Origin of the sequence: Ulvibacterium sp., from assembly GCF_028285715.1 — a bacterium.
Classification (GTDB): Bacteria; Bacteroidota; Bacteroidia; order Flavobacteriales; family Flavobacteriaceae; genus Ulvibacterium.
Genome location: NZ_JANQOO010000024.1, coordinates 57672 through 115342 on the forward strand (window position 1 = coordinate 57672; position 57671 = coordinate 115342).

Below are 57671 nucleotides of genomic sequence, written 5' to 3' on the forward strand. Positions count from 1 at the left end.
TATTGATGGCAACCGTTAAGGGTGATGTACACGATATAGGAAAAAACATTGTAAGTGTAGTTCTGGCGTGTAACAATTATGAAATAGTGGATTTGGGTGTTATGGTCCCTCCGGAGAAAATAATCAAAACGGCTGTAGATGAAAAGGTAGACGCCATTGGACTAAGCGGATTGATTACGCCATCATTGGATGAAATGGTGCATCTCGCCAAGGAAATGGAACGTCAGGATTTTAAGGTTCCCCTGCTGATAGGAGGTGCTACTACGAGCAAGGCACATACGGCGGTTAAAATTGATCCGCAATATAAAAATGCTGTGGTCCATGTCAATGACGCATCCCGTGCAGTTACCGTTGTGGGCGATTTGTTGCAAAAAGAAACTTCGGAAGCTTATATAAACGGTATCAAGGAAGATTATGAACAATTCCGGGATAAATTTCTAAAGCGCACCAAACAAAAAGAGTATTTGACCCTAAAAGAAGCAAGGGACAACAGGTTCCAAATCAATTGGTCGGAAACTGGAATAATTGAACCAAACAATATGGGAATACAAATCATCGAGAGCTTGGATTTGTCCCTTTTGGTGGATTATATCGATTGGACTCCTTTTTTCCGAAGTTGGGATTTACATGGAAAGTATCCAAATATTTTGACTGATGATGTTGTCGGCGAACAGGCTACCGAGTTGTTTGAAGATGCCCAGAAAATGTTGAAGAGAATTGTGGACGAAAAACTACTGGAAGCAAAGGCGATTTTTGGACTTTTTGCAGCGAACACGATCAACCACGATGATATTGAAGTATTGGCCCAGAATCGAAAGTTTGTTTTTAGGACACTACGGCAACAATTAAAAAAGCGTGACGGTGTTCCCAATTTTGCATTATCCGATTTTATTGCTCCCAAAGAAACCGGGAGGCAGGATTATATGGGCTGTTTTTGTGTAAGCACGGGCTTTGGCACATCGGAATTGGCAGCAGCTTATGAAAAAGAGCACGACGATTACAATTCGATTATGGTAAAGGCATTGGCCGATCGTTTTGCGGAAGCGTTCGCGGAATACCTGCACAAGCAAATACGGATTACCCATTGGGGCTATGCCCATAATGAAGATTTAAGCAACGAAGAGTTGATCAAGGAATCATATAAGGGAATACGTCCGGCACCTGGCTATCCCGCATGTCCTGACCATCTGGAAAAATTGACCATTTGGGACCTACTGGATGTCGAGGAGAAAATAGGGGTAAAATTGACGGAAAGTTTGGCAATGTGGCCGGCGGCATCGGTCAGTGGATATTACTTTGGGCATCCGGAAGCCCGATATTTTGGGCTTGGAAAAATAAAGGAAGATCAGGTGGGCGATTTTACCAAGAGAAAGGGCATTCCTTTGGAAGAGGCCACAAAATGGTTGGCGCCTAACATTGTGGAAGACTGATGTAAAACAATATTGTGAGGAGAATGCCCGGTAGGCTTATTAACTCTTTGTCCTGCCTTGTCATAGTGAGTGCCCGAGCAAAATATAAAAGAGACTAAATAGTACGACTACCTGTTCGACAAAGTCGATCGGGTACAAAACCTAGGAAGACAATACTACAAAATGAAAGTAACCGATCATATTCAAGAAGCTCAAGGAAAAACCTTGTTTTCCTTTGAAATTATACCCCCGGTAAAAGGGAAGAACATTCAGGAGCTGTACAACAACATTAGTCCTTTGATGGAGTTTGAACCCCCATTTATAGACGTAACTACATCCAGGGAGGAATACGTATATATTGACCGAGATGGTCTGTTGGATAAAAAACTCACACGTATGAGGCCAGGTACCGTAGGTATTTGCGCATCCATAAAGCACAAATACGATGTGGATACGGTTCCCCATGTGCTTTGTGGAGGATTCACCAAGGAGGAAACCGAGTATCTCTTAGTGGACTGTCACTACTTGGGCATAGACAACGTTATGGCATTACGTGGAGATGCCATGAAGGAGGAAAAACACTTTAGACCTACCAAAGGAGGCCATCCTTACGCCATTGACTTGATTAAGCAAATTCATAATTTAAATTGCGGGGAATATCTACACGAAGTGGTGGAAACGGATAATTGTGCCGATTTCTGTATTGGTGTGGCCGGATATCCTGAAAAACATCTGGAAGCCCCGTCCCTAAAAACGGACTTAAGGCGTTTAAAGGAAAAGGTAGACGCGGGAGGGGACTATGTGGTTACCCAAATGTTCTTTGATAACAAAAAATATTTTGAATTTGTAAAGGAAGCCAGGGCAATGGGTATTGATGTACCGATAATTCCGGGGATTAAACCTATTGCAGTAAAGAGGCATTTGCAACTATTGCCCCCTATATTCCGGATAGACTTACCGCAAGATCTCATCGATGCCGTAGAGGCTTGCAAAGATAACAAGGCCGTACGGCAAGTTGGTATAGAATGGGCCATAGAACAATCCAAGGAGCTAAAAGCTGCAGGTGTTCCTGTATTACATTATTACTCCATGGGAAAATCTGACAATATTAAGGCTATAGCAGAAGCGGTCTTTTAGTTTTGCTAGATACTTAGGGATGGAAAGTAAAGACTTTAACGTCCTGTGCTTACTTTTTCTCACCCTATACGCCTTATTTTGTTTGAGCACTTCTAACTTCGCGCTTCGTCTCTTGTGTGGAGGTATTTCATACTTCCAATTCCGTATTTCCTATTTGGTACTTACCTTTACATTCCATGAACCGAAGTTTATTCCCCATTTTTCTGTTTTTGATCTCGTTTTCATTTGCTCAAAATACGGATGCCACCAAGAGATTTGTCTTGGATGTCAGCCCGTTTTATGGTTCCATTCTCCTTCATAATCCGGATATAAGCCATTTAATAACCGAACATCCCTCAGGTTTCATTCTCGGATATAATCAAAAAACTTTTGGAGCCAAAGAATGGGAACAGCTCTATAACTATCCTGATATAGGGTATTCTTTTGTATATCAGAATATGAACAACAGCACCTTGGGGGAAAATTACGGGGTATACGCCCACTATAATTTCTATTTTTTCAAACGGAACTTACAGTTCCGGATTGGACAAGGGATTGCCTACAATACCAATCCCTACGACAAAAATCAAAATTTTAGGAACAATGCCTATGGGTCCCATTTTTTGAGTTCTACTTACCTCATGTTAAACTATTACAAGGAAAATATATTCAAGCGATTGGGTTTTAAGGTAGGAATTTCGCTTGTACATTATTCCAATGCCAATTTCAAGGCGCCCAATACGTCTACCAACACCTTTGCTTTTAATGCGGGACTTACATATACTTTGGGGAATATGGAAGAAGTGGAGTACATCCATAGGGAAAAGGAAAAGGTTACCGAACCTATCCGATACAATATCGCGTTTCGAGCGGGACTAAATGAAAGTGACGTAATCGATTTAGGTCAATACGGATTTTTTATAATTTCAGGCTATGCCGATAAACGTCTTGGAAGAAAAAGTGCCATCCAACTGGGTGCTGATTTGTTCTTTTCCAACTTCCTAAAGGAATTGATTCGATTTCAGAGTACTTCCTTCCCAGAAATGGAAGTCGAGGAAGATACCGATTATAAACGAGCAGGCCTATTTTTGGGGCATGAACTATTCATTAATAAAATGTCCGTCATCACTCAATTGGGATATTATGTTTATTATCCATTCGATTTTGAAGGGCGCATATACAATCGAATAGGTTTAAAACGCTATTTTGGGAAAAAAATCTTTAGTGCGTTGACCTTAAAATCACATGGTGCCAAGGCAGAGGCATTGGAGTTTGGCGTAGGGATTCGATTGTGAAATGTGGAGTGTGGAATAAAGTGATATAGAAAATCAAAGTTTTGAAATTGAGAATTTGGAACCCGGAATTTTTAAAAAATCGAACACTTGGTTTAGGGTTGTTACCGGTTTTGGTATGTTGTATTTTTCAATTTGCCTGCAATACCGAAAATGCACCGGATTGCCTTCAAAATGCAGGAGAAATTATTCGAGAGGAGATACTGCTTCCCAGCTTTTCCAAGATTACCGTTTTTGAGAATGTGAGTTTAATAATAAGACAAGGCAATACGCAAAAAGTTGAAATAGAGACGGGTGAATTTCTTCAAGACGAGGTGACGGCTACCTTGGAAGGCGACCGGTTACTACTACGTAATGGCAATGGCTGTAACCTTTTTCGAGAGTACGGATTGACCACGGTCCATGTCACCTCGCCCAACATCACAGAGATTCGAAGTAGCACCGGCTTGCCCATTCAAAGTGACGGGGTACTTGCATATCCAACGCTCACCTTATTGTCCGAAAGTTTTATAAATCCCGAGACTGAAACCACAGATGGTGAATTTGACCTAGAAGTTGATTCGGAAAACCTAAGTATTGCTTCTAACGGCATAGCTTACTTTAAATTAAGAGGAACCGTACAGAACCTGAATCTTACGATAGCAGCGGGAGACTCGAGAATCGAGGCGGAAAACCTTATCGCCGAGAACGTCAATTTAAACCATAGAGGTTCCAATGATATGTTCATCAATCCGCAACAGTCCTTGACCGGCTTAATTCGTGGTACGGGAGATGTTATCAGTTTCAATCGACCTTCTGAGGTGGATGTAGAGGAAATTTTTAATGGAAGATTGATTTTTCAATAGCTATTGAATGAAAGCTATCCTTACACGGTTAAAAGACTTTTTGACAAAAAAAAGGATGGTCGGGAATGCTGCCGAGTTGCAAGGTCTGGCCAAAGCAGATTACATCTTGGCCTCTTTGGTAAATGAATATAAAGTACCGGGTATTTCAATTACCGTGCTGGGGCAAGGAAAAGTACTGTTGCAAAAAGGATATGGATATTCCGATTTGGACCAAAGAATCCTTTTAGAACCTACAAAAACCATTTTCCGTATTGCCAGTGTATCCAAACCTATTGCCGCTACGGCCTTGGCCTTAATGGTCAATGATGGTCTAATGGACCTGGATACTTCATTTTATAAGTATGTACCCTATTTCCCTAAAAAGCAATGGGATTTTACCATTCGGCAATTGGCCAGCCACACCGCTGGTATTCGCGGATATCGCGGTAAGGAGTATGGACTCAACAAAGCATATTCCATAAGGGAAAGTATTGTAATTTTCAAGGATGACGATTTACTCTTCCGACCTGGGACCGCTTATCACTATAACAGTTTTGATTGGGTATTGATCTCATTGGCCATGCAAGAGGCCAGTGGTATGCCCTTTGAGGATTACGTGAGGCAAAGGGTTTTAGTACCTTTGGGAATGGGTCGTACATTTGCGGAATATCCATCGAATCACGGTTTTTGGACAACTGATAAGGGAATTTCAGGTAATTTCAATCGTACTGCGTTCTACTCTAAAAATCGCCATGGTTTTCGAAAGTCAATTCCAGTGAACAATTATTATAAAATGGCAGGAGGAGGTTATCTCTCAACTTCTGAGGACATTGCCAAGTTGGGTCAGGCTTATTTGGATGGAAAAATAGCACACAAAGAAGTACTATCGCAATTTTTGACTTCTCGAAAAATAAAGGGCAATCCCACGTATTATGGTTTAGGCTGGGAAGTAAGTATGGATAAAGGAGGCAGGCCTTTTTATGGCCATATCGGTAGTGGTATAGGAGGGTATTCCAACTTTTTTGTTTATCCCGAGTTACAGATGGTATTCGCCATTTTAATAAACTGTACGGACCCTAAGGTACAAACGGAGCTGGATGAGGTGGTGGATATATTATCAAATTTGCATGCCTCCCGGATTTTATAGACATTTAGGTAAATTAATTTTGAGGATTTGAGGTTTTCAGCTATTTATGGTATTGTTTTTGGCTTGTGGGCAACGGTAAATTTATATGCCCAAGCAGATACTTTGTATTTGGACAATCGTTCGGTACAAACTAAGGATGATTACGGTAATCTTGAAATCAGGGAATGGAAAAAATTAAAGTACTTTGAAGCACAACTAAATACTCCGACGTCTACTCAAGAAGGAACGGAGTCTGAATTTAGGGATTACGCGCGCGATTCGATCAGAATATTAAAGGTAAAGTTGTTGGCCATCCAGATTTTGGATAGCAAAAACCTACTCGATTTGGATATTACCGAGAATCCCGATTACTATATGCAGCTGCTTACAAAACTTAAGAAAAGCGACATAAACCGTTCGGATTATCTTTTTTTGGAGAACAAACTGGCCTTCTTAACCACGGAGGTAGTGGAAAGCAAATACAAGACCAGTAAGTTGATTATTGGGTTTTTAGGATTCACTATTATAGGGTTGGTGTTGTTTTTCTTCTGGATACGCCGTGAAAGAAACGGTTTGCCCAAGGTAGGTCTAAGTAGGCAGGAAAGGAATATACAGGGCCTAATTCTGCAAGGCAAGAGCAATAAGGAGATTGCCAATGAGCTTTTTATTAGCCTCAGTACCGTAAAAACACATATTACCAATATCTATAGTAAGTTGCACGTATCCAGTCGTGAGGAGTTATTGCAAAAAATACGGAATTAGTACGGGTACTAGCACCAAAATCCAACCACTTTTAAAACCATTTTGTCTCTATCTAGAAGTTCTTTGTATGAAACTTTTGGATGACCTCAAAGCAATTTGATACATGGAACGTCCTTTTGGGCTGGACTGTTTTTCTGATAGCCCTAATCGTTTATGGACTTACCGTTGAGCCTACAGTAAGCTTTTGGGACGCCGGCGAATATGTAGCCACTTCGGCCAAATTACAAATTGCCCACCCCCCTGGAGCACCCCTCCTCCAGATGATAGGATCCTTTTTCGCATTATTTGCGACGGCTCCCGATCAAGTAGCGCTTATGGTGAATTACGTGTCCGTTGTATGCAGTGCGTTTACCATCTTATTTCTCTTTTGGACCATTACGAATCTTGCCCAAAAGTTGGTTTTGAATTCCGGTATCATTGCCCAAAATAGATATATCGGCATTCTAGGCTCTGGCGTGGTGGGATCCTTGGCCTTTACCTTTTCGGATAGTTTTTGGTTCAATGCGACCGAGACCGAGGTTTATTCCATGGCCAGTTTGGTTATGGCATTGTTATTATGGATGGGAATTCGATGGACTGACAGTTTACATACCTCGAGGGGAAATAGGTGGCTTATTCTAATTTCCTTTGTCACCGGCCTTACCTTTGGAATTCAGTTTATGGGTTTTTTGGCCATTCCATCCATTGTACTACTGTTTTATTTTAAACGATATAAGTTCATTACGATTAAAAAATTTATTGTGGCCAATATCGTGGCCGTGGTCATATTGCTACTGGTTTTTAAGTTCTCCTTGACCTATATGTTAAAACTTTTTGGATGGAGCGAGGTATTTTTCGTCAATTCATTGGGCTTGCCCTTTAACTCTGGGAGCATTGGTATGGGCGTTTTTTTGGCACTCTTTTTCTATCTCGCTCTGAGATATACCCAGAGGAATAACTATCGGTCTGCAAATACTGTAATACTATCCGTCCTCTTTTTGGTACTTGGTTTTTCTTCCTGGTTTCTACTGCCGATAAGGGCAAGTGCCGATGTGGTAATCAATGAAAATGACCCCTCCGATGCTCGTTCCCTGTTGGCCTATTACAATAGGGAACAATACCCGAGTACGGATAGTCCGTTTTATGGTGCGTACTATTCCGATATGTTCGCTACCGACCACCCTTCCAAGGATGATAGTCCAAAATATGAGCAGAACGCAAAGCTTGGAAAATATGAAATTGTGAATCGTTACAAAGGTGCTTCACAAGGTTCAAGTCCAGAGCACACCGGTTTTTTGCCTAGAATGTGGAGCCAACAGAATGCGGAGAATTATATACGGTATTATGGTGCATTGGATTTTACGGTAAAGCCAGAATTCCAATCGAATGTTGAGTTACAGGAGGTTGTCCGGGAATTTCGGGAAAAAAATGCGGAAGGAGACATAGAGGCGAGCCAATATTTGGGTTTTCTTCGGGAAATGAACGATTGGATTATTGTGAAGCCTCCCACGCTGTGGCAAAACATCGGGTATTTATTTCATTTTCAGTTGGGCTATATGTACTGGCGTTATTTTATGTGGAATTTTGTGGGAAAGCAGAACGATCAACAGGGCCGTTTTGATGGCAATGGGGAATGGCTAAGTGGAATTAACCTAATTGATAGCTTCCGGTTGGGCAGTCAAGAAAACTTGCCTTCCGAAACCATATCGAACAAGGGCCGAAACACCTATTTCTTTTTGCCATTGCTTTTGGGACTAATTGGCCTGGTGTTCCAGATCTCTAAAAATCCCAAACAATTTTGGGTGTTATTTGTTTTTTTTATGTTCACGGGAATGGCCATACAATTTTATACCAATCCTCCAATTTTTCAGCCCCGGGAACGGGATTATTCACTTGTTGGATCCTTTTACGTTTTTGCCATTTGGATCGGTCTTGGGGTATACGGACTTCTTGAAGAAGTTGGAAAGTATGTCCGACCCAAAATTGGCCTGCCCTTTCTTCTCGGTATTTGCCTTATGGCAGTTCCTGTTCTTATGGCCCAACAGAATTGGGATGATCACGATCGTTCTGACCGGTATACGGCCTTGGCTATGGCCAAAGCCTATTTTGATTCTACACAAGAAAATGTGGGGGCCATTTTATTCACCATAGGGGATATGGATACCTTTCCGCTTTGGTACGCCCAGGAAATAGAGAACTACAGAACGGATACTCGTACAATTATATCCGGGTATTTGAATTTTTCGTGGTATATAGATCAAATGAAACGTAAGGCCTATGGAAGTGATCCCATTCCTTCCCAACTAACACATGAAAAATATACATATGGTTCCAGGGAAGTTCTGTATTATGCCCCGATAACGGATAAAAGATGGCCTATTAAGGATTTTTTGAAATGGGTGGCCAGTGACCACCCCCGTACCAAAGTAAAAAACCTGCTTGAAAAACAAGGAAGGGATATCAGTGATTTTTCCGAAGGATATTTGGATGCCGTATTCTATCCTACGAACAAAATACGAGTTCCGGTAGATAAGGAAATGGTTTTGGCCACTGGTTTGGTAGCTGCAAAGGATTCTTCCCGGATAGTGGATTATATAGATATTGATCTTCCGGAAACGGGAATTAGAAAAAGTAATTTGATGATGTTGGATATCTTGGCCAATAACAATTGGAAACGGCCTATTTATTTTTCAGGGGGAAGTTTTGACGAAGAGGAATACATATGGATGAGTGATTATCTTCAGTTGGACGGACTGGTCTACAAACTGGTTCCGATTGAGACTAAAAATGAAAGCATTTTTGATAAGGGTCGAGTAGATTCGGAACTGATGTACTCTATTGTCAAAAAGTGGGAATGGGGCAATTCGGGAAGCCCAAAAATATACCATGACCCCCAAACACGAAAACAATTTGGGGTAACAAACCGTGTGGTACTCTCCCGCCTGTTGGAAAACCTGTTAAAGGAAGATAAATTAGAAAAGGCCAAGGAAATTATTGATATGGCCATGATTCATATTCCTGTGGAACATTTTGCATATTACACCTTCGTAGAACCATTTTTGGATGGGTATTACAAAGTGGGCGACCCTCAAAAGGCCCAAAAACTATATGCCAAACTAAAGAGGGTCTATCAAGAAAGGTTGTATTATTACTTAGCGCTACCGTCCCATGAAAAATATGATAACCTAGAAGAAATACTTATGGATTTACAAGCCTATCAGAGACTTCTTGATATTCTTGAACAAAATGGAGATTCTAATATCCATGAATACGAAACGTTGGAATTCAATGAATATGTAAACAAGCTTCAGGATTTGTTAGATCAAGGTTAATTCATTTTTTGTTCAATGGAAAATATATATCTTTAAACAAAAAAAAGAAATGAAAAATTTACGACTAACCCTTTCCCTTTTGATTTTAGGTATTTGTGGAGCAAACTTGTCCGCCCAGGAAATTACTTCCTTTTCCGGAATGTGGGGCGAAAAATTTTACCAGGACAAGGAGCCACTTACCTGGAAGGAAATCGACGCCATTATGAAAGAAAATCAGGCTTCGGCCCTACATTGGCAAAAATCCAAAAAGAATATGGTGGGAGCCTTGATTGCCGGCACCGCTAATTTTGGGTCCGCTATCTGGTTGATTTCAAATTTGGATGACAACGAGCCCCTTACAGGTCCAATTATTGCCGTTGCCGGTACGGGCATTATTAGTTCTATATTTTTCCATTCGGCCACGAAAAATAAAAAGATGGCAATTCTGGAATACAATGATAGTCTTGGCAAAAAAACATCCCTATATCTAACCCCTACAAGTAACGAAAATGGGGTGGGATTGGCTTTAAAATTTTAGGTTTTTTAGGCAGAAATTGGAAGGTCCAATTCGGAATTAAGTAGTGAGTTCTGTGAACAAACTTTCCAAATTTCTATTCTTCCGGCTTAGCTGTAATGTTTTGAGTTGATTGTCGTGGGCGAAATCGAAAATGGCCGGTCGCATATCCTTGGAAGTGCTAAAAGTAACCTCATACACAAAACCCCCCGTGTTTTTTACCTGGGAAACATGGGGAAGTTTTTGTAAAAAAGCTTCTTCTACCCGATAATCGAATTCTACCTCGATGACTTGTTCCTCCTCATCCCGCAAATCGTTCAGTTTTTTATCGGCCACCAAAACCCCCTTATTCAAAATTAAAACCCTATCACAAACAGCTTCTACCTCCTTCATAATATGGGTTGATAGCAATATGGTCTTCTCTTTTCCAATTTCCTTGATGAGCCTCCGAATTTCCAACAGTTGATTGGGATCAAGTCCGGTAGTAGGCTCATCCAAAATAAGTACCTCCGGATCATGTAATAGGGCTGCCGCCAACCCTACCCGTTGACGATATCCTTTGGAAAGTTGTCCTATTTTTTTGTAGGCCTCTGGTCTAAGTCCCGTTCGTTCTATAATTTCTTCTATACGATTCTTATCAACTTTATGGACATCGGCATTAAAGGCTAGGTACTCCTTTACATAAAGGTCCAGATACAAAGGGTTGTGTTCAGGTAGATACCCAATACTCTTTTGGACAGATCTCTTAGCCGTGCGCACATTAAAATCATTCACCACCGCTTCTCCCTCATCCGCTTGGTGGTAAGTGGTCAAAATCTTCATCAAAGTAGACTTACCTGCACCATTTGGCCCCAAAAACCCAACAATTTCACCCTTTTTAACATCAAACGAAACATTGTCCAGAGCTTTTTGGTTTCCGAATGTTTTGCTAATGTTTTTTACGGCAATGGACACGGTTTCTAATGATTTTCACCAAAAATATGGCAAATACTATAAAGACCCATATATCTCCGAAGAATATTGAAAAAACAATTCTGTAGGGTTGAAAATGGGGTACATTGTCCTTTATCCGAAGTACATACGGTGTGCGTAATTCGTATTAAAATTGGGTTTTGAAAAATAAATGGACAAGGATTGGCGTTAATTCTTGGAAAATCAAAAAAAGTAGACCCTAAAACTTAATTTATAAATTTAATTAGTACATTAGCCAAAGTTTTAAAGCACAATGATAAAGCAATATTTCTTTAACGGTTTTTATTTCTACTTCTTTTTCAAGGGAAGAATGGGACTGTTGTAGTGTATTGAAAACAAGATATAGTATGAAGTCCCGTGAAAAACGGGACTTTTTTATTTGCCATTTTTTGTAGCATAATGGGTTTAAAGATAGCCATACAGGGAATAAAGGGATCCAACCATCATCAGGTTGTAAGGGAGTATTTTGACGATAAGGTAGATTTAGTGGAATGTCTGTCCTTTCACGGATTGGTGGATCGTTTGTTGGATGGTTCCGCCGATAAGGGCGTTATGGCCATTGAGAACTCCATCGCGGGATCCATTATTCCCAATTATGCCTTAGTATATGACAATGGCTTATATATTATAGGGGAGCACTATTTGAACATACACCACCATTTAATGGCTTTAAGGGGACAACGCATTGAGGATATTACCGAAGTGCGCACCCATCCTATGGCCTTATTGCAGTGTAGGGAATTTTTAAAGACCCAACCCCACATTAAGATGGTGGAAGACGTGGATACTGCGGAAACGGCCAAACAAATCGAAGAACATCAATTAAAAGGTATTGCGGCCATTGCACCTCGGGTTGCCGCAGAATTATATGGTTTGGAGATTATTGCCAAGGAAATACAGACCATAAAGAACAATGCCACAAGATTTATTGTCATAAAAACCAAGAACAAGGAACTTCCCAAGGACGAAATCAATAAAGCGTCCCTTCGATTTGAAACGGATCATAAAAGGGGCAGTTTGGCGACGGTGCTCAATGTAATGAGCGATTGTAACTTGAATTTGACCAAAATTCAGTCCTTGCCCATTATAGAAACTCCTTGGAAATATGCCTTTTTTGTAGATGTTACTTTTGGACAATATGATAATTTTGCCAAGGCCAAATCGCTTCTGGAAATTATGTCCGAAAATTTCAAGGTCATAGGAGAATATAAAAATGCCATGTTATGATACAAACGGCAGAAAGACTTAATACGGTACAAGAATATTACTTCTCTAAAAAGTTAAGGGAGGTGCGTCAACTTGTTGCGGAGGGTAGGCCCATTATCAATATGGGGATTGGGAGCCCCGATTTGGACCCATCTCCCGAGGTGGTGGACACCTTGCAGAATGTGCTTGGGGAATCCGGTGCACACCAATATCAAAGTTACCAAGGCTTACCCGAATTAAGGGGTGCCATGGCGGATTTCTACCAATCCAAATTTGGGGTTGCCCTAGATGGTCTAAATGAGATTTTACCCTTAATGGGCTCCAAAGAAGGAATAATGCACATTAGTCTTGCTTTTTTGAACTCGGGAGACAAAGTCTTGATTCCGGATCCCGGATATCCTACCTATACTTCGGTAACCAAATTGGTGGGTGCCGTTCCCATAAAGTACGACCTTACAGAATCTGGAGAATGGTTGCCCGATTTGAAGACACTGGCGGGTCATGATCTTTCCAAGGTTAAATTAATGTGGATAAGCTATCCGAACATGCCCACCGGTGCAACTATTACACATCAAAAAATGCAGGAATTGGTGGCGTTTGCCAAGGAAAATCAAATTCTATTGGTCAACGACAATCCATATAGTTTTGTGCTGAATGAACATCCCACAAGTATTTTACAGGTGGAAGGTGCCAAAGAAGTTGCCCTTGAACTAAATTCACTGAGCAAAACCTTTAATATGGCAGGTTGGCGTGTCGGTATGGTCATGGGCAATGAAAGTCATATAAATGCCGTATTGAAGATAAAGAGCAATATGGACTCGGGAATGTTCTATGGAATACAGCAAGGTGCTGTAACGGCATTACGAAGTGGGGGGGCATGGTTCAAAAAGCTGGACGCCGTTTATGCATCAAGGCGTCAATTGATGTTCGCCTTGGTAGACAAGTTAAATTGCACCTATGATAAGAATGCAGCAGGCATGTTTGTATGGGCTAAATTACCAGAAGGAAGTAAATCTTCTGAAGAATTCATTGATGAGGTATTGTACGATAAGGATGTTTTTATAGCACCGGGCACCATTTTTGGGGGTAATGGGGAAGGTTATATCCGGTTTTCACTTTGCGTGAAAGAGGATAAGATCAAGGAAGCAATAGCTAGGTTTTAACAATGCATTTCATATGAGTTTTAGAAATCCAATATCCAAATCTATCATCCAACGTCAGTGAAATGAACATATTCGTCATAGGTATAGGTCTAATTGGAGGCTCCTTTGCAAAGGACATAAAAAGGTTGCGTCCTGACTCGAAACTATTCGGAGTAGATATCAATTCATCCCATTTGGATGAAGCGCTATCCTTGGGCATTATCGACATAAAATCCGGTTATCAGGATTTATCGTTAGCGGAAATGGTCATTGTAACCATTCCGGTTGATGTTCTAGTTACTGAACTACCTAAAATTTTGGATGCCGTTAACGATGATTGCGTGGTCTTCGATGGTGGATCTACCAAAGGTCAGATTTGCAAAAGCTTGGAGCATCATCCGAAGCGTAGGAACTTTTTGGCCTGTCATCCTATTGCCGGGACAGAATATTCGGGTCCATCGGCGGCTTTGGAGGGTTTGTATAATGGTAAGACCAATATTATTTGTGAAGTGGAAAAGACCGCTTTTAAATTACAGGAACGGGCTTTAGGGCTGTTTCAGGAGATGGGTATGCGAATTCGTTATATGAATCCGGTGGCACACGACAGGCATATTGCCTATGTATCCCATTTATCGCATATTAGCTCTTTCATGTTGGGGAAAACAGTTATTGAAAAAGAAAAAAACGAAAGGGACATTTTTGATATGGCCGGTAGTGGATTTGAAAGTACGGTCCGTCTGGCCAAAAGCTCTCCGGCCATGTGGACCCCTATTTTTGAACAGAATAAGGAAAATGTAGTTGAGATATTAGAGGATTACATCCAAAACTTGGAAGCGTTCAAAACACTTCTTTTGGAGAACGACTATGAGGGCATTTATAGCGAAATGGACAATACGAATAAAATAAAGGAAATATTAAAAGGAATACCACTTAATAAACAATAAAATGGAGAATACAAAGGAATTGAGAAAATGGCTGGATGATATGGATTTGCCGCATCCATTGGTGATAGCAGGGCCCTGTAGTGCAGAAACCGAGGAACAGGTATTACAGATTGCCCATGACTTAAAGGACACGGATGTAAATTATTATCGTGCGGGTATATGGAAGCCTCGTACCCGTCCGGGAAATTTTGAGGGTGTCGGTGCCTTGGGTCTAAAATGGTTACAGAAAGTAAAGGAGGAGACCGGATTAAAAACCGCTACTGAAGTTGCCAACAGAAACCATGTAGAACTGGCCCTGGAACATGATGTTGATCTACTGTGGATCGGTGCCCGTTCAACTGTAAGCCCATTTATTGTTCAGGACATTGCCGATGCCTTAGAGGGTACCGAAAAGATCGTTTTGATAAAGAATCCGGTAAACCCGGATCTTTCCTTATGGTTGGGTGCCGTGGAGCGCTTGCATACGGCCAATATTAAAAAATTAGGAGTTATCCATCGTGGTTTTTCAACTTACGAAAAATCCAAGTACCGAAATATTCCGGAGTGGCAGCTGGCCATTGAGTTACAGACCAAATTTCCAGACTTGCCCATTATCAATGATCCCTCGCACATTACGGGAAAAAGGGACATGATCTTTGATGTATCACAGACGGCCTTGGATTTGAATTTTGATGGACTTATGATCGAAACGCACCATGACCCGGACAATGCATGGAGCGATGCGGCACAGCAAGTTACACCCAAACGATTGGTTCAAATTATGGAAGATCTAAGAATTAGAAAAGAAACCGATAAGGAAGCAGAGTACAATAGCAAGTTGAACAACCTTAGAGCCCAAATAGATATTATTGACAATCAGTTGATTGATATGCTCGGAAAGCGCATGAAGGTCTCTGACGGTATTGGAGAGCTCAAAAAGGAACGCAATGTAGCCGTACTGCAGACCAACCGGTGGAACGCCATTTTAGGAAAAATGATTTTGGAGGGCGAGTCCAAAGGGTTGAGCGAGGAGTTCGTCTTGAAAATGTTCAAGGCTATCCATCAAGAATCCATTAACCATCAGGAAAAGATTATCAATGCCTAAAGGGTTGAATATAATAGAAGCGATCCGTTCCAATTTAAATGGAACGGATCGCTTTGTTTTGAGAACTTCCTTTCTTGAATCAATTTCAAAATGTCAATTGCTTAGGAAAGGCACCGGATTCCACTAATCTTTCTTAAAGACATAACGCGTAATAAAGATACCCTGACCGTCTTTATCTCCGGCATCGGATTCTACGGCACTTGTTACAAATACAAGTTCCCATCCATCCGCAGCCATTGCGGTCAATTTAGAGGAAACGACCGCATCATTGGCGGCAATGTTCTGAAATCGGATTCCGGCGATATTATAAAAATTCAAGAGTTTGGTTTCCTCAAAGTTCTTTACCCGGATATTCCCTCTTTTGGATTTGTTCCTTGTGTTGTCTTCCTCCGTCTGCTCCGAAGTATACTCCTCAAAATCCTTTTCCTCTTGGGCATCAATGATTCGGGATCTACCAATTCCACTAGGGACAATGGATTCCACACTAGTAATTACCTTAAATTGCTGGGCATGGATTTCAAAGGTGCCGGCGATGGTAAGGCAGATAATAAATAGAATTCTTTTCATTGTTTTCGCGATTTACTTGTTAGAATTGGCCCAAAGATACCGCGATTCTTAAAAAGAAAAATAGGTATTTTTGCGTCGACCTTAGCTATAACGCATTATTAAATGGAATGACGGGAGTCGTATACAAATCCACGGGTAGTTGGTATACCGTAAAAACGGATAGCGGAGAATTCTACGAATGTAGGATTAAGGGAAAATTTCGTATTAAAGGTATTAAAAGTACAAATCCTGTTGCGGTCGGGGACAAGGTGAAATTCGAGATTGAACAAATTGGGGACGAGACCATTGGGGTTATCTCCGAAATAGAAGATCGTAAAAATTACATTATTCGGAAGTCGGTAAACCTTTCCAAACAGACCCATATCATTGCTGCTAACCTAGACCAGGTATTTTTGATAGTTACCTTGAATAACCCGGTGACCCACACCATTTTTATAGACCGTTTTTTGGCTACTGCCGAAGCCTATGATATTCCAACCGTTTTGTTGTTTAATAAAATGGACGCCTACGGTAGGGAAGAGTTGGTCCGGGTAAAAGGTTTGATGGACCTTTATTCAAATGTGGGATATACCTCTATGGACATATCTGCAAAGACCGGGAGGAATGTAGACCAGGTAAAGGAATTGATGCTCCATAAAACCAGTATGTTTTCAGGCCATTCTGGGGTAGGCAAATCCACCTTGGTCAATAAACTGGAACCTTTTTTGGACCTTAAGACTGCGGAAATATCTGAACAACACCTACAAGGACAACATACTACTACATTTGCCGAGATGTTCGATCTAAGCTTTGACGCACGGATTATAGATACACCAGGAATAAAAGGATTTGGTATGGTAGATATGGATAAGGACGAAATAGGGGATTATTTTCCCGAATTTTTTAGGCTGAAGAAGAATTGTAAATTTAACAACTGCCTACATTTGGATGAACCAAAATGTGCGGTTAAGGAGGCCTTGGAAAGGGGTGAAGTGTCTTGGAGCAGGTATCGAAGTTATGTACAAATGGTAACTGACCAAGAAGAAACATACAGAATGGATAACTATGGTAAAACGGATTAAACACAACATATCTTCTCCCGATAGGAAGTCGGGCATTGCATTATGCGAGCGGTGATTCAAAGAGTATCGAAGGCAAGTGTGGCGGTAGAGGGAAAGGTAGTTTCCAAAATCAACAATGGGCTTCTCATTTTATTGGGGATTGAGGATGCCGACGGCGGAGAAGACATTGAATGGCTCTCACGAAAAATCGTGAACCTACGCATTTTTAATGACTTGGAAGGCATAATGAATCTTTCTTTATTGGACATTGATGGTAGCGCTCTTGTGGTTAGTCAGTTTACCCTACATGCCTCTACCAAAAAAGGAAACAGACCCTCTTATATAAAGGCCGCAAAACCCGATGTTTCCATTCCCTTGTATGAAAAATTTATAGAACAATTGGAAATCGACTCGGGTAAAAGTGTAGGGACGGGAGTTTTTGGTGCCGATATGAAAGTGGAATTATTAAATGATGGCCCGGTGACCATAGTCATGGATACAAAAAACCGGGAATAAGTCATATTCATCGATTTTGTAACCATAAAATGTAAGAAATCTTCGTACTTTACGTTGTAAGTTTCAACCCCGACCTAAACCAATGCGACTACTCCTAGTTTTTACCACACTTTTTCTGGTATATTTCTGTTCTGCCCAAGAACGCGATTATCAAGCCTTTTTGTTGGATAAAGATCTTGTCGAAAATGCCAATGCAGTTGTTCGATTGGATGAAATGCGTATACACCTTGAGGCCAGAAACAAGATGGTGTATACCGTAAGGCAAGTGGTAACGGTTTTGAACAAGTTAGGTAATCGATATGCCAACCCCCGGGTTTTTTATGACGGCGATAAAAAAATAAAGCACATAGAAGCTTATGTGTACAATAAAATGGGGAAGGAAATTGAACACATAAAGAAAAGGGATTTTAGTGACATTAGCGCAGCAGACGGTATATCCCTTTACATAGATGATAGATTACTCACTTATTCCTATACCCCTGTACAGTATCCGTATACCATGGAATTTTCCTATGAGGTGGAAACTAGTGATACAGGACTTTTTCCTCCATGGTATTTTTTATCGGGATACTTGGCAAGTGTGGAAAGGAGCCACTATGAGATTACGTATGCCACAAATGACTTAAAACCGATAATAAAGGAGCACAATCTGGGTGGTTTTTCTATTGAAAAAGAAGAAAGAGCAGGTCGTATAGTGTATACCGGCCATAAACTTCCCGCGGTAAAAAGTGAGGCGCATAGTCCGGATTATGGTAGCTTGGCACCAAAACTTTCGGTACGATTGACCCATTTTCACTATAAAGGCTTTGATGGCGATGTGGATGATTGGAACCAATTGGGATCGTGGGTCAATAACTCTCTTTTGAAGGGACGCACGGAACTTTCGGAGGCAACTAAGAACCTTGCGAGAAATCTGGTAAAGGGTATCGAGGATGACCTCGAAAAAGCGAAAGTGATTTACAAATATGTACAGAACAATACCAGGTACATAAGCGTTCAGATAGGTATTGGAGGTTTCAGGCCCATAAGTGCCATTGAGGTTGATCGTGTTAAATATGGAGATTGTAAGGGACTTTCCAATTATACAAAGGCCCTGTTGGAGGCGGTAAATGTAGAATCATATTATACCGTTGTTGAGGCGGGTAGCAGAAAAGTAGATTTTAAGGAGGATTTTGCAGACTTAAGACAAGGCAATCATGTTATTTTGGCCATTCCATACAAAGACAGGTACTATTGGATTGATTGCACTTCCCAAATCCATCCTTTTGGTTTTGTTGGAGACTTTACGGATGATCGTAAGGTCTTGGTCGTAAAACCGGAAGGAGGCGAACTTGTATCCACGGTAGCATACAATAATGAGCAGAACCATCAATTGACACGCGCACAATTCAACGTTTTGGAAAACGGCGAAATATCCGGTGAAGTGACCATAACCACGAAAGGGATACAATATGACAATCGCTTTTCCCTTGAGGAAAAATCAGTGGACAATATCAGCAAGCATTATAAGGATTACTGGGGTGAAGTAAATAACCTTAATGTACATGGTTATAAATTTGACAATGATAGGGAGGAAATTTTGTTTACCGAAGTTGTTGAGGTTTCTGCCAAAAATTATGCTTCCCTAAGCGGGGAAAGAGTTTTATTTGCGCCCAACGCCTTCAACAAAAGTACTTATGTGCCACAACGCTATAGAAACAGGAAATTGCCCTTGGAAATACAACGCGGTTTTTTGGATGAGGATATATTTGAAATAACAATACCCAATGGATACAAAGTTGAAGCCCTTCCGGACAATGTTAGCCTGGAGACCCGATTCGGCACGTATACCATGGAACTTGATTACGATTCGGAAACCAATGCCTTAACGTATAAACGTAGTTTTTTTCTAAAGAAAGGGACACATCCCAAAGAGGAATATACCAATTACCGCAATTTTAGAAAAAAGATTGCTTCAGCGGATAAAGCCCAAGCCGTAATCATCAAAGCCGACCTATAAACCCACCCAATAAATAATTGAACCATGAAAAACCTCAAAATTATTTTATGTCTGTTTACTTGTGTCATTACTCAAGCCATTTCGGCACAGGAAGTTAAATTCGGAAAGGTAACCGAAGCCGAGCTAAAGCAAGAGGTGTATGAAAAAGATTCTTCAGCCGTTGCCGCAGTATTGTATCGGAATAAAAGTATTCGTTTTGAATATAAGCAATCCATAGGCTTTCAATTGGTTACCTATGTACACGAGCGTGTTAAGATTTATAAGCCGGAAGGCTTTGAGTATGCAACAGTAGCTGAACAACTATATAAGGAGGATAGTGATAAGGAGACCATAAGCGGTCTTAAGGCATTTACCTATAATTTGGAAAACGGTCAGGTCAAAAAACATAAATTGTCCAAGGAGAGTGAATTCAGAACTAAATTGAACGAGTACTACAGTGAAGAAAAATTTACCATGCCCAACGTAAAGGTCGGGAGTATTGTTGAATACGAATATCAGATCTATTCCCCTTTTTATTGGAGTATTGATGAAATAGAAATGCAATATGACATCCCTATCAAGTATCAGGAAGTCTCCATTAAAACCCCGGAATATTTTGTGTTTCAACCCACCATGAAGGGATATCTTCCGCTTAACCCACAAAAGGGTACGGAAGGTGGAACAATTACCTTTACCGATAAGCAGAGAACTGGAAAATATACCACAACCACTACGTATAGCAATTCTAAGCTGAACTATATGATCAATGTCACCAACTACACAATGCATAATGTGCCGGCCTTAAAGCAGGAGCCTTATGTGAACAATATGGACAACTATAGAAGTGCTATTTTGTATGAATTGCAGTATACCAAGTTTCCCCAATCCCCGATAAAAAGCTATACTACCACATGGGAAAAGGTAGTTAAGACCATTTACGAGAACCGTAGTTTTGGCGGTCAACTGGCTCAAAAAAGATATTTCAAGGAAGCACTTCAAAACCTGGTCGGGGATAAAACCGATGATATAGAAAAGGCTGCAGCTATTTTTCAATTTGTTCAAAGTCACATGAACTGGAATGGTATGGTCGGGTTTTATGCCGAGAAAGGAGTTAAGAAAGCGTATGAGGATCGTAGCGGTAATATAGCGGACATTAACTTGATGCTGACCACAATGCTAAGTGAGGCTGGTTTGGAAGCCAATCCGGTACTCATAAGTACCAGGGACCACGGAGTGCCCATGTTTCCTACAAGGAAAGGCTTTAATTATGTGGTTGCCTCCGTTTCTTTAAACAATAACATTGTTCTTTTGGATGCCTCTAACAAATATACCAAACCCAATGTATTACCCATCCATGCATTGAACTGGTATGGAAAGCTGGTAAAAAAAGACGGAAGTTTTAGCACCGTTTCAGTAATGCCCAAAAGAGTTTCAAAAGAAAATTCCAATTGTACCGTATCTGTGGACCAGGATGGCCTAATTAGTGGTAGGATGCGGAAAACGTACACCGATTTTAAGGCTTACGAATTTAGAAACAAATTTAATGGTATAGAGGAAAATTCTTATTTAGAAAAATTGGAATCTTCCCATGTTGGAATGGAAATTGGGGAATATGGGGTGAAAAATAACAATGTTGTAGGTAAATCGGTAATGGAAAATATGGATTTTGCCCTAGAAGGTCAAGTGGCAATGGTCGGGGACAAGATGTACTTTAATCCCTTGTTGAGCAGTACAATTAATGAAAATCCTTTTAAATTGAAAGAACGGAACTACCCAGTAGATTACGCCTACCCATGGGAACAAAAAATGGTTATCAATATTTCCATACCTGAAGGCTACAAGGTTGAGACATTACCCGAAGATATTAAGTTGGGCCTACCCAATAAAGCAGCTAGTTTTATTTATAAAGTCGTAGCCCAGGACAATACCATACAGGTTTTGGCCGATTTAAAAATGAATACTGCCATCATTCCTGCAGTGGACTATCCAGACTTAAAAGAATTGTACAAAAAAATAGTGGAAAAAGAGGCAGAAAAAGTAGTTTTATCCAAAATTACGGCAGATGGCTCTCAAGAAACTCCAGCAGGAAGTAGATAATTGGATAAAGCAACACGGCGTACGCTATTTTAACGAACTCACAAACATGGCCCAACTCACCGAGGAAGTGGGGGAGGTGGCCCGTATTATCGCACGGAGATACGGCGAACAGAGTGAAAAGGAATCCGATAAGGAAAGAGATCTAGGTGAGGAATTGGCAGATGTTCTCTTTGTAGTTCTTTGTTTGGCCAACCAGACAGGCGTGGATTTGCAGGGAGCCTTTGATCAAAAATTGGCTTTAAAGACCCAACGTGATCATGATAGGCACCAAAACAATCAAAAGCTCAAATAATGCTATCTTTGGGTTTCACTATTAGAACCCCAATAGATTGAAACTATACCTGTCTCCTCCGTCAACCAAATTACTAAATTCGAACATACGGATTACGGGCTCAAAAAGTGAGTCTAATCGTTTGCTACTACTGCGAGCCTTGTATCCGAATATTACGATTGATAATCTTTCCAATTCGGATGATGCCGATGTCATGCAAAAAGGACTGGGCGTAAGCAAGGGAGTGGTAGATATCCATCATGCAGGTACCGCTATGCGCTTTCTAACGAGCTACTTTGCCTCACAGGAAGATAAGGAGGTTCTCCTAACGGGTTCGCAGCGTATGACCGAACGTCCCATAGAAGTTTTGGTGGATGCGCTACGTGATTTGGGTGCCGAAATTGAATATGAAAAAAATGCGGGATATCCGCCTATACGAATTAAGGGGAATACGCTTACCAAAAATAGGGTAAGCCTTCCAGCAAATATAAGCAGCCAATATATCTCCTCATTATTGCTGGTTGCACCTGGTTTGGAAAATGGCCTGGAAGTAGAACTAAAAGGCAAGATAACCTCTGTTCCATATATAAGGATGACCTTGGCCTTATTGGAACAAATTGGTATTCAAACTTTTTTTGAAGGGAATACGATAAAGGTTTATCCCAAGGAATCCATGCCCCCCAAAACCCTAGTGGTAGAATCCGATTGGAGCTCTGCCTCTTATTTTTACAGCATAGTTGCCCTCGGAGATGTAGGTTCCAAAGTTGTGCTATCATCATATAAAAAGAATAGCTTGCAGGGTGATAGTGTCCTTGCCGAAATTTACAAAAATTGGGGAGTGGAGACCGATTTTGGAGAAAACGAAATTAGCCTAAGGAAAACAGCCCTCCTTAGCCCCAAAGGTTTGGACTTGGACCTTTCCAATGCCCCGGATACCGCCCAGACCATTGCGGTTACCTGTTTTGGACTTGGCGTTGGATGCCATCTTACGGGATTACACACCTTAAAAATCAAGGAAACGGATAGATTGGAGGCCTTAAACACGGAGCTGTCCAAATTGGGTGCCGATATTACGGTATCGGATAAGGATTTGATACTACGGCCATCGAATCAAATAAATAGAGACGTGGCCATCGACACCTATAACGATCATAGGATGGCCATGGCCTTTGCTCCCTTGGCCATGAATACTTCACTGCAAATCAACGATGCCGAAGTGGTCTCAAAATCCTACCCTGATTTTTGGAAGGACCTTGAAATACTCGGGTTTGGGATAGGAAAACCTTAATTCGTATTTAATCCCTCTTTTACTTGACAACCCCTATGGCCACATTGTATATTTGCAGCCGCAAAAATCGCTAACTTAATTTACTTATGAAATTATCACATTTTAACTTTGAGCTTCCCAAGGATTTATTGGCAGAGTACCCAACCGAGAATAGAGATGAATCCAAATTAATGGTTATTCATCGGGATTCTGGTAAAATAGAGCACAGGATGTTCAAGGATCTTATTGATTATTTTGACGAGGGCGATGTAATGGTTCTGAACAATACAAAGGTCTTTCCAGCGAGGTTATATGGCAACAAGGAAAAAACAGGGGCACGTATCGAGGTTTTTTTATTGAGGGAACTGAATGAGGAACAAAGACTATGGGACGTTCTGGTGGATCCGGCACGGAAAATCAGAATTGGCAATAAATTATATTTTGGGGATGATGAGAGCCTTGTGGCCGAAGTTATCGATAATACCACTTCCCGAGGGAGGACGCTGCGTTTTTTGTATGACGGAGCCTATATTGACTTTAGAAGGAAGCTAAGGGAATTGGGAGAGACACCCTTGCCAAAATACATAAAGCGAAATGTGGAACCAGAGGATGAGGAACGCTATCAGACCATTTACGCCAAGCATGAAGGAGCGGTGGCAGCTCCTACCGCCGGGCTCCACTTCTCCAAACATCTATTGAAACGTTTGGAAATAAAAGGAGTGAATTTTTCGGAATTGACCTTGCACGTTGGTTTGGGAACTTTTAACCCCGTAGAAGTGGAAGACCTTTCCAAACATAAAATGGATAGCGAAGAATTGATTATAGACGAAAAGGCAACCGAGGTGGTTAACCGGGCCAAGGAAACCAGAAAAAAAGTATGTGCGGTGGGCACCACGGCAATGCGGGGATTGGAAAGTGCAGTTTCTTCCGAACAGACGTTGAATACATTTGATGGATGGACCAACAAATTCATTTTCCCCCCTTATGATTTTAGCATTGCCAATTGTATGATTACTAATTTTCATTTACCCAAATCCACTTTGCTTATGATGGTATCCGCCTTTATAGGACACGATCTCATGAAAAGGGCCTATAAAGAAGCCATTTTGGAAGGATATCGCTTTTATTCCTATGGGGATGCCATGTTGATTTTATAGGAAGGTTACAACAGATCATGAAAATCCTGCCTACCAAATCAAAGGTGCGGCAGGATTTTTTATCGTTTTATGTTTTGGAAACAAAAAAGAAGGACATACGGGCCCTTACCAAGGAACAATTACGTAGGTTTTTTGTGGACCAGGGCGATAAGGCTTTCCGCGGTAATCAGGTTTATGAATGGCTTTGGCAGAAATCCGCTCATTCCTTTGATGTGATGACCAATCTTTCCAAAGAGACCCGAAGGTTGCTGGAAGGGAACTTTGTTATCAATCACATTCATGTGGATCAGATGCAACGGAGCAAGGATGGTACCATAAAAAATGCTGTACGATTGCATGACGGTTTGGTAGTGGAATCTGTTTTGATACCAACGGCTAATCGGACCACGGCCTGTGTTTCAAGCCAAGTAGGCTGCAGTCTGGACTGTAAGTTCTGTGCCACGGCCCGTTTGAAACGGATGCGCAATTTGAATCCCGATGAAATTTACGATCAAGTAGTGGCCATTGATAACGAAAGCAGACTCTATTTTGATCGACCTTTGAGCAACATCGTTTTTATGGGAATGGGCGAACCTTTGATGAACTATAACAATGTACTCAAGGCTATCGATAAGATAACCTCACCAGCTGGACTTGGCATGTCCCCAAAGCGTATTACCGTATCTACTTCGGGGGTTCCTAAAATGATAAAAAAAATAGCTGACGATGGGGTTAAATTCAAGTTGGCGGTATCCCTTCATTCGGCTATTGATGAAATACGCACGTCTATAATGCCATTTAATGCCACATTTACCTTGTTAGACTTGCGGGAGGCCCTACAATATTGGTATAACAAGACCAAAAGTAGAATTACCTATGAGTATGTAGTCTGGGAAGGGATTAACGATACAAAACGGGATGTGGATGCCTTGGTGGACTTCTGCAAATTTGCACCTTCCAAAGTGAATCTTATCGAGTATAACCCAATTGATGACGGTCAATTTCAACAAGCCACAAAAGGGGCATTAGATCAATATGTGAGTACTTTGGAGGAAAATGGGATTGTGGTTACCGTTAGGCGTTCCAGGGGCAAGGATATCGATGCGGCCTGTGGTCAACTGGCTAATAAACATTAGCCGAAGCAGATAGTATTCAATAGCCCCTTCCTATCCATACTACCCACGAATTATCCCTTCTTTTCCTTATTTTTATCTTTCCAAATCCAACGCGATAGAAAACAGAACTTCTTGAAAACAGTATCCCGAATTAAGGAACCTATTGACCATGAAATGGAACTTTTTGAGAAGAAGTTCCATGATTCCATGTCCTCTCAGGTCGCACTTCTCAATCGCATTACCTACTATATTGTAAACCGAAAGGGCAAACAAATGCGGCCAATGTTCGTTTTTTTGACCGCAAAATTGCTGAACAACGGTATGGTAAATGAACGTACGTATCGGGGTGCCTCCGTTATAGAACTTATCCATACGGCCACTTTGGTCCATGATGACGTAGTGGACGAAAGCAATAAACGCCGTGGTTTTTTTTCCATCAATGCCTTGTGGAAAAATAAGATTGCCGTTTTGGTAGGCGATTACCTCTTATCAAAAGGATTATTATTGTCCATCGATAATGGCGATTTTGATTTACTCCGGATTATTTCGGTGGCAGTCCGGGAAATGAGCGAGGGAGAGTTATTGCAGATTGAAAAGGCTAGACGTTTGGACATTACCGAGGAAGTCTATTACGATATCATTCGCCAAAAGACGGCTACCTTAATTGCGGCATGTTGCAGCTTGGGCGCGTGTTCCGTAAAACCCGATTCACAGGATGTAGAAACCTTTAGAAAATTTGGTGAACTCTGCGGTATGGCCTTTCAAATAAAGGATGATCTCTTCGATTATGGGGAGCAGAAAATAGGAAAACCTACCGGAATAGATATCAAGGAACAAAAGATGACCCTACCTCTTATTTATGCACTTAATAACTGCTCCAAATCTGAAAAAGGATGGTTGGTCAATTCCGTAAAAAACCATAATAAGGATAAAATCCGGGTAAAACAGGTAATAGCTTTTGTAAAGGAAAAAGGGGGGTTGGACTATGCCGAACAAAAAATGCTTGATTTTAAGGAGAAAGCCTTAAAACTTTTGGACGCGTATCCACCATCGGAATACAAGAATTCCCTTGAGCTGATGGTAAATTATGTGGTGGATAGAAAAAAGTAAGGTAAAGAGGTGTAGCTCTTATGGCAAAATGGCCTATTTACGGCTCTTCCGAAAAGCTTCAAAAAAAAATCAACGCTCCAGGCAACGTTTTCTCGTACTGAATCGTCTATAGAAATAACGGATAACCAAAACTACTTTTATAAAATTGAAAATCATTTCTTTTTATAAAAACGAAAAGCAGCTTATCGAAAGGGCTACCTCCGGCAATCGAGATGCCCAACAACGTCTTTATGAGAAATTTGCTCCCAAGATGCTTGGAGTTTGCAGAAGGTACATCAAAGACTTGCAATTTGCGGAAGACGTTATGGTCAATGGTTTTGTAAAAGTTTTTCAGGGACTTGAAACCTTTCGTCATCAAGGCAGTTTTGAAGGATGGATTAAAAAGATTATGGTGAGGGAGAGTATTTCTTATTTGCGTAAACAACAATTCGTAGTCTATGATGATGCGGTGTTTGAGAGGCACAATGAAAAATCCATTTCGGATACCTCGGCCAAATTGGACACCGAATATATACAGACCATGATCGACGCCTTACCGGAAGGCTATAGAACCGTGTTCGTGTTGTATGCCGTGGAAGGTTACAAACATCAGGAGATCGCCGAAATGCTGGCCATAACGGAGAGTACCTCAAAATCACAATTGTTCAAGGCCAGAAAGTTGTTACAACAAGGTTTAAAGAAACAAAATATCATAGGGTATGGAACCGAATAATTTTGAAAAGCATATCAAAAAACAGCTGGAGAATAGAGAAATACAACCTTCTTCGGAGTCCTGGCAAAAGGTGGTAGATCGTTTGGACATTACTCCTAGAGCAAAATCAAATCGTTTTTTTTGGTATGGCATAGCAGCAAGCTTTGCAGGTCTTTTGGTAATCTATTTGGTGTATTTGGGCTCTCAAAGACCAGTGGTGAATTCTGATATGGAAATTGTAGATACCGATAAAGATACCATCAAAGTTGAGAATGCAATAATAAAGGCAACGGATAAAAAAACCTTTCAAAAGGAACATCAGATGGTTGGAACAGATCAAAATCCGAACGCTGAAGAACTTCGAGAAGAACCGATACATTCTCTAAAGGAAAAGAGAATAATAGAGGAAGATACTTTGGAAGATATGGTGACAATCATTGCTTCTTCGGGTACAATGGGGGATGCGGAAATTAACGATGGAGATTTAGATAAGGATTCAGAAGCTATCATTAACGCCAAAATTGCAGAAGTTATGGCACAGGTAGACGTACTGGAGCAGACAAATAGAACAGTATCCGATGCCGAGGTGGATTCGCTGTTGTATAAGGCGCAAAGGGAAATAATCGCGGAAAAACTTTTCCTGGAGAATGGCAAGGTAGATGCCATGGCTTTGTTAATGGAGGTAGAGGACGAGCTAGATCAGTCCTTTAGGGATCAGATTTTCGAAAAATTGAAAACCGGTTTTGTTAGGGTGCGTACGGCCGTGGCGGATCGAAATAATTAATTCATCAATCATTAATGGATTTCCTTCTTCCCTCCCCGCGAATGTCGGGGAGGCAGGGAGGGAACATTTCAAAAACAAACAAGTATGAGGACCATTGTTTTTTATTTGACCTTGATTTTAATCTCCTTAATTATGAATCATGCCGCTGCTCAGGAGCAGAATAAGGAAAAAATCGAAGCTCTAAGGGAACAAAAGATTAAAATTACAGAGCAAGAGAAGGAAGCATTAAAATTAGAAATAGAGCACATCAACAAAAGATTGGATGATGGTGATTTAAACGCTGAAGAAGCTAGGATTCTCAAGGAAAATGCGGCAAAGCTGAGGGCATTGAACATTGAGAACAAGCACGCTATTATCGATAACAAAATAGCATTGTTGGAGCGTAACCAAAGCACTGTGCTCGAGGAAGAAAAGGGATTTTCCATCATTGATGATGGAACGGGAATAAGCATCAATGTTGATGGGGAACCCTGGCATTTTTTCGAAAAAAGGGACAAGCCTCCCAAGTATGATCGCCGTACCTATTCCGACCCGGTGGTAGCCATAGGATTTAACAATGCTATTATTGAGGGGCAATCCCTGGACGATTCGCCCTATAAAATTGGAGGGAGCCGATTTTTTGAATTGGGATGGGTATGGCGCACCAGGGTTTTTGATAATTCCAATTTTATGCGTTTTACCTACGGTTTTTCCTTCCAATTCAATGGCCTAAAACCCAAGGACAATCAATATTTTGTTATCAATGACGAAGGTCAGGCAGAATTACAGGAATTTGAATTTGAACTGAGCAAATCCAAATTCCGGATGGACAATCTCGTTTTTCCCATTCATTTTGAATTTGGCCCTTCAAGATTTAGGCAAACGGAAAATACCATTCGATACTCCATTCAAAACCAATTTCGACTGGGTATCGGCGGCTATGGAGGATTCAACCTTAGTAGTCGCCAGAAGTTGAAATATGATCGGGCCGGGGAAAACGTAAAGGACAAGCTGAAAAGGGGGTATAACACCACAAATTTTGTATATGGACTAAGTGCGTACGCAGGATTCGATGGCATACTTCTTTATATAAAATACGACCTGAATCCAATTTTTAAGGACGCTTTGGTAGAACAACGAAATATTTCTTTGGGCCTTCGGTGCGACTTGTGACGAGGTAAAGTAAGGTTCGCCTCTTTTACTTAAGGCGAATCTTAACTCTCCATGTTTGGCCAATTATCCATGGCACTTTCCATTTCCGGGGTAAATTCATTCTTGTAAAAAACACCTTTGCAATGCGAACATTCCGCAAGCCTTGCGGTGTAAATCTTAAACAATTTGATCCAAAACAAATGAAAAAAGTTGGATGCCCTGGAAAGGGTCAAAGTTCCAATCCGATTGCAATGAGGGCACCGAACATTGGTTAGGCGCTTCATTTCGGCTTTTCCAGGACGAGTACCAAAGAAGAGTATCATTGTGTGCGGATATCCAACTAAAATTCAACCCAATTTAGTAAAAGAAATAAAAACAGTAACCTATGGAACCCACAAAACGAACCGCAAGAATTGCTGGGATATTTTATTTAATACTCATATTGAGTGGCATGTTTAGTTTACTTTATGTCCCCTCAGAGCTTATCGTCTGGGAAGACTCTGTAACAACCATTGAAAATATCAAAGCTTCTGAAAATTTGTTCCGATTGGGGGTACTAAGTGGCTTACTATGTTTCACCTGCTTTATATTCTTACCGTTAACGCTATACAAACTACTTGGGACAGTAAATACTGCTCACGCTATGGCAATGGTAATCCTTGCCCTTGTCAGTGTACCCATTTCATACATTAGTATAGCGTATCAAGTAGATGTACTTACATTGATCTATGATTCCGGCTCCTTAGAAGCTTTTACTTCCGATGAGCTAGGGGCGAAAGCAATGCTGCTACTTAAATCCAGTAATAATCGAAGTTTGGTAGCCCATATATTTTGGGGGTTATGGTTGTTTCCCTTTGGATATTTGGTGTACAATTCGGGCTTTCTCCCTAAATTTTTGGGAATCATGTTAATGCTTGGTTGCTTTGGATACCTCATAGACTTTCTGGGTTTTTTTCTTTGCGAGGACTATGGAGAAACTCGGGTTGCCAGCCTAGTGGGCCTACCTGCTGCCATAGGGGAAATCGGAATTTGCCTCTGGCTTTTAATTATAGGGATAAAGGAGTTTAAAGCTCCGCAGGATTAAATCATAAAGCCTTCTTTTAAAAAGCTACATTTTGACTTATATTTATGGATACAGGTTATATTTGCCAGCCATATTTCGTTTGTTTTGATTTCAAAATCTACCATAGATCAAGTATATGAAACCGCCCGCTTGGAAGAGGTTATCGGTGATTTTGTGCAATTGAAGAAATCGGGATCCAATTTTAAGGGGCTGAGTCCATTTACCGATGAGCGTACACCAAGTTTTATGGTTTCGCCAGTAAAGCAGATTTGGAAGGACTTTAGTAGCGGAAAAGGAGGCAATGTGGTGGCCTTTCTTATGGAACACGAGCATTTTACCTATCCCGAGGCCATAAAATACCTGGCCAAAAAATACAATATAGAAGTTGAGGAAACCGAGCGTACTGATGAACAGAAGGCTGAGGCCAATGAGCGCGAAAGCATGTATCTGGTCTCCGAATTTGCCCGGAAACACTTTTCGGAAATGCTCTGGGAAACAGAGTTGGGCAAGGCCATAGGACTAAGCTACTTTAAAGAACGTGGTTTTACGGATGAGACCATTAAAAAGTTTGGTTTGGGCTATTGCTTGGATCAATGGGACGGATTTACCAAAGCTGCCCTTGAAAATGGGTATAAGTTGATGTATTTGGAAAAAACGGGATTGACCATAGTCAAGCAAGACACACAAAATCCCGATAATTCCAAAAAATTCGATCGATTCAAAGGACGGGTCATGTTCCCTATTCACTCTATGAGCGGTAGGGTTCTCGGTTTTGGAGGTCGTATTTTGGTCAACGATAAGAAAGCAGCCAAATACCTGAATTCCCCTGAGAGCGAAATATATCACAAAAGCAAAGTACTCTATGGTATTTACTTTGCCAAGCAGGTCATTGCGAAGGAGGACAACTGTTATCTAGTAGAAGGTTATACGGATGTTATTCAATTTTACCAAAGGGGTATCCGTAATGTGGTATCCTCCAGCGGTACCGCCCTTACTCCGGAACAGATTCGGTTGATCAATAGGCTTACAAAAAATATCACCGTTCTGTTCGATGGGGATGCGGCGGGATTAAGGGCTTCCCTAAGAGGTATCGACCTGATCTTGGAACAAGGCATGAACGTAAAGGTATGTACCTTTCCGGAAGGTGAGGATCCAGACAGTTTTGCCAAGAATAACGAGTTAGAGGAGATTTTACATTATCTAAGGGATAACGCAAAGGATTTTATTCAGTTTAAGGCGAATTTATTGGCGGTAGAGGCATCCGATGATCCAATTAAAAGGGCTGAGACGGTCCGTGATATCGTAAATAGCATAGCCAAGATTCCCGATGCCATTAAGCGCGAAATCTATATACAGGAATGTGCGCAGATTATGAACGTTTCCGAAAACGTCTTGTTCAGTACATTGGCCCAAATCGGAAAAAAGGAGATTGCCGATGCCGCAAAGAAAGCCAAACCGGAACAAAAGGCCTTCGATATTGTAAAAAATCAGGTTGCTGTTGAAAAGGTAGACGTGCAATACGAATTGGAGCGCAAGATTATTGAAGTACTCTTACTTTACGGGAATGAAAGACAAGAATTTGAAGACCTTATTCTAAAGGAAAACGATGAGGGAGACTTGATTTTGGAACCGGAGTCCCTGGAGGCCAAGGTCTACGAAAAGATTTATTTGGACCTTCAGGAAGATGAGATAGAACTGACTAACGAACAGTTTCGAAATATATATTACAAATTGATCGAACAGCTAAATGAAAATGAAGACTTTTCCATAAGTACTTTTATCTCTGACCTTGACCAAAAGATGGTAGAGGAGATCTCATCGATTCTTATGGAAGAAGAAAAGTACGCCTTACACAATTGGGAGCGGAAGGATATTTACCCTAAGGACAAAAAGACCGGGGTAGGTCAATTGGTAAGTGAGACTATACTTACCCTGCGCTGCTATTTGATCAAAAAACGAATGGAGACCCTCCAGAACAATACCCACGAAAACTACGGAAACAATAGCGAGACCCTTGAGGAGATTATGAACTATCTGCAGTTGAACAAATTGTTGAACAAGAAACTGAATCGGGTACTTTCATAAAAAAATAGAGGCCCCAAAGGTTATGCCTTTGGGGCCTCTATTATATAAATATGGATAAAGTCTACTAATACAGTTCCAAAGCCTTGGCCTGTTGTAAGAGATCTACCATGTTGTCCACATTCAATTTTTTCATTAAACGTGCCTTGTAGGTACTAACGGTCTTTTCATTTAAGTTAAGACCAATAGCAACATCCTTGTTTCGTTTTCCACTCGCCAACAGTTTAAGCACTTCCACTTCCCGAGTAGAGAGCTTCCTGAAGAACCTCCTTGGTCTTTGGGTCCCTTCATCAAATGCAAGTCTTTGGGCAAGTTCATTGGTGATGAACATATTCCCCTCACTCACTTTTCGAACTGCGGAAATGATGTAATCTATATCCGAAGCTTTTGATAAATAACCGAACGCACCGGCCCTAATACTACTAAGTGCATATACATCTTCGGACTGTCCGCTGTACATTAACACTTTAACGTCTGGATATTCTTTCTTAATCTTTCGTAAGGTAGCGATACCGTTTATTTCTGGAATGTCCATTTCCAACATAACGACATCAGGAGTGATTCTTTCCAGTTTTTCAAAAAGTTCGGATGTCGTGGAAACATCTTCTACCACCTCAAAACCAGAGGCGGATTCCAACACATGTTTTACGCCCATCCGGATGATAGGGTGGTTATCAGCAATTAATACTTTGATCATTTCGCTAGTTTTAGTCTAAAAATATACCCAAATATGCAGAAGTCCAAAAAAACTGACATGCAATGTAAGGTTTAATTATCTGAATTCGTAAACAAAAATGGTTTTTTTTTATCAAAAAGCCCTATTTTTTGAATATTATTCGATTTATCTACTTGATTATTAGTTGAGTGGTCTATTTTAACATTTCGGGAATCTCGCATACGGGTATCGGCTTCATTTTATGTTGATTGGCCGAGTTTAATCGCTTAAATATAGTAAAAACTTCCTTTTCCCGACCAGAAAAGTCCGAAACGGTCTTTCCCTCATCGTTCATTTTCATGGCCCATTCCAATTCTGGATAGGAAGCACCTATCTGATCTTCATCAGTTCTATTATCTCCCCAAAGGCCGTCCGTAGGTGCCGCTTGGATGATTTCCTCGTTAACGCCCAAATAATCCGCAATTTCATAGACTTCGGTCTTCAATAGGTCCGCAATGGGGCTTAAATCCACTCCACCATCACCATATTTGGTATAGAAACCTACACCAAAATCCTCTACCTTGTTGCCCGTACCGGCCACTAAATAGCCTCTTAAGGCGGCGAAATAGTACAAGGTGGTCATACGAAGGCGTGCTCGTGTATTGGCCAATGACATGAAACGGCTTTCCTCATTGGCCACATCTGGCAGTACTTCAATAAGGCTATCGAATACCGAAGTAAGGTTTACAGGCTGTCTTTGCACATTTGGGTAATGCTCCTGTAACCAATCGATATGGTTGGCTGCCCTGTTTACCTGTTTCTCGGACTGATGAATAGGCATTTCCAAACAAAGTACATCCAAACTGGTCCTTGCACATAAAGTGGAAGTTACTGCGGAATCGATACCTCCTGATACGCCTACCACAAACCCCTTCATTTTGGCATTTATGGTATAATCCTTTAACCACTTTACAATATGGTCTACTACCTTTTCAGTCTGCATACTGCTCTTTATTGACGAAACGATTAACTTTGCCCGATAAAAATAAAGCCTTGATGTCTAAAAATGAAATGGAAACAGGATTACTTTATACTGGAAAGTACATTTTTACTTTTTTCTTAATTTCTTTCCTCCTTTTAGGCTGCAATGACAATGACAAGATAACCGAGGCGATTGACAAAATAGATATAAGCTTACAGATCTCTCGTTTTGACCGTGAATTTGCCAAGGCGCAACCATCGGAATTGTCCTTGCTCAAGAAAGAGTACCCCTATCTATTTCCTGCCCAATACCCGGACAGTGTTTGGATAGCCAAATTAAAGGATACCATTCAGCTTGCACTTTTGAGGGAAGTGGATACTGAGTTTTCCGACTTCCAAGCCGTGGAAGCCGATTTGCAGCTACTCTTTAAACATATTACGTATTACTTTCCCCGGTATAATGTACCTAATATTGTTACGGTCACTTCCGATGTGGATTATGAGAACCGCATAGTCCTTACAGATAGCCTACTTTTAATAGGGCTTGATAACTATCTGGGCCCGGAGCATAAGTTCTACGAGCGGATATCCAATTACATTGCATTAGGCATGGACAAACAATATTTGGTCAGTGATGTAGCCAGTGCCTTTGCAAAGCAAGTGGTTCCAAAAGCAAATGATCGAACCTTTTTGGCACAAGTGGTCTATTATGGAAAGGAATTATATCTAAAGGACAAGTTAATCCCGTTTTTATCGGAAGCCCAGCGCATTGGTTATTCCGAGGACGATTTGGACTGGGCCCGTGCCAATGAGGAGCCTATGTGGCGCTATTTCATTGAACGCGAGCTGCTATTTGCAACGGATACCAAATTAGGACCACGTTTTCTGGACCCGGCCCCCTTTTCCAAGTTTGGCTTGGAATTGGACAACGAATCTCCAGGACGTATAGGTCGCTATTTAGGTTGGCAAATCGTAAGAGCCTTTATGGAACGAAATACGGTTTCCTTACAACAGATGCTCGGTCTGCCCGCTGAGGAAATTTTCAAAAAAAGTAATTACAAACCCGAAAAATAAATTATGCCTAAACTCCATACTTCGGAAATTACCCTAAAAGTAGGGTTGGATGAAAACCGGGTTCCAGAGGAGCTCTCCTGGTCCGCGCAGGATGGGGGTATCCATAATGAAGAGGCCAAGGCCATGTTGCTGTCGGTGTGGGACAGTAAGAACAAGGAATCCCTAAAGATTGATCTTTGGACCAAGGATATGCCTGTGGATGAGATGAAGATTTTTTTTCATCAAACTTTGGTTTCCCTATCGGACACTTTTATGAAGGCTACACAGGATGAAAAAATGACGGCTACCATGAAAGATTTTTGCGACTATTTTGCGGAGAAGCTGGAATTAAAAAAATAGGCTTCATTCTTTAGTGTATTATTATTTGGTGCAGTAGGTTTATGAACATTTGGTATTTCACCCAAATTTCATTGTTTATCTTATTGATTTAGCCTTAAATTTAACGTCCTAAATACGACTAAAGCAAGACTTTTTATGGCATCCACTAAAAAATTCGATATTGAAAACTTGGGCATACCCACTTTCCCATCCCCACTCCATTTGAGTAAGACAAAGGGAGACAAAGTTTTCAATTTTGTCCGGGACAAGGATCGACTACTCTATAATATTTCCCTAAGTGAATTTAATCGTTGTGTGGCCGAAGATGAGGAACCTCTTTGCCTTGAAAAGGCAGGACCCCGGGAAAAACTCCTTTTCGATCCTACAAAAACTACGGCGGCTATTGTTACCTGTGGTGGACTTTGCCCGGGAATCAACAATGTCATCCGTAGTCTGGTTATGGGGCTCTATTACTTTTATGGTGTTAAGAATATCTTGGGGGTACCTTACGGTTATGAAGGACTTATCCCTCGCTATGGACATGAATTAAAACATTTAACACCGGATATCGTAAAGGATATCCACGAATTCGGGGGTACGGTTTTGGGTTCGTCACGCGGAGGCCAGATTGTTTCGGATATGGTGGATACTTTGGAGGATAATCAAGTGGATATGCTTTTTGCCATTGGCGGGGACGGAACCTTAAAAGGGGCCAATGCCATAGGTGAGGAAATTCAGAGACGGGGGCTAAAAATCTCGGTGGTCGGTATTCCCAAGACTATTGACAACGATATCAATTTAATTGATAAGTCCTTTGGTTTCGAAACGGCCTTTGATATGGCCAGTCCTATTATCCGGGACGCCCATAATGAGGCCACAGGTGCCTACAATGGGGTTTCCATTGTAAAATTGATGGGACGCGATAGCGGGTTTATCGCGGCTTGCGCCGCTATGTCCATGCCGGTGGTTAATTTTGTTCTCGTACCCGAAATGGAATTTGGACTACATGGCGAAAATGGGTTCTTGGAAAATCTTAAGGACCGATTGGAGGCTAAGCACCATGCGGTCATTGTAGTGGCCGAAGGAGCGGGCCAGCATCTTTTTAAGGAAGACGGTACAGAGACCAAGGACGCCTCGGGTAACGTAAAACATAAGGATATCGGTCCGTTCCTGAAATCCGAAATAGCAAATTACTTCAAGGCCATGGACAAGGAAGTTACCATTAAATACATAGATCCCAGTTACATAATCCGTAGTGCACCGGCCAACGCAGGCGATAGCATTTTTTGTAGCCGATTGGCCCATTATGCCATTCATGGGGCCATGGCGGGCAAGACTAAATTCGTTGTAGGCCGATTGAACAACAAATTTGTGTATTTGCCGATATCCGAGGTTACCAATAGGCGTAAAAAGATCGACTTGGAGGGAGAGTTTTGGTTTGCGGTACTGGAAAGTACAGGTCAACCCTTTCTAATGAGCTAACCTGTTTTTTAGGGGCTTACCTGGGTTTAGGTAAATACATTGCAAAAAACTACAATGCTATTTGATGTTCAGGACAATCCATACGCAAATCTTTTTGGTATAGGCGCTTTTCCAATAACCTGCAATAATCATTTTCCGCCCCGGATTCATAAAAACGGCATGAGGTACACATACGTTGTACGTTGATGACGTCCGCTTTATTCAATTTCCCGATCAATTGCAAAAGACTTTGAAAGAGGATTTCTTTCTGCTCTTCGGAGAAGGAATGGATGGGTTTTTCAATAGGCTGGGCAAAGGAACTTGTCCGTAAGACTATCGCCCTACCTTTTTCGGTAAGGTATATAAAGTAACTTCGGGTATCGGAAGGATCGGTCTCCTTCAGAATGAGATCTTTTTTCAACAATAATCGTATAGATTCACTGATTGTTGCCTTGGTAACATTAAATTCCTTGGCCAAATAGTTGACTTTGCACTTTTCGGGCAAGTGAAAATTGACAAATAACAAGATTTGCAATTGTAAAGGTGTAAGTGCATTTTCCTTGCCTTTTTGCCAAAGTAGGACCTTAAAGGCTTCGGAGATGCGCTCAAGGGCCACCACAATTTTACTTTCAATGTGTTGGTTCTGATATTTAGGATCAAAGGTTTCCATACCACAAAAATAACCCCAAGAAATTAGTTTACCTAACTACTTGGGGTGAAAACTAGTTGTCGGATACCGTATAAGGCAAGGATAAGTCTCCTGAAGCCACACTATATACGGAATAGACACCCAACAAAGGAGCATCCGTATTTGAAGTATTGACCTGCATATATGCGGTTACCGCATCAAAATTGAATTGTTTGCGGTGGTTCATTCGGTATAGGGGAACTATCACTTTTATAGCTTTTCCTTGTATAATCACGGGAAAACCGGGAGAATCCATATACATGGGCATACCTGGATTGGTTGGGGGCAACTTTACTTTGGGATCTCCCTGGCGGAATTGTTTTACACTTAATCCGCCAGGAACACGCTTGTCCTCGTTTAAGATGACCCAATGGGGATGCCAAACCACCCCATCGTCGTCATAAATGGCATTTGCATTTTCATCCCAAAGAGGGGTGTCATCAAAATCGGGATGGGAAGTCAATGCCAGTGCCACTATACCATCTGTTTGGGAAAACCCAACATCCGTAGGGGAGAGGTTGGTTGGAAAAACATAACCTAAAACAGGGGCACCGTCCATCTGCCCGACTTTTTTGGGAACACTGCCCCCGCCAAGACCTTTTACCGTTATCGTAAACACCAACTGTTGCAATTCAGTATCATGAACAACGGATGCACTTTGGATGATCAAGTTTTCCGAATCCTTGAAATCGGCGGACTCGTTAAGCGTCTGTCCTTTGCAAGCCAAAGTGCTAAAGAGAAAGCCGCAAAGTATGAATAGCATATGTTTCATCGTTAAAATAATTAGTTAAACTAACAATTTAGATTAATTTTTTTTAAGATTTTACCTCTTCAATGGTGGCACCATGATTAATATGCAATACGTTGCCATTATCCAGTACCAGTGCGGGAACCGATTGGACACCAGCATTTTCAGCATTGGAAATCTTGTCTTTCTGCTCGCCTAGGTGAATGATGTCTACCTGCACTTTGGTGGAATCTATCAAGTTAAGAAATTCCTGTTCCGCATTGACGCAAACAGGACAGCCTGCGTGGTAAAAAGTTACTTTTTTCATTTTTGTAAATTTTGATTAAGGCACTATTGCCGAAACAAATATAGTAAGTTTAACTAACTAAATAATAGAATTTTTAATTATTTTTGTTTTTTGCTCAAATTAGGGATTAATACAGCTCTTCGTAGTATTGCCGAGCCATCCTTTCGCTGGTGAATTCCGGAACCACATCCGCAATGGCCTGAAAAACGATTTCCTGCCAAACCTCGGGTTTATCATAATAAATTGGAAGTACTTTATCCTCCAATACCTTATACAGATGTGCACTATCCAATTTATCCTGCTCTTCTATGGGTAGTGTATGCTTAAGTTCGGGCAAAACAAAACTGTTTTTCCCGTCCTTGGCAAATTCTGGAATCCACCCGTCATTGGTTGTTAGGTTTACCGAGCCGTTCATGGCAGCTGTCATTCCACTGGTACCCGAAGCTTCCCGCGTAATCCTGGGCGTGTTAAGCCAAACATCGGACCCCATTTTTAGTTTTTTGGACAACGCTATCTCATATCCGGTCAATACCGCCAAATTAGCCTCGTTCTTACTAAAACTTACGAGATAATTAAAGGTGTCGATAGCCGAAAAATCCATGGGATAAGGCTTCCCTGCCCAAATGATCTGTACGGGATACTTCTGGTTTTTCAAGATATTTTGAAATCGTTGCATATCATGCAACAACAAATCGGCCCTTTTGTAACCGGCAAAGCGCCTGGCCCAAACAATAGTCAATACATTAGGATCAAAAAGTTTTCCCGTTTGGTCCAGAACAAGTTCAAACAATTCTTTCTTAAGGGCTATTTTTCTTTTGACAAAGGCCTTTGCATCCTTCTTCTTCCATGCCTTTTGGAAGTCTTTGTCCTGCCAAAATTCCAGGTTTTGGGCATTGGTGATAGGAATGATCTTATTTGCACCTCCATACCCGTTCCACATGGATTTGGATACTTTAGCATGTAATTTGGATACTGCATTCGCCTTTTTCGCCATCCGCAATGCAGATACGGTATAGCTGATGGTATTCCCGTTCACCATTTCTTTTTGAAGCTCGGATTCCTCGAGTGTCCTTCCAAAAAATCCAAAACGATTCAAATGATAGCCATCGCGTTCCTCGTTCCCCCCTTTTTCCGGGGTATGGGTAGTGAAGACCATTTGTGATTTTTTTATCCCTTTATCCCTTAGATAATAAAAAGCGGGTAGGGCATGACCTTCATTGAGATGGTAGACGTCGGCACCTCCCAAAAGCTCAACTATTTTGGCACCACCGATACCTAAAACAATACTTTGTGCAACACGGGTCTGCTCATTGGCGTCGTACAAATAATCCGTAATAGTCCTGGATAGATAATCGTTGCCTTCCACATCGGTGGTCAAAAGATAGATGGGGGCCGATCGAAAGGTATCGGGCCTCAAAACCATGGCCCTCACTTTTACAGAAGAATTGCCATTTATTGCCACTTCTACCTCTAATCCGCTGTCTTCCAGAAAATGGTAGTTCTTTTCTATGGAATTGGTTTGTAGAGTCTGGTCCTTGTTTCTTCCCTGATCATAATATCCATATTTCCACAACATACCAACACCAATGATATTTTGCTTTAAATCATATGCCGATCGCATATGTGAGCCTGCTAAAAAACCAAGTCCACCGGAATATATTTTAAGACCTTGATGGATGGCAAACTCCATGCTGAAGTAAGCCGTTCTTTTCTTGAATTCCTTTGCGGGGGCATAAGGATGATGCCAAGTACTGTATTTTGAAAGGGTTTCCATCGCTACCATAGATTTCTTTTTTGCCGTAAAAATAGGTGGATAAACTATTCTACCCAATTTATTTACGAAAAGTTAATGTTTATAACAACTTATGAGTCTTTGCAATAAACCCCCACACTCCCAGGCGAGGGGAGATGAATCTACATTGACCTTGGTTGAAATAAACATTTGGGTAATCATTCATAAGGTTAATGATCTTTCGGTCCGACACTTTCCAGGAATTCAGAGTAGATATTCCGAACTTTCCTAATTTCATTTTGTTCGGCTATGTTCTGTATTTGTGTCAAAAGTCTTTCCTTGGAATCGATATCGATAAGATGCCAGATTTTTTCAATATGCTCCGAAAATGTCCGGGCCAATGCTATCTTGTCCTCCGAATTATATTTAAAATGGTCTTGGTGATTTTCAAGCGTAGCTTCCAGCACGGTGAGCACCCCATTTTGGAAGGTTGCACTATTGGCGTTCATTTGATCGGCATACTCTGGGGAAGCTTGTTCAATGAAATCGTAATACAAAAGGGTCATCTTCGCCACTTCTTCCAAAACAAGTTTGTTTAAGGCCATAAACTCATTGCTGTAATACTTCTGCTCTTTTTCGGAAGTGCCGTAAACCTGGACGAACCGCTGGACCATTTTCTGCATAAAATTAAAATCCCTCGCCTTGCGCCTATAGCTTAAGGAATCCTTCAGTGATAAGCGTGGCATTGCCGAAAGGATCTTTTCGAAATACTTAGATGATTTCCTGCTGTTCAATTTAGGTAGGGGAAAGGAATCCTTTTGCTTCATTCTACCCAAAAGTTTTGCGGAAATTTCCAATTCCTCGTATGACCAATTTCTTTCAATTTTTGGTAATCCAAAATCGTAATACTCTTGAAGTGTCTTGGAAAAATCGGGTTCTCTTTCACAGGAGAACAGGCAACAAACAAAAAGTATTGGAAGCAATAGGTTTTTCTTCATATTTTTTGAAATATCGTTACTACTATCTATTTGACATCGTCCGAAAAGTGGCCGCCATGTTTACCCTTGGAAAATTTGGTCGTATTGAATTCGGACGATTTTCCCTTAGGGATGGTCAAGCTTTTCCATGTGTTTCCCTTTACCATTCGCCCTATATAGGCAATTTGCCCGACGTGGTAGGCATAATGGGCCAATTGTCGATTGATGGCCTCAATTAGGGTATGAGCCTGATTTCGGATAAAAATTTCAGTGTTGAAATTTTCTGTGCTTACCGAATGTAGCGCATCGAACAGGCAATCCCAACCGACATCCCATTTGGTCATCATTTCCGCTTTGGTCCGAATAACGGACTCAAACTCCAAATCCCGATTCCTCCATTCTTTTTCCCCATCTGATGTTAGAAAGTCGGTCCAGCGCGATTTCATATTGCCCCAAAGATGGTTGACGATGATGGCAATAGAATTGGATTCGGTATTGAATTGCCAAAAGAGATGCTCCTCATCCAGTTGGTCAAACGTGCGTTCCCCCACCGATTTATAGTATTTAAACTGTTTGATGGCACTTTGTATATAATCCAATTCCATAGGCATTCGGCAAAAGTAAAACATAGGACCTAATTTTACACCATGGAATCCGCTTTGACCTGGACTGCCGTACCTAATAGGTCCAGTAGGAAGAGCCGCAATCCACATAATGGATGGGGATGTCCGTAATAAATTCGCCCAGCCAATCCGCGCAGTATTCCATCCCTCCCGCCTCTGAGTTGAAATGTCCAATAAAAACGACAGCCTTATTTCTTCCTTGATCAACGGCGTCACGTACATATTGATAAGTTTCCCATTGTGGTACTTCCCCAGCTACTACCACGTCTACCTCTGGTTTGCGCAGTTGCGCAATATGGGCCTTGGTACCGGGTGCACCCGCAACGAACATAACGGTAGATAATTTCATTTCGGGCTTTCCCACAACATAGAACCCGTTTTCCGGAAAAGTGCCCTTTATATCCTTTAACAAGGCATCCAAGGTTATTTCAGGAAATATAAATTTCTTGGGATTCTCCGTGTCCTGGTTTTTTTCCCATCCTAACTTGTGGGCCATTCCCGTAACGATTCCATCCGGTTTCAAACGATGGATGTAATCATGGAAACGCCAGACCACGAGTTTATGATCTTTGATAAATTTTTGTTTTTCTAGAAATACGGAATCTTTTTGAAACGGTTTGGTTTCGTCCAAATGGTTATAGTAGGTGGGTTCATGGGTAATGATAAGATTGCAATTCTTCTCCACTGCAACCTTTAGGACCTCCATAGTGGCGAACATACAAGTTATGATGCCCTTAACGGCAGTATCAGGGTGGCCTTCGATAATGACATCCACGGTATGGGGTACCTCCGTTGCCCCAGTCTTTTTTATAATAGTACGGGTAAGTTCTTTTGCGGACGTATAGGACTGGCAAAAGGTCAATGGTCCCACCAGCAAAAAAATGCATAAACTAAACATGCGATAATGATCGGTTTTTTTCATGGTCTGTTCTTTAAATTATGGAGCGTGTCCCCGTTTGGCTATTAGGGTGTTCAATTCGTTGGCAAACAAGACGGTGACACCCGATTTTAAACTAACAAAATGGTGATTGGTGCCCGTGTTGGTTTCCGTCCATTTACATCCCTTGTCCGCATCAAAATGGAGGTATCCCTTGGTTGAGATGTTAAAATACTTTTTTTGGTCTTCAACGGCAAAATAGACGGCCAACAAGTCCCAACTAGGTCGTTGGTCCGCCAGTTTCTTTTGTTCCACGTTCCAGAGCCAATCCCTGTAGGCCGTACGAACAATGTTACCATTGGGTGTATGAATCAGGGATTCGCCCGTCATGACGTCCGAACCCCCGGATATGAAAAACACGGGCTTGGGAAAATTTTCAACCAAATAATGGGTGTAGGGTGCCGTGCCGTTGAAAAAGAAGTTCCAATCCTTGGTGTAATGCCCGTCCTCATTATCGGCCTTAAGTGCCCCTAAAGCAATCCAACAGGATAGTTTCTTTTTTGCCAAATCCATTCCGGATAGATGGGAAATGGTATCCGGTTGGGAAACCAATAAGTCATGGAGAGCCTTAGTATGGCCTATGGTAACGTAGCTTACGCTATTGTCCTCTTGTTGGGCCAAAAGTTTCCTAAGAAATGTGGTTTGTTCCGGTACATCGGTGTTGTAGATTACCCGATTTTTGAAGGCAATGGTATCCTGGGCCAGTTTTTCGGCCTGCATTTTATCCACAGGATCTCCAAATTCCGTATCGTAGCTGGCTCCTATAGGGATACTGTCATTACCATAATATCTGTTTATGGCATCGATGATGCCTATCCCATAGGGAACAGCTCCAGAGCTATAGACCACACCCAAAATTTCGGCCTTTCCGGAATTGGCATATTCGTTTAGGAGGGCCAGTGCTCCCACATCATCACAGTCCGATCCCATATCCGTGTCCAGTACTATCTTTTTTACGGGATTGGAGATGGTCTTTTTATCCTGGCCAAAGAGGTTATGGGCCATCAGAAAAACTAGAAAAAGTTGGGTTAACGAGCGTATCACGATGTTAATTTAGACAATTCCTGGAAATGTTCAAGACATCATTTGACCTGAGTGTAATCCATTCCTTTTTTGCTGATTTCCACGGAATTTAACCAGGCCGATAATTCTGCCTTTAACTGCTCGGCAATTTCCGGATATTTCCGGATCACATTTTCCGTCTCGGATGGGTCATAAAGCAAATCGTACAATTCCAGATGCTCCAAATGTTCATCGCCGATAAGCTTATATCGGTCGGTAACCCAGGATATTCGTCGACCATACATAAATCCAATAGGTTTGGATCTTTGGCGCTCTTTACCATTCAGTGCATCTAAAACACTTGTACCATCCAGGGGCCGTTGATCGGGAAAGGGAATGCCCTGAATATCTAGGAGGGTGGGCAAATAGTCACTGGTCACCATGGGAAAGTCCACGCGCTTCCCACCTTCCAAACCGTTTTTCCAAACGACAAAGGCCGGTACCCGTACGCCCCCTTCATGAAGGCTTCTCTTACGTTCCCGAAAAACGCCTGCACTACCGGGCGTTCCCCGCTCAGGACCATTGTCGCTACAAAAGAATAGAATGGTCTCTTTCTCAACACCCGAGGCTTCCAGGGTTTGCCATAGTCGTCCCATTTGCTCATCCAGGGCCGTAATGGTGCCATAATACAATTGTTCCATCAAACCCATCTTGGAATAATAGGCCCTATGTACGCTGTCGCTTACCACAGGCAGGTGGGGGGTATGGAACCAAAGGGTAGTAAAAAACGGCTTGTTTTCCTGTAAAGCATTTTCAATAAATGGAAGTACCCGATCCATAATAATTCGAGAATCATCGCCCTTTAGATTCCGGGTCTCCCTTTGGTTTTCAGCAGTCCAATAGGCGGTACCATAGGCTTGGGCGGAATCCGGATGTAGAATCGCCTTCCATCCATAGCGTTTACTTTCCCCTACATCATAAGTGGGCGGATAGATTATAGGGTCAAAGGTAGGTACCTTGGATTCTGTACAGAAGTAACTATCATAGCCATGTTGGGTGGGGATACTATAGTCCGCACGGAACTTTTCTTGGCCTCCCCGGTTGGCATCTAGTACGGATCGGGTCAAGGTACCCAGGTGCCATTTGCCAAAATGCCCTGTGGCATATCCTGCTTTCTTGAGTAGTTCTGGAAGGGTAATTTCCCCGTCCTTCAAATGTCCGGAATTTGCGGTGGGAATGTCCATTCGCAACGGATTTCTACCCGTAAGTACGCTTGCCCGGGTAGGAGAACAGACCGGGGAAGCCGAATAAAACCGATTCAAGATTATCCCTTGGGAAGCCAGGGAATCCAACCATGGGGTTTTTACTACGGCGTTCCCATTGAACCCTACATCGTACCAGCCCAGGTCATCGGTCATAACCAAGATGATATTTGGTCTTTTAGGTGTTGGGGTACAGGAGTAAGTACCCAGGGCGAGAACCCATACTACTTTTAGTAACGTTTTCATAAATTTCTGGTGGTATCCCCTTAGTCCATGGAAACTGTTATCGGCCAGCCCTCAAACTGGGCTGCGTCGGCTTGGGTTACATCCACATAACGGGGCCAGCATTCAAAAGTCGCTGTGCGATTTGTTTTGTTCAAACGGACCAGGCCATAACCCCCGCCCCTAGAGGAGCTTTCCGGGTTTACATAGGCCATCATCCGTATCTTGTTGTTAAACCCATCCAGATAGTCCCCGGTCCAGGGGAGGGAGGTATCCAGATTGGGATGGGCTCCTGGCTTTTCATCCTCCGGCCACCACCAGCGGCTATAATAGTCATTTACAATAGCCGGGACCACAAAGGCCCAGGGGCCGTCCCCAAATTCGTCAATGCCCTGGTGGATTACCGTGGCCAAATGTTGATCGCCCGCAATATGTATTGCCCCGGCCTCTTTGATCAATCGTAAGGCCTTGTTCCGTCCAGTCTGCGGCCAACCGTTACTGTCCAGATCGGCATGGAGGCGATTGTCCAAAGAACCATGGATATGCGCCCCACCACAGAAACCGGTCTGGGAAAGTACCACTTTCAGCGCCTCCGGGTTTTGACTGCCCCATTCATCCAAGAATTTTAGCTGACGATCACCCAAAAGCGTAAGTCCGGGTAGGTCTATGGAGGCCGGGTCATAATCCGGATTACGAATATGATCAGGTCGGGGGCCCTGTTGCGGGATTTTCCCCTCGGGACCCGACTTGAACTTTCGGTCTTCGATAATGGCAAAATCTATGCCTCCGAGTTCTAAATTGGTATAATATACCCCAATTCCTTGTTCTATAGGTGTGGCCTCATAAGGATCCGGCAGATGGGCCGTTTGGCAACGCTCTACCATTTTTACGTATTCCGGATGATAGGTATACCCACCATCCGGTCCCCCGGGAGAGGTGGAAACCTTGCCATTCTCACCCCAAAGATTGCCCTGCCCCACGTCATGATCATCGGGAATGGCAATACAGGGCCGGTTCCGGAACAGTTCCCTGAACTGCAGGCCAAATTTTAACCAGGCCGCCGTATGTTCGGTATGGTCATAGGACTGATCCCCGGCAAAAAACAGGATATCGGGATCCTGATGGTCGACGTTTCGTACATAGTTTTCACGCATCCCCCGATCTTTGTTGGAATTACAGGAAAAGGCTGCGATACTGATTTCTGTTTTGTCCGTTGGATTTTTACGGACGAGCCCTTCAAAAGAGGCGTTTACTCCATGGCGGATTCGATATGGGGTGTCTTGGGTATCGTCCCAATCTTCTACCCGAAACAAGGTGGACCAACCGATATCATTTACTTTTTGTTTCTGGATTTCCATCCATTTGCCATCTTTTTTAATTTCCAGACGTACCTCACGGGTCTCATCGGGATATAGTGGATATAATTGGGCCGATAGTTTTAAAATCTGATTATGCACGGTATAAATGCCAAAGGCCACTACACTGTCCCGACCAACCTTAAGATTGACTATAGGATTCCCCCCCCGATTCCACCAGTCGTTGATGGCCAGGGTGTCCAAATCGGAAAAGGGTGCCGAGATAGGCGGGATTTGCTCTTCGGGTTTCTCGGCACAGGAAAAGAACGAACAGGCTAAGATAAGGCTAATGAGTAATCTATACATCGGTCTTTGTTTTTTGATATATTGGCTATTGAATAATTCTTGGGTACACTCCAGAAGTCGAACCCCGCTGGGATTCTCTAAACTGAAATCACGGTTTACATATTGGGATAGGTTTTCTTGTACTTTAAAAAAAGAATTCATATCCTATAAATATAGATCTTTACCCTTCAATTCGAATGTTATGCAACTTGAAAAACTCATCTTTATTTACAATGCCGATTCTGGACTACGGAACCTATTGATTGATGGGGCTCATAAGATTTTGAGTCCGGACACCTATGAATGCAACCTCTGCGATATTACCTACGGCGCTTTTACCGAGAATAAGGTTTGGAAGGATTTCCGAAAGAATTCCGATTTGGAACTAGAGTTTTTGCATAAGGACGAGTTCGCCAAGGCGTATAGATCAAAATTCGGTTATAAGTTTACTTTCCCCATTGTTTTGGCGTTGGTAGACCAAGATTTGGAGGTTTTCATAAAGACTGAGGAATTGAATGCATTGGAGGATGCAAGGGCCCTGATTGGCGTGATTCAAGAGCGAAAAAATGTGTTTTTGTAAAATCCCAAAAATTCAAATTCCAAATCTCAAAATTCAGACTCCAGACGCAACACTTATTCTAATTTACCTGCTTGCGAAATTCTTGGTTGATATCCTGGATATAGGCCAAGACCGCCTCCCGCCCGATTCCCTGGGTGGACGAAGTGATAAAATGTGTGGGCGCTTCCTCCCAGATACCCTCCAGAAGCTTTTGGATATAAACAGCGGCCCTAGATTCTAGGTCCTGTGGTTTCAACTTATCCGCCTTGGTGAAAATAATGGCAAAGGGAATGGCATTTTCCCCCATCCATTGCATAAATTCCAAATCGATTTTTTGGGGTTCGTGACGAATATCGATCAATACAAAGGCGCAGACCAATTGCCGGCGCTTACGGAAATAATCCGTGATGTATTTCTGGAACGTTTTCTTTTCCTTTTTTGAAACACGGGCATAGCCATAACCCGGAAGGTCTACCAAAAACCAATTGTCATTAATCTTAAAGTGATTGATCAGTTGGGTTTTACCCGGTCGCCCGGAAGTCTTGGCAAGGCTTTTCCGCTGTACCAACATATTGATCAGGGAAGACTTACCGACGTTAGATCGACCAATAAAGGCGTATTCTGGTAACGGTTCATTAGGGCATTGGGCCACCTTGGAGTTGCTCATCACAAAATGGGCCGACTTTATTTTCATGGGACAGACCTTTTAGAAATCGCGTTTTTCCAGCCAGGCATCAAGGATTTTGTTGAATTCCTCCGGATGCTCCATCATGGGGGCATGGCCACATTTCTTGATCCAGAATAATTCGGAATCCGGTAAGAGCTCATGGAACTCCTTAGCTACATTGGGTGGGGTAACGTTATCGTCCTCCCCCCATATAATGCAGGTTGGGGTGTGCATTTTTGGAAGGTCCTTTGCCATATTGTGGCGTATGGCACTTTTGGCAATGGCCAAAGTCTTTACGATTTTATTTCGATCATTGACCGTGGCAAAGACTTCATCCACGATTTCCTTGGTGGCTACTTTTGGGTCGTAGAACACATTTTGGGCCTTCTTTTTGATGAATTCATAGTCCCCCCGTCTTGGGTAACCATCGCCCATGGCACTTTCATATAGCCCTGAACTTCCGGTAATCACCAATGCCTTTATTCTTTCTGGATACAATTTCGTGTACAGAAGACCTATATGCCCCCCTAAGGAGTTTCCCAAAAGAATGACCTCCTTTAGTCCCTTAAACTGTATGAACCCGTCCAAAAATTTCGCAAACTGCTTTACATTGGTTTTAAGGAGCGGCATATCGTAAATGGGCAATTCAGGAACCAATACCTTGTATCCTTTTTTGGGAAAATGGTCGGTAACACCATGGAAATTACTCAACCCTCCCATAAGACCATGTAATATAATAATAGGGGCACCTTCCCCCACTTCAATATACCGGTATTTTCCTTCTTTTGTAAGCTTTTCTTCCATTCAGGATACTTCGGATGCTTGCAGGCAAATATAGACATTTCCATACAATAGCTATGAATCCGTATATCCACCAATCATATTTAACTCCCGACTTAAAATTTTCGGGTACCTCTGGCTATTTCCTATCAAATATAAAAAATGGGAAGTCACTTTTTTAATAAAAAAGAATTTGAAAGAAAGTGAATAATGGTGTAACCATGGATGATTTTTTACCAAGAAGGGCTTGGAAACAAGACAGATTCCCACCCTTTTGCCTAAACTCTAAATCTATTTTTTCATTCCTCCCAAAAATCGGGTATGGTCTCGGTTCCCAACGCCGTGCAATCCCCACATACCCTGGGTTGTACAAAATATCTTCCTTGTCCAGGGGGGGGTGGTCTTTCATTGAAATTATTGAAACTTATAAGGTTTCCCCTTATCAATAGTGCCAATTCTTCATCTTCTGGCGCAAAAGTTACTGACGGGGGGCACTCATCCACAAAAGGAGGGAGGTCCTCATCCGGAAAAAAATCGGAATAGTTGAAAAACACCCTTTGCTCTGAAACGGACGACACCTCAAAAATACCAACTACCTGGTCATTGCCGTCATCCTGAGGGAAGATGTTTCCTACAATGAAACCAGGTTGGCTATCCGAAAATAGACTTTCGACTCCAGAAAAATCCTGAAGCGTTTCATAAAACTCAAAAGCCTGCCTAGACAATACAAACTGTTTTACCAATAAACTGTACCGATGTGAGATAATGTAGTTGTCTCGATTGATGAACCGTACGTTAAAGCCCGTAATCCGATCTTCCCCCACCCCTGAAGTATTGTTTAAGATAAGGGTATTTGACTTTTCCGTGGCAAAGCAGGTTTTTTGCCCATCCCTTTGAAAATCCGTTATCACTAAAGGATCCTCATTGGCAATCACCAACCCATGCGGCACCCATCTGGGCGCTATGATTTTATAGGTTTCCTCATATTCATATTTATAATAGATAGAGTTTCCATTAGCATCAAAACTATTCACAAAGATGCCCATACCGTCCAAGCCACTATCGGTCGTAGTCCTTTCCGCATAAACATCTGTCATTTCAGCAGTGAGGGGAGGTAGTATAGCAGGGCTAGAGGCGTATTCGCGCCCGCTGGCGGTCGTAATCCGTAAACGGTAGGATCGGTCAGGCTCTGCGCTGAACATAACGTCAGAAACATAGGTACCAGGTTCCGTTTCGGTATATGGATACTGTTGTTGATTATCATCAACGATACGGACTGTGGCGTTTGATTCTACGGTGGGTTCCTCATCCCCTTGGGTAGTTCTGCTTAAAAAAACCTTATGGTTCTTTAATTCATTGGTAAGCGTGGCATCCACAACCAAAAGACTATCCGAGGGAGGTATTTCCGGAGAGAAAGGTTCCGTGCAACTCCCCAAAATGATGCATACCCCAAAAAGGGTAAAAATCATTTGCTTATATTTTGAGAGTTTCCGGTTCATAGATACAGTAGATTCAAAATTTAAAGTTAGGGGTTAAGACGGGCTCGGAAATTACGAAAACAGAACTCACATGCAGTTTTACAATCTGTACACGACATTCCGTGCAAATGCCTTATTACTATCTAAAACATTGTTCTCATAGTGTTATGGGTAAAATATTCGATTTTATGATTTTCTCCAAGTATTGACTATAACCAAACTGTTCCATTAAAGGACTTAATTAGTTGTATTCTAAATGTTTGAACCAAAGTTGGTCAATTGAATTGATCATTCTACAAGTATATAGTCTGAAATTGATACAGGTTTTCCCCCTTGGGTAAACCCTTCAAGCGATATTTCATATTCACCCGTATTGTCCGAGGTGTAGAAAACCAAGGTGGTTTCTTCTTTTTTTAGTTCCAAATCAGGTTTCCATAATAGTTGGTGCCTATAATCTGGTAAGTGTTTTGTTTCCATCTGATCGACATAATCCTGAAAAAAATACTGTTTTAAGGAAATGGGACTAGCAATTTTTAATTGCTGCACATGATTTGGGTTTGTTTTGGATAAAAAATCATTTTCCTTGGTAGTAACGGACACAATACCTTTATAAAGCTTTGGACCCATATAATATTCATGCCTAGAAATACCGATACGTTCAATTCCCTCAACACCATAGGAAACTAAATCGGACAGATCCTCCAATAGCAAGCCATCCACCAAAACCAAGGGAGTATCATCAGGGGTAAGGAGATAACTGTCGTCGCTCCTTACCTGAAATTTGAACTTACCTTTGACTTTCCTTAGCAATACACCATTGATTATTTCCACTACGGTTTCTTTTAAAGTTGGAAATCTTGTATAATCATCCAAAATATAGGTTTCCTCCAGCGCATGGTAAACGGGCAATTCTGAATCGATGCCTGCCGTACTATCCGGTTTTTGTTCAAAATAGGCGTTCTCTACTTGATTGTAAATACTACGCTTAAGAAGCAAGGGATTTAAGTTAGGGGAAATGGATAATTCCTGAAAATTGAGATTATCATGTTCCGGTCGGGGTAGGGAATCCAGCAATATAAGCCATTGATCTTTGTCAACTCCCAATACTTGTAGGGTAGTAAGATTCCTTCTGTCCATCTGGTTTAGACCAGAATAAAAAACACCTTTTCCGTTTGTATTTACGATCTGTACGTTAGGATGGTCACCAAAATAAGAAAGACTCAATTTTCCATGTCGCATCGGGCTGTTGTCCGCTTTGGAAACTACCTTGCCCGATATGAGCTCACCACGTAGTTCCGGCAAATAAATACGATTATTTATAGTTGTTACATACGGTTTCTCACTGGTACCGGGATTGAGGGAGAATTGGGTCGCCGTGACTTTGGTATTAGGTATTTCAGCATACCTTTTCCTCACGGAAAGCGAGAAATTTCCATGAAACTGGCTATCCGGTCCAGTACTGATTTTTAAGGACACTCTTTCCCGTCTTCCATATTTGGCCCTATCCGTTTTTATTTTTGGAAAAGGGGATTTCTCGTGTATTCCGATGGAATCCGTAATGCTGGACTCATCTGTATTGCGGGCAGGAGACCCTCCGATTTCAATTTTGGAAGATTCGGTTTTGGGAAGTTCCTGATAGGGGTTTATGATGTTGATGTCAGCGGTGAAAAAATTCTTATGTTCGGCATTGAACATCCATCTGGTATAGCCGATTAATTTATAATTCCCTGTTGGAACGGTAGTGGGGATAAAGAAGTCTCCTTGGCCCATGCCAGAGATAAGCGGGACCTTATGTCTAAAGACTATTTTTTTATCCTTGCCCACTAATTCAACATAACCTATTTTACTGATCGGACTCGGTATTAAATCGGCTGCCTGTAGGCAGTATATTTTATAGTACAAATACTCTCCTACTAGAAGTAATGATTCATTGTAATGCACAAAAACAGTTTCGCTTGGGATGCTTTTGAACCCTTCAATTTCCTCCTTTGAGCTTATTTGATATTGCCCATGGTTGAAATTTGGCAGCAAAAAGAGCAGCGTAAAAAGAAGAACTAATGGTTGTATGTGTTTTCTTGTATTCATTCTTCCCAAAAATCGGGTATAACATTACTCCCCAATACTGTACAATCACCGCATACTCTAGGGACAACTATATATGCTTCCAAGGCTCCCAATTCGTTACGGATCTCGTCCGAATAGCTCACTCTGTTCGTTTTGACCAAATCATGTAATATCGGACTAAACCCGCTCGGAAAAGTAACTTGTCCGCAATCGTCAACAAAGGGAGGTAGGTCTTCACCCGGGAAAAAGTCGGAATAATTGAAAAAGACCCTTTTTTCGGAAACGGATGAAACCTCAAAAATACCGACAACCTGATCTTCCCCATTGTCCTCAGGGAAGATGTTTCCTACAATGAAACCAGGTTGGCTATCCGAAAATAGACTTTCTACGCCAGAAAAATCCTGAAGCGTTTCATAAAACTCAAAGGCCTGCCTAGACAATACAAACTGTTTTACCAATAAACTGTACCGATGTGAGATAATGTAGTTGTCTCGATTGATAAATCTTACATTGAAATCCGAAACCCTATCTTCCCCGACCCTGGAGGTATTGGTTAGGCTAAACGTATTCGATTTTTCTGTAGCATAACAGGTTCGTTCCTCATTATCCGGATCTCTTCCTACCACACGTACCGTTTGACTTTCGTCGGAATTGGCTACCAGTTGGCTAGAACTCCATTTTGGTGCGATAATTTTGTATGTTGCTTCATATTCATATTTATAATAAATCGAATTTCCTGTAGGGTCAAAACTATTCACAAAGATGCCCATACCGTCCAAGCCACTATCGGTCGTAGTCCTTTCCGCATAAACATCGGTTATTTCGGCAGTGAGGGGAGGCAGTTCCGTAGGGCTTGAGGCATATTCCCGCCCGTCGGCCGTTGTAATCAATAAGCGGTAGGATTGGTTAGGTTGGGCACCGAACATAACATCCGAAACATAGGTGCCTGCATCTGTTTCCGTAAATGGATATTGTTGTTGGTTGTCATCGACAATACGGACGGCGGCGTTGGATTCTACCTTGGGTTCATTATCCCCTTGGGTGGATCTGCTCAAAAAAACCTCATGGTTCTTTAACTCATTGGTAAGCGTAGCATCAACAACCAAAAGGCTATCCGAGGGAGGTATTTCCGGTGAAAAAGGTTCTATACAGCCCCCCAAAATGATGCATACCCCAAAAAGGGTAAAAATCATTTGCTTATATATTGAGAGCTTCCGGTTCATGGATATAGTAGGTTCAAAATTTAAAGTTATAGGTTATGGTAGGTACCGGTATCGCAAAAATGGAGCTTTTAAAGGCCTGCAACGATCCATCCTCGGTGACGAAAAAGACGGAAAATGGATTGTTTCTGCCCAAAACGTTGTACACTGATATATTCCAAAAGCTATGGGCAAATTTTTTGATTTTGTGGTTTCCTTCCACATTAAAACTAAGGTCCAGCCTATAGAAGTCCGGAATCCGAAATTTGTTTCTTTCACTGAACAAGGCATATTCCGCACCATCCAGGAAATATGAACCTATAGGAAAGGTAACCGGTCTTCCCGTTTGGTATACAAAATTGGCCGAGAAACTAAAACGCTTGGTCAGCTTATAATTGGTCACCAAACTAATGTCATGGGGTTTGTCAAAATTAGCCGGAAAGTACTCCCCATTATTGATCCGTTCCTCGGGAAATTCACTATCTAACCTTATGAAGGAACGTGAATAGGTGTAGCCCAGCCATCCATTTAAACGGCCTTCCTTTTTCTTCAATAGGAATTCCACGCCATAGGCCTTTCCCTCACCTTGTAATACTTCCGTCTCAATGGACTCATTAAGCAGCAATTGCGCCCCTACCTTGTAGTCCAGAATATTTTTGGATCTTTTATAATAACTTTCCAAGCTCAATTCATAACGATTATCATCAAAATTCTTGAACAGCCCCAAAGAAACCTGATTGGCCCTTTGAGGCTCAATATTGATGTCCGATAACTTCCAGGTATCGGTAGGCGATACCGTAGTATTACTGGATAGGGTGTGTATATATTGAAGTGTGTTATTGTAACTAGCCTTAATGGAAAAATCCGGGGTTAAAAAATAACGACCGGATATCCTGGCTTCAGGTCCGCCGTAGGTCTCTATAATCTCATTATTGCCAAATTCCCTTATCTCTACCAAAGTTCCTTCGCTTTTGGGCAGCCCGGCTTCATAAATTTTTTGGGACGAAGCTCCAAGTGCGGCATAGAAAGAATAACGCAGGCCTATATCAAAGGATAATTTTGGGCTTACGGTAAAATTATCCGAAATGAAAAGAGCGGATTCCAATCCCTTTTCCCTTTGCAAACTGAGCGGTTCAATAATGGACTGGCTGCCCACGGGTTCAATATCCCCAGGGTCAACAAGATATAATTTGCTAGATAGGCCATAGTTGATCTTATGGGATTTCCCCAGGAGTTTTAGCATATTCAATTTGAGCTCCGTCTCGTTGATACGATATCCCAAATCAAAATCCCTATTGGAATTGGCCTCAAAATCAATACCGAACCCATATTCACTATTTGAAAGCGATACATTGGCAGAGTTTTTTTCATTGATTTGATGGTTCCATTTTAAGGATAGTAATCGATTGCTGTAGCTAAATATGGAGTCTGACGTAATACTAAAGGCATCCCTACTAAAATATGCGGTGGCCGAAATGTTGTTCCTTTCGTTGATACGGTCATTGTATTTTGCCACGACATCATAAAATGAGGCCTGGCTGTTTTTCAATGATTCATCATCCAGCGACCTTAATATCCAGTTGGAGTAAGTGGTTCTTCCCCCAACCATTATGCCCGATTTGTCCTTTACCAGGGGCACTTCCAGGACAAGATTGCTGGTAACCGGTCCGAGAGAAGCTTCCCCCGAAAACTTTTGGGTGTTGGCGTCTTTGGTGGTAATGTCAAAGACTGAGGATAAGCGTCCACCATATTCTGCAGGGATACTTCCTTTATAAATGGTAATCGCACCCGTGGTAAAAGGATTCAATGCGGAAAAAATACCAAAAAAGTGAGCCGGATTATAGAGTACGGCATTATCCAGTAAGATAAGGTTTTGATCGGTGCCTCCTCCCCTTACATTATATCCTGCCGCACCTTCCCCGGCATTAGTGATACCGGGCAATGTTATTGCCGTTTTAAGAATATCACGTTCGCCCAGCACCAAGGGAATGGTTTTTATTTCGGCAATGTCTATTTCCACTACTCCGGTCACCACCTTTTCCACATTTCTTAGCCGGTTGCTTTCGACGACAACCTCGTCCAACTGCTCCGCGCTTTCCCCAGGGTTAAAATCCAATTGCCCATTGTTATACATAATCACCCGTTTTTCCAAAGTTTCTATACCAATACCTTTGGTTTGGAGTATGTTTACTCCGGTAGGCAGCACTATTTCGTAAAAACCATTGGCATCCGTGCTTACCCCCTTGGAACCTCCCTTGACCACTATGGCTAAGTTTTGGATAGGTTTTCCGGTAGTCTTGTCCTTCACATGACCGGATAAGGTATATGTTCGTCGACCGATATTTTTTCGCTCCCGTCCAATACGTACGGTTTCTATATCCGGCCTGGTATCTTGTTTTTCTTCCAAGTAAAAATAGGAGGGAGTTTCTGTTATTTCCGTGGTGTCCTCTGGTATCGAAGTGGTAGTTTCATAAAAACTAGGATGGAGTTCATCCCGTATTATGGTATTCCGGGTCAATATAATTGTGCGGTTATCCAGAATGAAAAAATTAATAATGGTTTCCTTAAAAACATCTTGAAGAACGGTATTCAAAGAAGAGTTTTGATACGTGCCCGAAATTAAATCGTTGCCCAACCATTGTTCTACAAAGTAAAAATGGTATCCAGAAATTTCCTCTATTTTCTCCAAGACCTCCAATCGAGTGGCATTGGTAAAAACAAGATTTATTTGTGTTGTATCTGTCTGTGCCACGGACCATTGAAAAGAAAGGAATAGCCATATGGAAAAGAAAAAAAACCTCATTTATTCATGGTTTTATCCTTTGTTTCATTCAGTAGGGTATCCATAAATGAGAAAACCGATTTCAACCTGTCCTCAAAACTTAGATTCGAGGGTAGATTCTTTAAGTAATCGTTTAATTCTGGTACATTTTGTGGAAATAGAACTTTTACATCCTGCATTTTTTTGAGGCGATGATAGGAATCGGTATACCTAACTATAAATTCTGAATCCAATTCCTCGAATTCGTAAAAAATCAAGTCTGCACCTAGTTGTTCGGTCAATAGTCTCCGGTGTTTCTTTAACAAAGTAAAAGAAGGCTTTTCCAAAATGACCTCGTAAAAACCCGAACTAATGTGAGTTTTTTGGGCCTCGACACCATCGATTTTTGTAAACCAATGACCGGCTATGGTGAAGCTACTAATCTTATCTTTATGAAGTTGTAAGATCTTACCCCCAAGGTTGTTCGCCACCTGCATTAAGAGTTCGTCTTCGTATACATTATATTTGAGTTCGAGTGAATAATAGGGTAGATTATCAATAACCACATCGCCCTTTGTAAAGTAAGGGGAAGGAAAAAATTTCGATTTTTTGCTTTTTGCCCTATGCTTTTCCGAATAAACGGCTCCATAATGTATTTCCTGGTTTTCAATGCCGATTGCAGTATCGAACCAATTATAATAGGGGCCCAAATTTTCTTTGGTCTGTGCCTTACAAGTAGAGGTGAATAGAACTGAAATGACAAGGAGGCAAAGTATTCCAAAACTACCAGTTTTTGGCAATGGAACATGGAAGCGATTATGATTGCGGCGGAGGAAACACATGCTCTATAAAACTAAAAATCGCAAAGCCCGAATTGCTTGTGATTCATCCATTAAATATAGACTATTTATTCATAAGCACCTCACAAAAAGCATAGCTTAACAAATACCACGGTCACCCCTCAAAATCCAATAGATTTTTAGAATAAAATCTTCAAATACGGCTTTCCCAAAGAAGTTTAGTATCCA

Annotated in this window: 52 protein-coding genes (1 of these 52 only partly in view); 30 read left to right on the forward strand and 22 right to left on the reverse strand. The window is 41.7% G+C overall.

Going from position 1 to position 57671, the window contains the following annotated elements; all coding sequences use genetic code 11:
* From metH to Q0993_RS16825, 8 genes are all read left to right on the forward strand, one after another.
* Positions 1-1430: the 3' portion of a methionine synthase gene (gene metH / locus Q0993_RS16790; RefSeq protein WP_299535200.1), read on the forward strand. It extends 1261 nt beyond the left edge of the window; the window shows 1430 of its 2691 coding nt (coding positions 1262-2691); its start codon lies off the left edge, out of view; it ends in the stop codon at positions 1428-1430.
* Between the two features lie 162 nt (positions 1431-1592).
* Positions 1593-2546: a methylenetetrahydrofolate reductase [NAD(P)H] gene (gene metF, locus Q0993_RS16795; RefSeq protein ID WP_299535203.1), complete on the forward strand. Its 954-nt coding sequence runs from the start codon at positions 1593-1595 to the stop codon at positions 2544-2546.
* 176 nt (positions 2547-2722) lie between these two features.
* Complete coding sequence (locus tag Q0993_RS16800) at positions 2723-3820, forward strand: acyloxyacyl hydrolase (protein ID WP_299535205.1); 1098 nt, start codon at positions 2723-2725, stop codon at positions 3818-3820.
* Positions 3821-3861: 41 nt separating this feature from the next.
* Positions 3862-4662: a head GIN domain-containing protein gene (locus tag Q0993_RS16805; protein WP_299535207.1), complete on the forward strand. Its 801-nt coding sequence runs from the start codon at positions 3862-3864 to the stop codon at positions 4660-4662.
* A 7-nt stretch (positions 4663-4669) separates the two neighbouring features.
* A complete protein-coding gene (locus Q0993_RS16810; RefSeq protein WP_299535210.1) occupies positions 4670-5788 on the forward strand; it encodes a serine hydrolase in 1119 nt (372 codons plus the stop codon).
* A 27-nt stretch (positions 5789-5815) separates the two neighbouring features.
* A complete protein-coding gene (locus Q0993_RS16815) occupies positions 5816-6529 on the forward strand; it encodes a helix-turn-helix transcriptional regulator (RefSeq protein ID WP_299535212.1) in 714 nt (237 codons plus the stop codon).
* Positions 6530-6609: 80 nt separating this feature from the next.
* Positions 6610-9840 carry a DUF2723 domain-containing protein gene (locus Q0993_RS16820; RefSeq protein WP_299535215.1) on the forward strand — a complete coding sequence of 1077 codons (3231 nt, stop codon included), beginning with the start codon at positions 6610-6612 and terminating at the stop codon, positions 9838-9840.
* A 49-nt stretch (positions 9841-9889) separates the two neighbouring features.
* Positions 9890-10357, forward strand: coding sequence for a hypothetical protein (locus Q0993_RS16825; RefSeq protein WP_299535217.1), 468 nt, complete (start codon positions 9890-9892; stop codon positions 10355-10357).
* A 36-nt stretch (positions 10358-10393) separates the two neighbouring features.
* On the opposite strand, the gene gldA is transcribed toward Q0993_RS16825, so the two are convergent.
* Positions 10394-11287 carry a gliding motility-associated ABC transporter ATP-binding subunit GldA gene (gene gldA, locus Q0993_RS16830; RefSeq protein ID WP_299535219.1) on the reverse strand — a complete coding sequence of 298 codons (894 nt, stop codon included), beginning with the start codon at positions 11285-11287 and terminating at the stop codon, positions 10394-10396.
* Between the two features lie 417 nt (positions 11288-11704).
* Between gldA and Q0993_RS16835 the strand changes: the two genes are divergently transcribed.
* The 4 genes from Q0993_RS16835 to Q0993_RS16850 all read left to right on the forward strand — a co-directional run bounded on the left by Q0993_RS16835 (position 11705) and on the right by Q0993_RS16850 (position 15681).
* Entirely contained in the window at positions 11705-12532 is an 828-nt protein-coding gene (locus tag Q0993_RS16835) for a prephenate dehydratase (RefSeq protein WP_299535221.1), read from the forward strand.
* On the forward strand, positions 12529-13674 hold the full coding sequence (locus Q0993_RS16840) for an aminotransferase class I/II-fold pyridoxal phosphate-dependent enzyme (protein ID WP_299535223.1): 1146 nt from the start codon (positions 12529-12531) through the stop codon (positions 13672-13674). Before Q0993_RS16835 ends, Q0993_RS16840 begins: the two co-directional genes overlap by 4 nt.
* A 62-nt stretch (positions 13675-13736) precedes the next feature.
* A complete protein-coding gene (locus Q0993_RS16845) occupies positions 13737-14597 on the forward strand; it encodes a prephenate dehydrogenase (protein WP_299535225.1) in 861 nt (286 codons plus the stop codon).
* A gap of 1 nt (position 14598) precedes the next feature.
* On the forward strand, positions 14599-15681 hold the full coding sequence (locus Q0993_RS16850) for a bifunctional 3-deoxy-7-phosphoheptulonate synthase/chorismate mutase type II (protein WP_299535226.1): 1083 nt from the start codon (positions 14599-14601) through the stop codon (positions 15679-15681).
* A gap of 123 nt (positions 15682-15804) precedes the next feature.
* On the opposite strand, the gene Q0993_RS16855 is transcribed toward Q0993_RS16850, so the two are convergent.
* On the reverse strand, positions 15805-16248 hold the full coding sequence (locus Q0993_RS16855) for a hypothetical protein (RefSeq protein ID WP_299535228.1): 444 nt from the start codon (positions 16246-16248) through the stop codon (positions 15805-15807).
* 107 nt (positions 16249-16355) lie between these two features.
* On the opposite strand from Q0993_RS16855, the gene rsgA reads away from it, so the two are divergent.
* The 12 genes from rsgA (at position 16356) to Q0993_RS16915 (ending at position 29405) form a co-directional block, all read left to right on the forward strand.
* Positions 16356-17309: a ribosome small subunit-dependent GTPase A gene (gene rsgA, locus Q0993_RS16860; RefSeq protein WP_299535230.1), complete on the forward strand. Its 954-nt coding sequence runs from the start codon at positions 16356-16358 to the stop codon at positions 17307-17309.
* Between the two features lie 42 nt (positions 17310-17351).
* Positions 17352-17804, forward strand: a complete 453-nt coding sequence (gene dtd / locus Q0993_RS16865) for a D-aminoacyl-tRNA deacylase (RefSeq protein WP_299535233.1) — start codon at positions 17352-17354, stop codon at positions 17802-17804.
* A gap of 82 nt (positions 17805-17886) precedes the next feature.
* Complete coding sequence (locus Q0993_RS16870) at positions 17887-19803, forward strand: DUF3857 domain-containing protein (protein ID WP_299535236.1); 1917 nt, start codon at positions 17887-17889, stop codon at positions 19801-19803.
* Positions 19804-19827: 24 nt separating this feature from the next.
* Entirely contained in the window at positions 19828-21879 is a 2052-nt protein-coding gene (locus tag Q0993_RS16875; RefSeq protein ID WP_299535239.1) for a DUF3857 domain-containing protein, read from the forward strand.
* Positions 21845-22171, forward strand: a complete 327-nt coding sequence (locus Q0993_RS16880) for a nucleotide pyrophosphohydrolase (RefSeq protein WP_299535241.1) — start codon at positions 21845-21847, stop codon at positions 22169-22171. Before Q0993_RS16875 ends, Q0993_RS16880 begins: the two co-directional genes overlap by 35 nt.
* 37 nt (positions 22172-22208) lie before the next feature.
* Entirely contained in the window at positions 22209-23438 is a 1230-nt protein-coding gene (locus tag Q0993_RS16885) for a 3-phosphoshikimate 1-carboxyvinyltransferase (protein WP_299535244.1), read from the forward strand.
* Between the two features lie 86 nt (positions 23439-23524).
* The gene (queA, locus tag Q0993_RS16890) at positions 23525-24574 is read left to right on the forward strand and encodes a tRNA preQ1(34) S-adenosylmethionine ribosyltransferase-isomerase QueA (protein ID WP_299535246.1); all 1050 of its coding nucleotides are present in this window, start codon (positions 23525-23527) and stop codon (positions 24572-24574) included.
* Between the two features lie 74 nt (positions 24575-24648).
* The gene (gene rlmN / locus Q0993_RS16895; RefSeq protein ID WP_299535334.1) at positions 24649-25689 is read left to right on the forward strand and encodes a 23S rRNA (adenine(2503)-C(2))-methyltransferase RlmN; all 1041 of its coding nucleotides are present in this window, start codon (positions 24649-24651) and stop codon (positions 25687-25689) included.
* A gap of 111 nt (positions 25690-25800) precedes the next feature.
* The gene (locus Q0993_RS16900) at positions 25801-26778 is read left to right on the forward strand and encodes a polyprenyl synthetase family protein (protein WP_299535248.1); all 978 of its coding nucleotides are present in this window, start codon (positions 25801-25803) and stop codon (positions 26776-26778) included.
* A gap of 145 nt (positions 26779-26923) precedes the next feature.
* Positions 26924-27490 (forward strand): RNA polymerase sigma factor, encoded by a 567-nt coding sequence (locus Q0993_RS16905; protein ID WP_299535250.1) that lies wholly within the window; start codon positions 26924-26926, stop codon positions 27488-27490.
* Complete coding sequence (locus Q0993_RS16910) at positions 27477-28253, forward strand: hypothetical protein (RefSeq protein WP_299535253.1); 777 nt, start codon at positions 27477-27479, stop codon at positions 28251-28253. Before Q0993_RS16905 ends, Q0993_RS16910 begins: the two co-directional genes overlap by 14 nt.
* Positions 28254-28337: 84 nt before the next feature.
* A complete protein-coding gene (locus tag Q0993_RS16915) occupies positions 28338-29405 on the forward strand; it encodes a hypothetical protein (protein ID WP_299535255.1) in 1068 nt (355 codons plus the stop codon).
* A 41-nt stretch (positions 29406-29446) separates the two neighbouring features.
* Here Q0993_RS16915 and Q0993_RS16920 read toward each other — a convergent pair whose 3' ends face one another.
* Complete coding sequence (locus Q0993_RS16920; protein ID WP_367279634.1) at positions 29447-29707, reverse strand: zinc-ribbon domain-containing protein; 261 nt, start codon at positions 29705-29707, stop codon at positions 29447-29449.
* 62 nt (positions 29708-29769) lie between these two features.
* On the opposite strand from Q0993_RS16920, the gene Q0993_RS16925 reads away from it, so the two are divergent.
* Positions 29770-30468: a DUF4386 domain-containing protein gene (locus Q0993_RS16925; RefSeq protein ID WP_299535258.1), complete on the forward strand. Its 699-nt coding sequence runs from the start codon at positions 29770-29772 to the stop codon at positions 30466-30468.
* An 84-nt stretch (positions 30469-30552) separates the two neighbouring features.
* A complete protein-coding gene (gene dnaG / locus Q0993_RS16930; protein ID WP_299535261.1) occupies positions 30553-32532 on the forward strand; it encodes a DNA primase in 1980 nt (659 codons plus the stop codon).
* Between the two features lie 64 nt (positions 32533-32596).
* Here dnaG and Q0993_RS16935 read toward each other — a convergent pair whose 3' ends face one another.
* Positions 32597-33226, reverse strand: coding sequence for a response regulator transcription factor (locus Q0993_RS16935; protein WP_299535263.1), 630 nt, complete (start codon positions 33224-33226; stop codon positions 32597-32599).
* 172 nt (positions 33227-33398) lie between these two features.
* A complete protein-coding gene (gene nadE / locus Q0993_RS16940) occupies positions 33399-34187 on the reverse strand; it encodes an NAD(+) synthase (protein ID WP_299535265.1) in 789 nt (262 codons plus the stop codon).
* 53 nt (positions 34188-34240) lie between these two features.
* On the opposite strand from nadE, the gene gldB reads away from it, so the two are divergent.
* The 3 genes from gldB to Q0993_RS16955 all read left to right on the forward strand — a co-directional run bounded on the left by gldB (position 34241) and on the right by Q0993_RS16955 (position 37039).
* A complete protein-coding gene (gene gldB, locus Q0993_RS16945) occupies positions 34241-35239 on the forward strand; it encodes a gliding motility lipoprotein GldB (protein ID WP_299535267.1) in 999 nt (332 codons plus the stop codon).
* A 3-nt stretch (positions 35240-35242) separates the two neighbouring features.
* Positions 35243-35578, forward strand: coding sequence for a gliding motility protein GldC (gene gldC, locus Q0993_RS16950; protein ID WP_120713466.1), 336 nt, complete (start codon positions 35243-35245; stop codon positions 35576-35578).
* A 135-nt stretch (positions 35579-35713) separates the two neighbouring features.
* Entirely contained in the window at positions 35714-37039 is a 1326-nt protein-coding gene (locus Q0993_RS16955) for an ATP-dependent 6-phosphofructokinase (RefSeq protein ID WP_299535272.1), read from the forward strand.
* Between the two features lie 49 nt (positions 37040-37088).
* On the opposite strand, the gene Q0993_RS16960 is transcribed toward Q0993_RS16955, so the two are convergent.
* The 10 genes from Q0993_RS16960 to Q0993_RS17005 form a co-directional block, all read right to left on the reverse strand.
* On the reverse strand, positions 37089-37688 hold the full coding sequence (locus Q0993_RS16960) for a MarR family winged helix-turn-helix transcriptional regulator (RefSeq protein WP_299535274.1): 600 nt from the start codon (positions 37686-37688) through the stop codon (positions 37089-37091).
* A 52-nt stretch (positions 37689-37740) separates the two neighbouring features.
* Positions 37741-38478, reverse strand: coding sequence for a hypothetical protein (locus Q0993_RS16965; protein WP_299535277.1), 738 nt, complete (start codon positions 38476-38478; stop codon positions 37741-37743).
* A 43-nt stretch (positions 38479-38521) separates the two neighbouring features.
* Positions 38522-38761 carry a thioredoxin family protein gene (locus tag Q0993_RS16970; protein WP_299535280.1) on the reverse strand — a complete coding sequence of 80 codons (240 nt, stop codon included), beginning with the start codon at positions 38759-38761 and terminating at the stop codon, positions 38522-38524.
* 106 nt (positions 38762-38867) lie between these two features.
* On the reverse strand, positions 38868-40523 hold the full coding sequence (gene glgP, locus Q0993_RS16975; protein WP_367279635.1) for an alpha-glucan family phosphorylase: 1656 nt from the start codon (positions 40521-40523) through the stop codon (positions 38868-38870).
* Between the two features lie 179 nt (positions 40524-40702).
* Positions 40703-41470: a hypothetical protein gene (locus tag Q0993_RS16980; RefSeq protein ID WP_299535282.1), complete on the reverse strand. Its 768-nt coding sequence runs from the start codon at positions 41468-41470 to the stop codon at positions 40703-40705.
* Positions 41471-41496: 26 nt separating this feature from the next.
* Positions 41497-42054 carry a DUF1572 family protein gene (locus Q0993_RS16985; protein ID WP_299535343.1) on the reverse strand — a complete coding sequence of 186 codons (558 nt, stop codon included), beginning with the start codon at positions 42052-42054 and terminating at the stop codon, positions 41497-41499.
* A gap of 73 nt (positions 42055-42127) precedes the next feature.
* Positions 42128-42994, reverse strand: coding sequence for a Nif3-like dinuclear metal center hexameric protein (locus Q0993_RS16990; RefSeq protein ID WP_299535285.1), 867 nt, complete (start codon positions 42992-42994; stop codon positions 42128-42130).
* Between the two features lie 15 nt (positions 42995-43009).
* The gene (locus Q0993_RS16995) at positions 43010-44053 is read right to left on the reverse strand and encodes a hypothetical protein (RefSeq protein WP_299535288.1); all 1044 of its coding nucleotides are present in this window, start codon (positions 44051-44053) and stop codon (positions 43010-43012) included.
* A 38-nt stretch (positions 44054-44091) separates the two neighbouring features.
* Positions 44092-45519 (reverse strand): sulfatase-like hydrolase/transferase, encoded by a 1428-nt coding sequence (locus Q0993_RS17000; RefSeq protein ID WP_299535290.1) that lies wholly within the window; start codon positions 45517-45519, stop codon positions 44092-44094.
* A gap of 20 nt (positions 45520-45539) precedes the next feature.
* Entirely contained in the window at positions 45540-47297 is a 1758-nt protein-coding gene (locus Q0993_RS17005) for an alkaline phosphatase D family protein (RefSeq protein ID WP_299535293.1), read from the reverse strand.
* A 40-nt stretch (positions 47298-47337) separates the two neighbouring features.
* On the opposite strand from Q0993_RS17005, the gene Q0993_RS17010 reads away from it, so the two are divergent.
* The gene (locus tag Q0993_RS17010) at positions 47338-47715 is read left to right on the forward strand and encodes a GTPase (RefSeq protein ID WP_299535295.1); all 378 of its coding nucleotides are present in this window, start codon (positions 47338-47340) and stop codon (positions 47713-47715) included.
* 58 nt (positions 47716-47773) lie between these two features.
* Here the strand turns inward: Q0993_RS17010 and yihA are convergent, their stop codons facing one another.
* The 7 genes from yihA to Q0993_RS17045 form a co-directional block, all read right to left on the reverse strand.
* Positions 47774-48388, reverse strand: coding sequence for a ribosome biogenesis GTP-binding protein YihA/YsxC (gene yihA, locus Q0993_RS17015; RefSeq protein WP_299535297.1), 615 nt, complete (start codon positions 48386-48388; stop codon positions 47774-47776).
* Between the two features lie 12 nt (positions 48389-48400).
* Positions 48401-49165, reverse strand: a complete 765-nt coding sequence (locus Q0993_RS17020; protein ID WP_299535300.1) for an alpha/beta hydrolase — start codon at positions 49163-49165, stop codon at positions 48401-48403.
* Between the two features lie 275 nt (positions 49166-49440).
* Positions 49441-50610 (reverse strand): DUF4249 domain-containing protein, encoded by a 1170-nt coding sequence (locus tag Q0993_RS17025; RefSeq protein WP_299535303.1) that lies wholly within the window; start codon positions 50608-50610, stop codon positions 49441-49443.
* Positions 50611-50907: 297 nt separating this feature from the next.
* The gene (locus Q0993_RS17030) at positions 50908-52704 is read right to left on the reverse strand and encodes a hypothetical protein (RefSeq protein WP_299535306.1); all 1797 of its coding nucleotides are present in this window, start codon (positions 52702-52704) and stop codon (positions 50908-50910) included.
* Positions 52701-53876 (reverse strand): DUF4249 domain-containing protein, encoded by a 1176-nt coding sequence (locus Q0993_RS17035; protein ID WP_299535308.1) that lies wholly within the window; start codon positions 53874-53876, stop codon positions 52701-52703. The genes Q0993_RS17030 and Q0993_RS17035 overlap by 4 nt, the downstream gene beginning before the upstream one ends.
* A 43-nt stretch (positions 53877-53919) precedes the next feature.
* Positions 53920-56685, reverse strand: a complete 2766-nt coding sequence (locus Q0993_RS17040) for a TonB-dependent receptor (RefSeq protein WP_299535310.1) — start codon at positions 56683-56685, stop codon at positions 53920-53922.
* A complete protein-coding gene (locus Q0993_RS17045; protein WP_299535312.1) occupies positions 56682-57443 on the reverse strand; it encodes a hypothetical protein in 762 nt (253 codons plus the stop codon). Before Q0993_RS17045 ends, Q0993_RS17040 begins: the two co-directional genes overlap by 4 nt.
* Positions 57444-57671: the final 228 nt, after the last annotated feature.

Bases quoted from the DNA above. Each gene is read 5' to 3' on its own strand.
- metF (WP_299535203.1), top strand. From the start codon at position 1,593: ATGAAAGTAACCGATCATATTCAAGAAGCTCAAGGAAAAACCTTGTTT.
- Q0993_RS16800 (WP_299535205.1), top strand. From the start codon at position 2,723: ATGAACCGAAGTTTATTCCCCATTTTTCTGTTTTTGATCTCGTTTTCA.
- Q0993_RS16810 (WP_299535210.1), top strand. From the start codon at position 4,670: ATGAAAGCTATCCTTACACGGTTAAAAGACTTTTTGACAAAAAAAAGG.
- Q0993_RS16820 (WP_299535215.1), top strand. From the start codon at position 6,610: ATGACCTCAAAGCAATTTGATACATGGAACGTCCTTTTGGGCTGGACT.
- Q0993_RS16825 (WP_299535217.1), top strand. From the start codon at position 9,890: ATGAAAAATTTACGACTAACCCTTTCCCTTTTGATTTTAGGTATTTGT.
- Q0993_RS16835 (WP_299535221.1), top strand. From the start codon at position 11,705: ATGGGTTTAAAGATAGCCATACAGGGAATAAAGGGATCCAACCATCAT.
- Q0993_RS16840 (WP_299535223.1), top strand. From the start codon at position 12,529: ATGATACAAACGGCAGAAAGACTTAATACGGTACAAGAATATTACTTC.
- Q0993_RS16845 (WP_299535225.1), top strand. From the start codon at position 13,737: ATGAACATATTCGTCATAGGTATAGGTCTAATTGGAGGCTCCTTTGCA.
- Q0993_RS16850 (WP_299535226.1), top strand. From the start codon at position 14,599: ATGGAGAATACAAAGGAATTGAGAAAATGGCTGGATGATATGGATTTG.
- Q0993_RS16855 (WP_299535228.1), bottom strand. From the start codon at position 16,248: ATGAAAAGAATTCTATTTATTATCTGCCTTACCATCGCCGGCACCTTT.
- rsgA (WP_299535230.1), top strand. From the start codon at position 16,356: ATGACGGGAGTCGTATACAAATCCACGGGTAGTTGGTATACCGTAAAA.
- dtd (WP_299535233.1), top strand. From the start codon at position 17,352: ATGCGAGCGGTGATTCAAAGAGTATCGAAGGCAAGTGTGGCGGTAGAG.
- Q0993_RS16870 (WP_299535236.1), top strand. From the start codon at position 17,887: ATGCGACTACTCCTAGTTTTTACCACACTTTTTCTGGTATATTTCTGT.
- Q0993_RS16875 (WP_299535239.1), top strand. From the start codon at position 19,828: ATGAAAAACCTCAAAATTATTTTATGTCTGTTTACTTGTGTCATTACT.
- Q0993_RS16880 (WP_299535241.1), top strand. From the start codon at position 21,845: ATGGCTCTCAAGAAACTCCAGCAGGAAGTAGATAATTGGATAAAGCAA.
- queA (WP_299535246.1), top strand. From the start codon at position 23,525: ATGAAATTATCACATTTTAACTTTGAGCTTCCCAAGGATTTATTGGCA.
- Q0993_RS16910 (WP_299535253.1), top strand. From the start codon at position 27,477: ATGGAACCGAATAATTTTGAAAAGCATATCAAAAAACAGCTGGAGAAT.
- Q0993_RS16915 (WP_299535255.1), top strand. From the start codon at position 28,338: ATGAGGACCATTGTTTTTTATTTGACCTTGATTTTAATCTCCTTAATT.
- Q0993_RS16920 (WP_367279634.1), bottom strand. From the start codon at position 29,707: ATGATACTCTTCTTTGGTACTCGTCCTGGAAAAGCCGAAATGAAGCGC.
- Q0993_RS16925 (WP_299535258.1), top strand. From the start codon at position 29,770: ATGGAACCCACAAAACGAACCGCAAGAATTGCTGGGATATTTTATTTA.
- Q0993_RS16935 (WP_299535263.1), bottom strand. From the start codon at position 33,226: ATGATCAAAGTATTAATTGCTGATAACCACCCTATCATCCGGATGGGC.
- nadE (WP_299535265.1), bottom strand. From the start codon at position 34,187: ATGCAGACTGAAAAGGTAGTAGACCATATTGTAAAGTGGTTAAAGGAT.
- gldB (WP_299535267.1), top strand. From the start codon at position 34,241: ATGTCTAAAAATGAAATGGAAACAGGATTACTTTATACTGGAAAGTAC.
- gldC (WP_120713466.1), top strand. From the start codon at position 35,243: ATGCCTAAACTCCATACTTCGGAAATTACCCTAAAAGTAGGGTTGGAT.
- Q0993_RS16955 (WP_299535272.1), top strand. From the start codon at position 35,714: ATGGCATCCACTAAAAAATTCGATATTGAAAACTTGGGCATACCCACT.
- Q0993_RS16960 (WP_299535274.1), bottom strand. From the start codon at position 37,688: ATGGAAACCTTTGATCCTAAATATCAGAACCAACACATTGAAAGTAAA.
- Q0993_RS16965 (WP_299535277.1), bottom strand. From the start codon at position 38,478: ATGAAACATATGCTATTCATACTTTGCGGCTTTCTCTTTAGCACTTTG.
- Q0993_RS16970 (WP_299535280.1), bottom strand. From the start codon at position 38,761: ATGAAAAAAGTAACTTTTTACCACGCAGGCTGTCCTGTTTGCGTCAAT.
- glgP (WP_367279635.1), bottom strand. From the start codon at position 40,523: ATGGTAGCGATGGAAACCCTTTCAAAATACAGTACTTGGCATCATCCT.
- Q0993_RS16980 (WP_299535282.1), bottom strand. From the start codon at position 41,470: ATGAAGAAAAACCTATTGCTTCCAATACTTTTTGTTTGTTGCCTGTTC.
- Q0993_RS16985 (WP_299535343.1), bottom strand. From the start codon at position 42,054: ATGGAATTGGATTATATACAAAGTGCCATCAAACAGTTTAAATACTAT.
- Q0993_RS16990 (WP_299535285.1), bottom strand. From the start codon at position 42,994: ATGAAAAAAACCGATCATTATCGCATGTTTAGTTTATGCATTTTTTTG.
- Q0993_RS17000 (WP_299535290.1), bottom strand. From the start codon at position 45,519: ATGAAAACGTTACTAAAAGTAGTATGGGTTCTCGCCCTGGGTACTTAC.
- Q0993_RS17005 (WP_299535293.1), bottom strand. From the start codon at position 47,297: ATGAATTCTTTTTTTAAAGTACAAGAAAACCTATCCCAATATGTAAAC.
- Q0993_RS17010 (WP_299535295.1), top strand. From the start codon at position 47,338: ATGCAACTTGAAAAACTCATCTTTATTTACAATGCCGATTCTGGACTA.
- yihA (WP_299535297.1), bottom strand. From the start codon at position 48,388: ATGAAAATAAAGTCGGCCCATTTTGTGATGAGCAACTCCAAGGTGGCC.
- Q0993_RS17020 (WP_299535300.1), bottom strand. From the start codon at position 49,165: ATGGAAGAAAAGCTTACAAAAGAAGGAAAATACCGGTATATTGAAGTG.
- Q0993_RS17025 (WP_299535303.1), bottom strand. From the start codon at position 50,610: ATGATTTTTACCCTTTTTGGGGTATGCATCATTTTGGGGAGTTGCACG.
- Q0993_RS17030 (WP_299535306.1), bottom strand. From the start codon at position 52,704: ATGAATACAAGAAAACACATACAACCATTAGTTCTTCTTTTTACGCTG.
- Q0993_RS17035 (WP_299535308.1), bottom strand. From the start codon at position 53,876: ATGATTTTTACCCTTTTTGGGGTATGCATCATTTTGGGGGGCTGTATA.
- Q0993_RS17040 (WP_299535310.1), bottom strand. From the start codon at position 56,685: ATGAGGTTTTTTTTCTTTTCCATATGGCTATTCCTTTCTTTTCAATGG.